Origin of the sequence: Pseudomonas sp. B13(2017) (assembly GCF_002113245.1) — a bacterium.
In the GTDB taxonomy this organism is placed as follows: domain Bacteria; phylum Pseudomonadota; class Gammaproteobacteria; order Pseudomonadales; family Pseudomonadaceae; genus Aquipseudomonas; species Aquipseudomonas putida_Z.
In genome coordinates, this window is sequence record NZ_NEJX01000021.1 from 57,672 (window position 1) to 115,342 (window position 57,671).

Consider the following 57,671-nt stretch of genomic DNA (forward strand, 5'->3'; position numbering starts at 1 on the left):
CCGACAGCTCCACCACCGGGTCGTATGCCTTTTCCGGCAGGCGATAGCGCACCTGGTTGACCTTGGCCATGGTCTCGGCAAGCGCCTGGGTCGAATCGCGGTTGAGCACCATGCGCAAGGTGATCAGGCTGCGCCCCTGCTGCGACGACGAGGACAGGTAGTCGATGCCCTCGACCGACGACACCGCCTGGGTGATCGGCTGGGTCACGAAGCCTTGCATCAGCTCGGCAGAGGCGCCCGGGTACTCGGTGCTGATGGTGATGGTGGAGGTTTCCAGCAGCGGGTACTGGCGGATCGGCAGCTTGCCCATGGCAAACAGCCCCAGCAGGATGATCAGGCTGCTGACCACCAGCGCCAGCACCGGGCGGCGGACAAAGAGGTCGGTGAACTTCACGATTGCCGCCCTCCCTGGCTGGCCTGCAGGCTGTCCTGCGCCACAGGCTCGACCGGCATGCCGTCGCTCAGTTTCAACTGGCCGGAAACCACCACCTGGTCACCGGGCGCCAGGCCTGAGGTGATCTCCACCCGCCCCTGCCAGCGCTCACCGGTAGTCACCCGCACCCGGCTGACCCGGGTGCCCTGTTCCGGGTCCCGGGTAGCGACGAACACCGTCTGCCCGTAGGCGGTGTAGGTGATCGCGGTTTCCGGCACGGCCAGCACGCTTGACGGCTGCGCGGCATCCAGGCGCACGCCGGCGTACATGCCCGGCTGTAACTGCCCGCCCGGGTTCGGCAAGGCCGCCTGCACCTGCACCAGGCGCGCCTTGCTCACCACCGGGTCCACCGCGACCACCCGGGCCTGGAAGTCCTCCCCGCGCACCGCATCCACCGTCAGCGCCAGCAGTTGCCCCACGTGCACTTCGGGGGCGGCTTGTTCGCCCAGGGAAAAATTGACGTGCAGCTGGCTGATGTCGGCCAGGCTGGCGATGGTCTCACCGGCGCTCAGGTACTGACCCTGATGCACCCGGCGAATGCCGAGCTTACCGGCAAACGGCGCGCGTATCGCCTTCTGCGCGATCAGCGCCTCGACATGCTGCAGCTCACCGCTGGCCACGTCCACGGCGGTGGCCGCATTGTCGAGCAGCTCCTGTGACACGGCGTTCACCGCGCGCAGCTTGCGGCTGCGCTGCAGCACCACTTCGGCATTGCGCAGCCTGGCGCGCAACTGCACGCGCAGGGCCTGCTCCGGGGCATCGTTCAGCTGTACCAGCAATTGCCCTGCACTCACCCATTGCCCCGACTCGAAGGCGATGCGGGTGATGCGCCCCGCCGTCTCGGCCGCCACCTGTACCTGGTTGACCGCCTCCAGCTCCCCCGAGGCAAAGTTCTGCCGTGCCAGCTGCACTTGCTCGGCCGTGGCCAGCGCCACCTTGGTCGCCGGCCATGCCGCCGCAGCCGGCGGCGCCGAGCCACTGCCGACCAATGCATAGGCAGCGGCCAGCACACCTGCAACAGCGCCAGCCCAGGCCAGTAACGTCCTTTTGTTCATGCAGTGCTCCGATCATCAGGGAAAGCGGTTGCGGGGAAGATCGGGCAGGACTATAAGAGCTCGAGTTAACTTGAGGTCAACAGGCATGGCAGCGGACAACACACGGATGCTAACGGTAGGGGAAGTGGCCAAACGCAGCGGCGTGGCGGTTTCTGCGCTGCACTTCTACGAGACCAAGGGGCTGATCGCCAGCGTCCGTACGGCGGGTAACCAGCGCCGCTATCCTTCACTGGTTCTGCGCACGCTGGCCATCATCAAGGTGGCGCAGCGCACGGGTATTCCGCTTGAGGAGATCAAGCAGGCTTTCAGCCGCTATGCGCCCAACAGCAAGCTCACGGCAGCGCAATGGGGCGAGATGTCGACCGCCTGGCGCGAAGACCTGAACGCCCGCATTCGCACCCTGGAAGCGTTGCGCGACAGCCTGGACAACTGCATTGGTTGCGGCTGCCTGTCGCTGGAAGATTGCCCGCTGCGCAACCCCGAGGATGTGCTGGGCAAGGAAGGTACCGGGGCGCGGATTCTGGAGAAGAAGACCCGATGAGGCTGCGCTGGCGGGTAGAGGACTGAATTCGCAAGCGGTCCGCGTACCCTGTGGGAGCGGGTTTACCCGCGAAGAATCCAACGCGGTGCATGGCACCGGCTGCGCCGGTGTTCGCGGCTAAAGCCGCTCCCACAGGGTCCCTGCTAACTCAATGAGCCTTGTGCAGTTCCATGAGATCGCGCCCCCATGGTTCAGTCGCCTTTGCCCAACACATACCGGTCAAAATGCTCGATGTGCTCGTCCAGGTTGTCCTCGAGCATCATCCGGTACTGCTCGCAGAAATACTTCAACAGCTCCTCCCGCGCGGCAGCCAGTTCGGCACTGGTCTTGAAACTGCGGGCACTCATCCAGGCATTGAAGCGCGAGGCGCCGAAGGTCAGTGAGGCACTGACCTTGCCCAGGTCTTCGATTTTCTCGATCTGCTGGTTCGCCAGTTCGATATGCGCATCCGCGCGGTCGTAAAAAGCCTGATCGGTAGCTTGTGTCATTGCGGTTTACCTTGTTGCTGCATTCAAATTAGGCACAGCGCCGTTTTACAGCGAAAGCTCACGATGTGAAACCGGCAATTCGCCTTCATGAGAGCCCGGCGTCCTGTTTCCCGGCCATGCGCGCCAACATCAATTTGATGCACACCAGCAGCGGCGCTGCCACGGCAAACAGCAACGCCACAGCGATGAACGCCGTTTCGAAGGCGATCACCGCCCCTTGCCCCGTCACTGCCTGCGACAACAGGCTCATGGCCACTCGTCCAGCAGCCGGCGGGTCAATACCCTCAAGCCGCAACATCGACGTCACCGAATCAAGCCGTTCATTCACCGCCGTCGCGCCTGTGCTCACATGCGCACCAAGCGTCTGGGCATTGAGCACGCCATGCTGGTCGAGCAGCGTCTGCAACCCTGCCACCCCCAAAAGCCCACCCACCTGCCGCCCGGTATTGAAAAGGCCGATACCACTGGCCAGGCTGTGCCGGCCCAGCTTGCCAAAGGCAATCAGAGTCAGGGACAGAAACAGCAACCCCAGCCCGGCACCGCGCAGCATGACCGCGGCCATCATGTCGTGCATACCACTCTCGCGGGTCGAGCCCGAAAGCATCCACATCGCCGCCATGATTGCCAGGATGCCAAACGGCACAGTGGCAAAAGGCGCAATACCACGCACCTGGATCAGGTACGCCACACCCAGCAGCACGGCGATGAACACCACGCCACTGGGTAGAAGCAAAAGGCCGGCGTCGGTGGCAGTGAAACCCAGCACGGACAAGGCAAAAGCCGGTATCACAAAGGCGCTGCCGAACAATGCCGCGCCAGCAACGAAACTGACAATGAAGGCGAAGGTGAAATCACTCGACCGGAACAGACTGAAGTCCAGCAACCCCTGCCCATTACCCGTCAGTTGCTGGCCAAGCAACAGCAACAACGCCGCGCCACCGACCACGCCGGCCCAGCACATGTGTGCAGACTCGAACCAATCCCAGCGGCTGCCCTGGGTCAGGAGGTAGGTCAGGCACAGCAACGCGGTGGCCGCCAGTACCCAGCCCAGCCAATCGAAGCAGCGCCGGCCTGGCAGGCCATGGGCAGGCAGCTCGACCAGCAGCAACAGGCCGGTCGCCGCCAAGGTCAGCGGCGCAACGCTGAGAAATATCCAGGTCCAATCCTGGTTATCGATCAACCACCCCTGCATCGACGGCGTAAGTGCCGCTGGCGCGACCACCGCGCCAATGGCGAACAAGCCTTGCAAGACCGGCTGCTGCCGCCGCGGGCAGGCAAGAAAGATCAGTGTCTGCCCCGCCACCAGCAATACACCGCCTGCCAGGCCTTGGCAGGCGCGCAAGGCCACCAGCAGCTCGATGCTCACCAATTGCGCCGCACCGACACAGGCCAACCCCATGGCCAGGGTCGCACCGATGATCACCGTGCGCGGTGGCTGCCTGCCCAGCAGCCAGGGCGCGAACAGGAACCCTGCCAATTTGCAGGCGGTGTAAGCAACGTCCAGCCAGGCGAATTCATCCGGCGTGGCATGGGTATCACCCATGATGTCGTTGCGCCCTATTGCCAGCACGCTGCTGGCGATGGCGTCGGTGAGCGCAGCCAGTACGATGCCAGCCACCAGCAGCCACCCTTCGAGCCACCTGACGCCCACCTTCCGGGTGCTCACGAGCCACCTCCGACCTCGATCCGCACTCGCGCCGACAACCCCGGCACGATGCGCCCGGGCAATGGGTTGTGGGCCAGGCGAATCTTCACCGGCACCCGCTGCACTACACGCACGAAATTGCCCGTTGCGTTGTCCGGCGGCAACAGGCTGAACGCCGCGCCGCTGCCAGGTGCGAAGCTGTCTACCACGCCTTCGAGGCTGTCCTGCGGGTAGCCATCCAGGGTGACCCGTGCCCGCTGCCCAGGCTGGATTTGCTCCAGTTGGGTTTCCTTGAAGTTGGCCACAATCCACACCCCGTCGACCGGGACCAGGTCGAGCAAGGCACCACCCGGCGTAACGAATCGTCCGACCCGTACCTGGCGATTACCAATCACGCCAGCAATCGGCGCCCGCACCACGGTATGCTCAAGCTCGATCAGCGCCAGGTCGCGCGCGGCCCTGGCCTGGGCGATAGCCGCCACGGCCGCCTCACGCTGGGCATCCAGCACGGCGATACGTTGACGCTGAGCATCGAGTGTCGCCGCCGCAGCCATCAGCGCGGCCTCGGCGCTGCTGCGGGCGGCGTCGGTCTGATCGACCAAGGCCTGGCTGATTGCACTGTACTGAATCAGCTTGCGGCTGCGCTCGTGGGTTTTGCTGGCCAGCTGCCGCTCGGCCTGGGCCGACTGGCGTTGCGCCTCGGCCTGGCGGACCTGCGCCTGCTGCAGGCGTGTCTGGGCGTCGACATCGCCAAGACGCGCCTCGGCAGCCTTCAGGTTGGCCTCCGCCTGGGCCAGGTGCGCGCGGTAGTCGCGGTCATCGATACGGAACAACACGTCACCGGCCCTGACCTGCTGATTGTCCCCGACCTCCACCGCCGTCACGTAACCCGACACCTTGGCCGCCAGCGACGTGACATCACCACGCACATAGGCGTTGTCGGTAAAGGCGGCGTCAGCAGAGCGCCACGTCAGCCAGCCCACAACCAGCACCAGTATGGCTGCCATGCACAGTACGACGCCCACTATCTTCATCCGCGCCGGCTTTAGCATCACCGCCGCGCGGGCCTGCTCAGGTTCATGTGTGTTCATGATGCGTTGTCCTGTATTCGGCCCTGGTGGCATGGCACTGCCAACAGGGCCGAAGGCCTACTTCTCGCTCGGCGTGACCAGTACCGTCTCATTGCTGTCGAGCACGAATACCGCCATCAGCTTGGCAGGCTTGCTGTCGCTGGCGTTGGCACTGACGCCATGGAAAGCGCCCGGTGCCTCGTACCAGTTTTCGCCAGGCTTGTAGACCTTGGCTGGCTCGCCATTGACGCTGCTGCGCACTTCGCCTTCCAGCACCGTGGCGTAGATGAATGCGGATTTCGGGTGCCGATGCGCGGGCGACGCGGCGCCCGGGGCGTAGTCGACGATCACTCCGCGCATGCTTTTGCCTGGCACGTTGGGCAGTGGTCTGTCGAAGACCACGGTGACTTTGCTGACCGGGCGCTCGGCGGCGAAAACCGGGGTCATGGCCAGCACGGTGAACGCGGCGGCCAGGAGGGGGCGGCTGAACATGGTGATGCTCCTTCGGTTCGGGATAGGGGTTGAATCGCTCATTGGCGAGCCAGCCAGTCTTCGAAACGGGTATTGCCAAGCCGCGCGCCACTTGCGGGAGTCAGCGACTTGTCATCGAGTTCGGCACCGAAGTATCGGGCATGCACATCCGCCACCACCTTGCGTGTATCACCACGCAGGCGCAGGAAGCGGCGCACCAGCTCATCCAGTGGCGCGGCCTCTGGCCCGGCAACCTCCAGCATGCCGAGCGCTGGTGGCGCCAACGCCACATCGATCAGAGCCGCCACCACGTCATCCGAGGCCAAAGGCTGGAACAGCGCCGGCGACAGGCGAATCTCCTCTCCCACCGTCCCTGCCTGGGCAATACCTTCGACGAACTCGAAGAACTGCGTGGCGCGCAGAATGGTGTACGGCAGCGCGGACTGCCTGATCAGCGCCTCCTGGGCGACCTTGGCCCGGAAGTAGCCATTTTCCGGCAACCGCTCGCTACCCACGATAGACAACGCGACATGATGCTTGACCCCTGCAGCCTTCTCGGCTGCCAGCAGGTTGCGGGTGGACGTCTCGAAAAAATCGAGCACCGCCTGGTCCTCCCAGGACGGGGCATTCGCCACATCCACTACCACATCCGCACCGTTCATCGCCTCTGCCAGGCCCTCGCGGGTGATGCTGTTCACCCCCGTGCTCGGCGCTGCCGCGACGGCATCGTGGCCGCGCTCGCGCAGGCCGCCGACAAGCTTCGAACCAATGAGGCCAGTGCCTCCGATCACCACGATTTTCATTGGGGCTGTCTCCACGTTCACGACTGCAACCATTGCCGTCGTGGTGGTTCAAGCATGCGCCGCTGGCCTGTGCAGAGTCCTTGCGTACCGGCTGGATTTGCCTCCAGGCTTGCTTGAATTTCCGTCCAAACTGTTCAATCCACGCCCTGGCATGTGCAGCCAGCTTTGCGCTGCCGTATCATCGGCCCATACCAGTGAACAGTCGCCTCGGACACGAAGCCTAGGGCGTGCGAGGGGATGCCACGTGCCATTCGAGTTTGACGACTATGTGCTCGACGAACAGCGCAGGGAGCTGACCCTGTGCGGGAAGGCCGTGGCCATCGGCCCGCAGGTGTTCGACCTGCTGTTGCAACTGGTCAGTCACCACGACCGTGTGCTGGGGCGTGACGAGTTGTTGGCACGCGTGTGGAACGGCAAGATCGTCTCCGAGTCGACCATTACCAGCCATATCAATGCCGTGCGCAAAGCCATCGGCGATTCCGGTGAGGAGCAGCGGCTGGTACGCACGGTAGCGCGCAAGGGCTACCGCTTCGTAGGCCTGGTCCGCGAGCCCTCCAGCAGCGCAACGCAGGCCCCATCCGAATTTGCTCCCGTCGCCTGCGGGCCTGCCCTGCCAGATAAACCATCGATCACCGTGCTGCCCTTCCAGAACCTCAGCGGTGACCCTGAGCAGGACTATTTCGCCGACGGGATGGTCGAGGACATCATCGCCGCCCTGTCCCGCATTCGCTGGCTGTTCGTCATCGCCCGCAACTCGAGCTTCACCTTCAAAGGCCAGCGCATCGATGTGCAGCAGGTTGGCCAGGCACTGGGCGTGCGCTATGTGCTCGAAGGCAGCGTGCGCAAGGCTGGCAAGCGGCTACGCATTACCGGCCAGCTGATCGACGCCACCAGCGGCGAGCATCTGTGGGCCGAGCGTTTCGAGGGGCGGCTCGACGATCTGTTCGAGTTGCAGGACCAGGTGACCGAAAGCGTGGTGGGCGCCATCGCCCCGCAGCTGGAACGGGCGGAGATCGAACGGGCCAAGCGCAAGCCCACCGACAACCTGTGCGCCTACGATTACTACCTGCGCGGCACGGCCAAGCTGCATAACGGCACGCGCGACGCCATCGCCCAGGCTCTACCGCTGTACTACCACGCCATCGAACTGGACCCTGAGTTCGCTTCGGCCTATGGCATGGCGGCGTGGTGCTACTTCTGGCGCAAGCTCAATGGCTGGATGGATGATCGCGCCCAGGAAATTACCGAGGGTGCCCGGCTTGCGCGCCTGGCAGTGGAGCTGGGGCGTGACGATGCCGTGGCGCTAACCCGCGGCGGCCATGCCCTGGGGCACCTGACGGGTGACCTGGACGGCGCGATAGCGCTGCTTGACCGGGCGCGCCTGCTCAATTCCAACCTGGCGCCGGCCTGGTATCTGGGCGGAATACTCAGGGCGTTACGCGGCGAGACACAGACCGCCATCGACAATCTCAAGCACGCCACACGGCTGAGCCCACTGGACCCGGAGATGTTTCGCATGCAGGTGGGCATGGCGTTGGCGCATTTCTTTGCCGGCCGGCTGGATGAGGCTGTGGAGTGGGCGGAAAAGTCGCTGGGGAATCTGCCCAGCCTGCTGGCGGCGGTGGCCCTGCTGGCGGCCAGCCACGCACTGAGCGGGCGGATGGACAGCGCGCACCGGGCGATGGAGCGCTTGCGAGCACAAGACCCAGGGCTGCGGGTGTCGACCTTGCGCCAGTGGCTGCCGATTTACCGCGATGAGGATCTGGCCCGATTTGCCGAAGGGTTGAGGTTGGCGGGTTTACCGGCTTGATCGGGGGTGCATGAAACCCTGGCCTGGATTGCCTTCGTTGGAGTACCGAAACTCCAACTACAAATTTGTACCCCCCTAGTGAACCTGGATTGAGGCGCACAGTCTTAGCCGAGCCCTTAATTCGGCCTTGCCGCCGTCATTCACCAGAGCCATTCACCCCATGCGCCAAGCAGTCCGTCGCTCCCCCTTTGTCTCGCTCTGCTTCATTCCTTTTCTTCCCCTGTTTGCCAACCCCGCCCATGCCAGCGGGGAAAGGCAACTGGTGGCAGCAATCAACGACTATCGCACCCAGCCACAACGCTGCGAGCGGCGCATGATCCGGGGCTCGACACCGCTGGTGCTGAAACCGAAACTGGCGTTGCCGGTCGGCTACGGCGGGGGTTTGCGGGAAGGATTGAAGGCCGCGGGTTATCAGGCGGTGAAGGTGCGGGCCATCCGCCTGGTCGGCGCGCGAGATGCCGAGGAGGCCTTTGACATGCTCCGCAGCGACTACTGCACGGCCCTGCTCGATAGCCAATATGCCGATATCGGTGTGAGTCGCTCACGCAATGAATGGCGGGTGCTGCTGGCTCGGCCCCTGCTCGATGCCCAGCTTGGTGATGGGCGATCGGCAAGCAACGCGTTGCTGGCACAGGTAAACGCTGCACGGGCGAAGTCGCGCCTGTGTGGTCGCAAGCGCTTTGCCGCTGCACGCCCGTTGACCTGGAACACCGCCCTGGGAACGGCGGCGCAGCGCCACAGCCGGGCGATGGCCAACGACAATTTCTTCGCGCACCGCGACCTCGACGGTGATCTACCCGCGGATCGGGCATGGGATGCCGGCTACCGTGGGCGACAGATCGGCGAGAACATTGCCGCAGGCCAAGGCTCGCCGAGCAAGGCGATGGCAGGCTGGCTGGCCAGCCCCGGGCATTGCGCCAACCTGATGAACCCGATGTTTACCCAGGTGGGTGCGGCCTATGCCGAGAACTCGCGTAGCGATAACGGCGTTTACTGGACGATGCTGTTCGGCGCGCCTTGAAGGGCACGTGCCAGCCCTGTGACCAGGGCTGGCCTGCCGATCGTTGCCTGCACCACCTCTGACAACCCCGCCATACCTCCCCCCGCGCAGTCTCAGATGACTGGCGCTGGCGATGACACATCGCTTGCATATGACACTTTGTGTCATTAATATCGCGATTGTGTCCTGACGGCGTCCTCGCCGATCAGCAATCCATCGCCCTTCCCCATGCAGGTACCGCCCATGACGACCACCATGCAGACCCCCAAGGACCAACTCGTCAAACTCGCCCAGCAGCAGATGCTGACGGCGCTGGCCGACAACACCTACACCTCTCGACAAAAACTCGCCCTCACCTGCCGCATCCTGTTCGACGGCGGCCACGATTCCGGCCTGGCCGGGCAGATCACCGCCCGCGCCGAGCAGCCTGGCACCTACTACACGCAACAACTCGGCCTGGGCTTCGACGAGATCGCCGCTTCCAACCTGCTGGTGGTCGACGAAGACCTCACCGTGCTGCAAGGCGGCGGCATGGCCAACCCGGCCAACCGCTTCCATAGCTGGCTGTACCGCGCACGCCCCGACGTCAACTGCATCATCCACACCCACCCACTGCACAGCGCCGCCCTGTCGATGCTTGAAGTGCCACTGGCCATCTCGCACATGGACCTGTGCCCGCTGTTCGACGACTGCGCGTTCCTCAAGGAATGGCCTGGCGTACCGGTGGGCAACGAAGAAGGTGAAATCATCTCCAGGGCGATCGGCGACAAGCGCGCGATCCTGCTTTCCCACCACGGTTTGCTGATCGCCGGCCGCTCGATCGAGGAAGCCTGCGTCCTTGCCATGCTGTTCGAGCGCGCGGCAAAGATGCAGCTGCTGGCCATGGGCGCCGGTGAAATTCGCCCCATCCCGGATGCCCTGGGCAAGGAAGCCCACGACTGGATCTCCACCCCCAAACGTCATGGTGCCGCGTTCAGCTACTACGCGCGCCGTGCCTTGCGTGCCCATGGCGACTGCCTGGGCTGACTGAAGCTGTACTCTTTCCCCAACAACGGCAGAGGTGCCTGGTTATGTCTACACCTGTAATTCGCGGCGTTATCGGCTACACCATCACTCCCTTCACGGCAGACGGCGCGCTCGACCTGGATGCCCTGGGCCTGTCCATCGACCGCCTGATAGAAGACGGCGTGCACGCCATCGCACCGCTGGGCAGCACTGGCGAAGGCGCCTACCTGTCCGACAGCGAATGGGAAATGGTGGTGCGCTTCAGCCTGGCACGCATTGCCGGCCGCGTGCCCAGCGTGGTCAGCGTCTCCGACCTGACTACCGCACGCACCGTGCAGCGCGCCCGCCTGGCACAGGCCTGCGGCGCCACGGCGGTGATGGTGCTGCCCATCTCCTACTGGAAGCTCACCGAAGCCGAAGTGGTCGCCCACTACAAGGCGGTGGGCGCGGCCATCGACATTCCGATCATGCTCTACAACAACCCGGGCACCAGCGGCACCGACCTGTCGGTGGAGCTGATCCTGCGCATCCTCGGCGAAGTGCCCAATGTGACCATGGTCAAGGAAAGCACCGGCGACATCCAGCGCATGCACCGCCTGTTCAAGGCCACCGATGGCCAGGTGGCCTTCTACAACGGTTGCAACCCGCTCACCCTGGAAGCCCTGGTGGCCGGCGCCACCGGCTGGTGCACCGCCGCGCCCAACCTGATCCCGGCGCTGAACCTGGCGCTGTGGGACGCGGTGCAGCAAGGCGACCTGGCTGAAGCTCGCGCGCTGTTCTACCGCCAGTACGAACTGCTGGAATACATCACCCGCCGTGGCCTGCCCACCACCATCAAGGCCGGCTTGAAGATGCTCGGCCAGGATGTCGGCGCTCCACGCCTGCCCCTGCAACCGCTGGATGCGCAAGGCAGCGCCTACCTGAAGAGCCTGCTGGACGCCCTGGGCGCGGCTGACTGACCCATCGCAGCCGCAAGACCGCTCCCACAGGTATCGCGCCGCTCTCAGGGTTGACGCAGGACCTGTGGGAGCGGGTTCACCCGCGAACACCGGCGCAGCCGGTGCCATGCAAACCCACGCCCACAGACGACTCAAGCGACCGGGTTGGCATGCATCACCCGCCCTGCTGCCCCCGGCCGATCGACGAACAGCACATCCAGCACACTGTTACGCAACCCCTTCAACGCATTCCAGTTCGCGGACGCATGCACATACCTGTCGCGCAACAAACGCAGCTCATCCTCGGTCAAGCCAGGCTGCTCACTCTCACCCAAGGCAAACCCGTGCAACTTGCGGCTGATGCCCAGCAACTCCTCCGGCAACCGATGCTCAGCCTGCCCGCCCAACGGCGCAAACGGCACACCCGCCCGCACCGCCAACTCACGCATGATGCTCAGGTACACCCGGGAAAGCTGCCCCGCCACTTCCCGCTCGCGGTACACCGCCGCATAAACCTGCTTTTGCGCCTCGCTAGGCAGGCCACCGGCAATCGGCTCCTCCCAGGCCAGCACACGCGGCCTGGGCGCGCCCATTTCACCAAACGACGACGCCAGCAACGCACTGACTGTTGCATGCACACGCGTGTGCTCGACGCGCATTCTCAGCGGCACCCGCTGAGAATGCGGTTTGCACAGCAGCACCTGCTCCTGCGTGGTAGCCGGGTAACCACCGCCAATGTTCGAGTGCACGCCCGGCAACACGATGTCATGGCCGCTGCGCACCAGCGGGAAGTTGTGCCGCTGCTCGTCCCCCGCCACCAGCTGCACCATTTGCCGGGCAATGCCCGTACCCAGGCCCAGGCGCAAGCCACCATGGCGGTCGTCGGCGGGGTCGAAGTCGCCCTGAAGCGGCGCGATAATCGCAGCAACCGTGTCGAACAGGCCGATGAAGTTGATCACGATGCCACAGGGCGCAGCCAACAGGCTGCCGCCGCCATCATGCAACAGGTTGGCCAGATGACGCACAGCCGCAGCGCCGCGGCTGAAACCGAACAAGTCGAACTCGACCCGCTCGAGCCTTGCCTTTGGGTGCGCCTGGCACCAGTCCCGCAATTGCCCGGCAATCCCCGCCAAGGCCTCGGTGACACGCGCCTCGGCCCCTCTACGCCCACACCCGGTGGCCGAGGCATAGGCATGATCCGCCTCCCCCGCCAGGGTGCCCACGCCCTCGACATAGCGCTTCAGAAACGCCATGGTCCCATCAGCATTGGCCCCCTGCGTCGGGTACAGTGCATGCAACAGGGCCACATTGCTCAAGGCATTGGCATAACTGCCCCCCTTGTTCCCCGGTGCATCCACCGGCATCACATTGCTCAGGTTGTTACCGGTGCCATCGAAGAACACGCCAAAACGCAGAGTGACCGGCGTGATGCGTGCAGTGCTACAGCTGTTCAGGTCCATTGTCCTGCCTCCTGCTTGTACAAAAAGCACAAGCAGGCGTCAGCACACCGCCGCGGAACATCAGCCAATGGCCAGCCATATGCAGGACATTTCCGGACCTGCATGGCCCCCGGCAAGGATAAATTTCCCTGCCGCCATTGGTCGCCACCCCCCCGGATGGATTAAAGTATCACCCCTTGCCAGGGCTGCTGCTTCCAGCCGCCTGCGGCCCCATACCAGGAACCGTCACCGATGGAACACCGTGAAGCGCTGATCGCGCTGCGCACCTTTCTTTCTTCCCAGATCCTAGGCCAGGAGAAACTGGTCGAGCGGCTGTTGATCGTGCTCCTGGCAGACGGCCACATGCTGGTCGAAGGCGCGCCGGGCCTGGCCAAGACCAAGGCCATCAAAGAGCTCGCCGAAGGCATCGAGGCGCAGTTCCATCGCATCCAGTTCACCCCCGACCTGCTCCCGGCCGACATCACCGGCACCGAAATCTACCGCCCGGAAACCGGCAGCTTCGTGTTCCAGCAGGGGCCGATCTTCCACAACCTGGTGCTGGCCGACGAAATCAACCGCGCCCCGGCCAAGGTGCAGTCCGCACTGCTCGAGGCCATGGCCGAACGCCAGGTCAGCGTGGGCCGCAGCACCTACGACCTGTCGCCGCTGTTCCTGGTGATGGCAACGCAGAACCCGATCGAGCAGGAAGGCACCTACCCGCTGCCCGAAGCCCAGCTCGACCGCTTCCTGATGCACGTGAAAATCGGCTTCCCCGACGCTGCGGTAGAGCGGCGCATCCTGTTACAGGCCCGTGGTGAAGCCCTGGGCGGCGAGACCAAGCCCGAGCGCCGGGTCAGCCAGCAGGCGATCTTCGCCGCCCGCAAGGAAATCCTCGGCCTGTACATGGCCGACGCGGTGGAGGAATACCTGGTGCAACTGGTGATGGCCACCCGCACCCCGGCCAAGTTCGATGCCGAACTGGCCGACTGGATCGCCTACGGCGCCAGCCCGCGTGGTTCCATTTCGCTGGACCGCTGCGCGCGCGCCCACGCCTGGCTGGCCGGGCGCGATTTCGTCAGCCCCGAAGACATCCAGGCGGTGCTGTTCGACGTACTGCGCCACCGCATCATCCTCTCGTTCGAGGCCGAGGCGGCGGGGATCGACCAGGACCGCGTGGTCCAGCGCATCCTCGATGTCGTCGCCGTTGCCTGAGCCCATGCCCACCGCGTCGCTGGCCGAACCCGGCATCCGCATCGGCCTTGCCGAGCTGATCGACATGCGCCACCGCGTGCGCGAAATCCAGCTGTTTTCCCGGCCCGGCCAACGCAGCCCGCTGGTGGGCCTGCACCACTCCAAGCTGCGTGGGCGCGGCGTCGACTTCGACCAGGTGCGCGTTTACCAGGCCGGCGACGATGTGCGCAACATCGACTGGCGGGTCACCGCGCGTACCCAGGAACCGCACACCAAGCTGTTCCACGAAGAGCGCGAACGGCCAATCTTCATCCTCGTCGAGCAGAGCCAACGGCTGTTCTTCGGCTCGGGGCTGATGTTCAAGTCGGTGCTGGCCGCCCAGGCCGCAGCGTTGTTCGGCTGGGCCGCGCTGGGCCACAACGACCGCATCGGCGGGTTGGTGTTCGGCGACAACGAGCACCACGAAATCAAGCCCCGGCGCAGCAAGCAGAGTCTGCTGCAACTGCTCAACCGCCTGGCCAAGGTCAACCAGGCGCTGCACACCGAAGCCAGCCCCGGGGCCGACAGCCTCGGCCTGGCCCTGCGCCGCGCCCGCGAAGTGCTGCGCCCCGGCAGCCTGGCCATCGTGATCTGCGATGAGCGCTCGCTCACTGCCCAGGTGGAGCAGCACCTGGCCATGCTCTCGCGCCATTGCGACCTGCTGCTGATGCCGGTGTCCGACCCGCTCGACCACGCCCTGCCTGCCGCCGGCCTGCTGCGCTTTGCCCAGCGCAGCGCGCAGCTGGAGCTCGACACCCTGGACGCCAACCTGCGCCAGGCCTACCGCCAGCAGGCCGAAGCGCGCATCGAGCGCTGGGAGCTGATGGCGCAAAAGCTGCGCGTGCTGCTGATGCCACTGAGCACCCAAAGCGAGATGATCGAGCAACTGCGCGAGTACCTGAACGCCCAGCGGCCACGGAGCGCGTCATGAAGAGCAGCGGCCAATGAACCCGCTTGACCAACTGCAGCCGCTGATCGCCCCCGCGCCGATCGGCCTGTGGCCACCGGCACCCGGCTGGTGGCTGCTGCTGGCCGTGATGCCGCTGCTGGCCTGGGGCCTGTGGCGGGTGCGCCACTGGCGCCCGGGCAAACGCCGCATTGTGCGTGCCGAACAACCCTTGGACCCGGTGCGCGTGGAAGCGCTGGCCGAACTGGCGCGCCTGCCGCGCCCCTACGACGGCGCCCCGGCCGGGGCCTGGCTGCAACAGATCAACGCCCTGCTCAAGCGCTTGTGCCGCAGCCACTACCCAGGCGCCAACAGCCATACCCTCAACGGCCGCCAGTGGCTAGCGTTTCTCGACAACCGCTGCCCGGCCGCCGGCCTGACCCGCTGGATGGTACTGGTAGAGGGCGCCTACAAACCCGAGTGCAAGCTCGACGACAAGGCCATCGCCGGGCTCAGCCAAGCCGTCGAAACCTGGATTCGCAAGCATGTTTGAACTGGCCTGGCCGTGGGTCTTCGCCCTGTTGCCACTGCCGTGGCTGGCGCGCCTGGTGCTGCCGGCCGCCGACAGCGGCGAACCGGTGCTCAAGGTGGGCTTCCTCGACGAACTGGAAGGCCTGGCCGGGCGCCGCGCGCGGCTCAACCTGCCGACCTGGCGCCAGCAGGCGCCCTTTGTCGTCATCTGGCTGTTGCTGCTGTGCGCCGCCGCCCGCCCGCAATGGCTGGGCGAGCCAGTGCCAGTGGCCGCCAGCGGCCGCGACCTGCTGGTGGCGGTGGATGTGTCCGGGTCGATGGACTTCCCCGACATGCAGTGGCAGAACGAAGAGATCAGCCGCCTCGACCTGGTCAAGGCGCTGCTCGGCGACTTCCTGCAGGACCGCGAGGGCGACCGCGTGGGCCTGATCCTGTTCGGCAGCCAGGCTTACCTGCAGGCGCCGCTCACTTTCGACCGGCGCACCGTGCGCACCTTCCTCGACGAGGCGCAGATCGGCATCGCCGGCAAGAACACCGCCATTGGCGATGCCATTGGCCTGGCGGTCAAGCGCCTGCGTCAACGCCCGGCACAAAGCCGGGTGCTGGTGCTGATCACCGACGGCGCCAACAACGGCGGGCAGATCCACCCGCTGACCGCCGCCCGCCTGGCCGCCCAGGAAGGCGTGCGCATCTACACCATCGGCATCGGCGCCAACCCCGAAGCCAGTGGCACCCCCGGCCTGCTCGGCCTGAACCCGAGCCTGGACCTGGACGAAGCCTCGCTCAAGGAAATTGCCGACATCACCCACGGCACCTACTTCCGCGCCCATGACGGCGCCGAACTGGACGCCATCGGCGACACCCTCGACCAGCTCGAACCGGTGGCCCAGCAACCGACCCAGGCGCGCACGGCCAAGGCCCTGTATGCCTGGCCCCTGGCCCTGGCCTTGCTGCTGAGCGTGCTGCTGGTGCTGGCTGTGCAATGGCCCGACAACCTGCTGCACCGCCTGCTGCGCAAGCCGCGCTTCCTGCAACCGCACCCGGAATGGCGCCAGCGCCTGAAGCGCCTGCGCCTGAGGAGGCGGCGATGATCGAACTGTGGCCCGAATGGTTGCGCCCGCTCTGGCTGCTGGCCGTGCCCCTGCTCGCCTGGCTGCTGTACAAACTGTGGCACCGGCGCAAGCGCGCCGGGCGCTGGCAGATGATTCTGCCGCCGGCGTTCCATGGCGTACTGCTCGGCGGTGGCAGCGGCAGCACCAGCAAGCTGCCGTGGGTGGCGCTGGGCCTGGCCTGGGTGCTGGTGATCCTGGCACTGCTCGGGCCCAGTTGGCAGCGCGTGGAAGAAAGCCGCCAGCGCCCGGCCGACCCGCTGGTGATCCTGCTCGAACTGACCCCGCAGATGCTCGCCGAGGACAGCCCGCCCAACCGCCTGGAGCAGGCGCGGCGCAAGATCCTCGACCTGCTGGAGCACCGCCGCGACAGCCAGACCGCGCTGGTGGTCTACGCTGGCTCCGCGCACACCCTGGTGCCACTGTCCGATGACCTGGCCACCAGCCGCAACCTGCTCGAGGCGATCGACCCGTCGATCATGCCCAAACCCGGCCAGCGCGCCGACCTGGCCGTGCAAAAAGGCCTGGCCCTGCTGGCCCAGAGCGGCCTGGGCCAGGGCCGCCTGCTGCTGGTAGGCTCGTCGCTCAGCGCCCCGGAGCGCCAAGGCATTGCCCAGGCGCTCGGCCGCCAGGGCCCGAGCCTGCTGATGCTGGGCATCGGCAGCCGCGAAGGCGCACCGGTGCGCCAGGCCAATGGCGAATACCTCAAGGACGACCAGGGCGGCATCCTGTTGCCACGCCTGGACAGCGCCAGCCTCAAGGGCTTCATCAACGGCACCGGCGGGCGCTACCGGCATGCCCGCATCGACGACCTCGACCTGCGTGGCCTGGGCCTGTTCGACAACCCGCGCGCCGGGCGCAATGACGGCCAGACCCTGCAACTGGACAGCTGGGCCGACCAGGGTTACTGGCTGCTGCTGCCGCTGTTGCTGCTGGCCGCCTGCGCCGGCCGACGCGGCTGGCTATTCTGCCTGCCGCTGCTGCTGGCCCTGCCCCAGCCCAGCCAGGCCTTCGAGTTCAACGACCTGTGGCTGCGCCCCGACCAGCAAGGCCAGCGCCTGCTGGAGCAGAACCGCCCGGCCAGTGCCGCGCGCCAGTTCCAGGACCCGCAATGGCGCGGCATGGCCCTGTACCAGGCGGGCGACTATGCTGGCGCCGCCGAAGCCTTTTCCCAAGGCGACACCGCCGCCGCCCACTACAATCGAGGCAATGCCCTGGCCCATAGCGGTGAACTGGAAGCCGCCCTGGACGCCTACGAACAAGCCCTGGAACGCCAGCCCGACCTGCAAGCGGCGCTGGACAACCAGGCACTGGTGCAGCAACTGCTGCAACAGCGCGAAGCCAAGGCCGAGGAACAACCAGCCAGCAGCGATGCCCAAGGCACGCCCGGCAGCGAAACCGAAGGCAACAGCAGCTCGGCCAGCAGCCCGGCCCAGGGTACGCCCGGCAACGACGAACAAGCCAGCGCCGAACAGCCCGGCGAAGGCAGCAGCAACAGCCAGGTAGCGCCCGGCAACCAGGCGGGCGCGGATGACAGCGTCATCCAGCCGCCGCAGCGCCCGGTATCGACCAGCCTCGATGCCGAACAGCGCCAGGCCCTGGAACAATGGCTGCGGGAGATCCCCGACAACCCGGCGGAGCTGCTGCGGCGCAAATTCTGGTATGAACAGCAATTGCATCAGGAAACCCCACGATGAGTCGCTTCGGCGTCTTTCTCCTCAGTCTGCTGTGGGCCGTGCTGGCCCAGGCCGAACCGCTGCTGCGAGCCAGCGTCGACCGTACCCGCCTGGAAGCCGGCGAAAGCCTGGAGCTCACCCTGGAAAGCCAGGACGTCACCCAGTTCGGCAAGCCCGACCTGCGCGCGCTGGAGGGTGACTTCGAAGTGCGCGGCACGCGCCAACTGAACAGCCTGCACAGCCTCGACGGCGAAACCCGCGCCAGCACCCGCTGGATCATCACCCTGCTGCCGCGGCGCAGCGGCAGCCTGCGCATCCCCGAACTGCAACTGGGCCAGTCGCACAGCCAGGCCATCGAACTGCAAGTGCTGCAGGCCGATGCCAGCCGCCAGGACAGTGCCTCGCAGGTGTTCATCGAAGCCACGCTCGACAGCAGCGAGGTCTACGTCCAGGCCCAGGCCGTGCTCACCCTGCGCATCTACCATTCGGTGGCACTGTACGACGACAGCAGCCTCAGCCCGCTGCAACTGGAGAACGCCAAAGTCGAACCGCTGGGTGAATCGCGCACCTATGAAAAGGAAATCAACGGCGTCCGCCACGGCGTGATCGAAACCCGCTATGCCGTGTATGCCCAGCAAAGCGGCACCCTCGACATCCCGCCACTGACCTTCACCGCCACCGCCGCCGCCAGCCCGGACCAAGCCCCACAAGCCAACGGTACGGCCCGGGCCGGCCACCAGGTGCAGGTCAGCTCGCTGCCATTGCGCCTGGCCGTGCGGCCGATTCCGGCGGCCTGGCCTGCTGGCGTGCCATGGCTACCGGCCCGCAGCCTGACCCTGGAAGAGCACTGGAACCCCGACCCTGGCAACCAGCAGGTGCAGATTGGCGACTCGCTGACCCGCAACATCACCTTGCGTGCCGAAGGCTTGTCCAGCACCCAGCTGCCGCCGCTGCCAGCCACCGAAATCACCGGCCTGCGCCGTTACCCCGACCAGCCGTTGCTGCGCAACGAAATCAGCGAGCGCGGCATGACCGCCAACCGCGAAGAGCGCGAAGCCCTGGTGCCGACCCACAGCGGTACGCTGGCCCTGCCGGCGCTGGAAGTGGCCTGGTGGAACACCCGCGAAGACCACCTGGAGCACAGCAGCCTGCCGGCGCGCACGCTGAACGTGCAGGACAACCCGGCGCTGAGCGCCGACACCCCGGTTGGTGACAACAGCAGTGCCAGCAGCTTGCTGTGGCCCTGGCAGCTGGCCACCCTGGTGTTCGCCCTCACCACCTTGCTGGGCTTTGCCCTGTGGTGGCGCGCCCGCTCGCAGCCAGCGGTGCTGCGCGCCGCGCAGGCCGGGCCGAGCCCGCGTACCTTGCTGGATGATCTCAAGCGCGCGTGCCAGGCCAACGACCCGCAGGCCACCCGCCAGGCGTTGGACGCCTGGGCCCGCCAGCAGCCAGAGACCCTGGCCGAGATGGCGGCGCGGTTCGTGCCGTTGTCGGATGCACTGGATGGGTTGAACGGGGCGCTGTATAGCGAGAGCGGGCAGTATTGGCAGGGTGAGGATTTGTGGCGGGCGATCGGTACGATTCCGCCGGCTGAGCAGGTATTGCTGCCGACCGGCGAGAACGGCAGCCTGCCGCCGCTCTATCCCAAGTGAAGTGCTGCCTGTGCAGGCCTCTTCGCGGGTAAACCCGCTCCCACAGTGACCGCGTACGCCAAGAACCTTGCGCAGTACCTGTGGGAGCGGGCGTGCCCGCGAACACCGGCGCAGCCGGTACCACCGTAAGATATTTCTGAACCTGCACCCCAATGCTTCAGAATCAACCCGCTTAGGACACAGCCCCAAGACAAGCGCGGCCCCTGTAGGAGCGGCCTTGTGTCGCGAAAGGGGCGCAAAGCGCCCCCAGGATCTTCATCACCGCAAAATCGCCGGGGCCGCCATGCGGCCCTTTCGCGACACAAGGCCGCTCCTACAGAAAGCGTGATCGCATCAAGGCTGCCAGGTGTTCGCCGACACACTTTCAGGCGAGCACCTGTTAGCCCCATGCTTGGGTTACCATACCGCCCTTTCCCCGCTTGCTCGACTCGACACCAACAGGTCATCCATGCGTCTGTTTCATACCTCCGACTGGCACCTGGGCCAAAGCCTGCACGGCCAGGAACGCGACTTCGAACACGCCTGCTTCCTCGACTGGCTGCTCGGCCAGCTGCGCCTGCGCCAGCCGGATGCGCTGCTGATCGCCGGCGATATCTTCGACACGGTCAACCCGCCGGTCAAAGCCCAGGAACGTCTCTACGACTTCATCGTCCAGGCCCACGAACAACAGCCGAAGCTGGACATCGTGATGATCGCCGGCAACCACGACTCCGGCTCGCGCATCGAGCTGCCCGCGGCACTGATGCGCCGCCTGCGCACCCATGCCCTGGGCCGTGTACACTGGCTGGACGAGGGCCAGCTGGACGCCGAGCGCCTGCTGATTCCGCTGACCAACGGCCGTGGCAAGGTCGCCGCCTGGTGCCTGGCCTTGCCCTTCCTGCGCCCGGCCGAGGTGACCGGCCCGCAATTGGGCGACGACTACCTGCAAGGCATCACCCAGGTGCACCAGCAGCTGATCGCCGCCGCGCAAAAGAAGCGCAAGAAGGACCAGGCGCTGATCGCCATCAGCCACGCGCACATGGCCGGTGGCGCGGTGTCGGAGGACTCCGAGCGCAGCCTGATCATCGGCAACGCCGAGGCGCTGCCGGCCAAGCTGTTCGACAAGGCCATCAGCTACGTCGCCCTGGGCCACCTGCACAAGCCGCAGAAGGTCAACCGCGAAGAACGCATCCGCTACAGCGGCTCGCCGATCCCGCTGTCGTTCGCCGAAATCAACTACCCGCACCAGGTGCTGGAAGTGGAGCTGGACGGCACTGGCCTGATCAGCGTCGAACCGCGCCCGGTACCGCGCGCCGTGGCCCTGCAACGGGTCGGCCCGGCACCACTGGGCGAACTGCTGGAGCAGTTGGCCGAGCTGCCAGTGATCGACCTGCTCGAAGACCCCAACCGCCAGCCCTGGCTGGAGGTGCGGGTGATACTGGATGAGCCGCAACCCGACCTGCGCCAGCAGATCGAAACCGCACTGGAAGGCAAGGCCGTGCGCTTGATCCGCATCAGCGCCGAATACGCCGGCCGCAACAATGCCGAAGACGATGACCTGGCCTTTGTCGAACTGGCCCAGATGACCCCGCAGGACCTGTTCAGCCGCGCCTGGGAGCAGGCCTATGGCAACCCCGCCGACGAACAGGCGCTGGCCGACTTCGCCCTGCTGTTGCAGGACGTGCAGCAGGAAGAGGAACAGCCATGAAGATTCTTGCCATCCGCCTGAAGAACCTGGCATCCCTGGCCGGCCCGGTCGATATCGACTTCACCGCCGAACCGCTGGCCAGCGCCGGCCTGTTCGCCATCACCGGGCCTACCGGGGCGGGCAAAAGTACCCTGCTCGACGCCCTGTGCCTGGCGTTGTTCGGCACCGTGCCACGGCTGAACGACATTGGCCGCGAGGCCAAGGTGCCGGATGCAGACGGCGAGATCCCTACCTCCGACCCGCGCAACCTGCTGCGCCGCGGCACCGGCAGCGGCTTTGCCGAAGTCGATTTCGTCGGCATCGATGGCCGCCGCTACCGCGCCCGCTGGGAAGCCAACCGCGCCCGCGACAAGGCCAACGGCAAGCTGCAGCACAGCCGCCAGAGCTTCTATGACCTGGACAGCGAGCAGGTACTGGGCAGCGGCAAGAACGAATACAAGCAACTGGTCGAAGCCCGCCTGGGCCTGAACTTCGAACAGTTCACCCGCGCGGTGATGCTGGCCCAGAGCGAATTCGGCGCCTTCCTCAAGGCCGACGACAAAGAACGCAGCGAGCTGCTGGAAAAGCTCACCAACACCGCCATCTACACCCGCCTGGGCCAGCGGGCCTTCAGCAAGGCACGCGAAGCCGGCGAGGCCCACAATGCCCTGAAGGACCGTGCCAGCCACCTGCTGCCGATGGCCGCCGAAGCCCGCGCCGAGCTCGACCAGCGCCTGGAACAGGCGCAACAGCAGTTCAAGGCCGACCAGGCCGGCGAGCGCCAGCTGGAGCAGCAACGCAACTGGCTGAACGAGCAGCGCCAGCTGCAGGCCCAGCACGCCGAAGCCGGCACCGCGCTGCAGGCCGCCGAGCAGGGCTGGCAACAACTGGCTGACCAGCGCCTGGACCTTGTGCGCCTGGAGCGCCTGGCCCCGCAGCGTCACCAGTTCCACCGCCAGCAGGCACTGACCGCGCAACTGGCACCGCTGGCAGCGAAGATCGCCGAACAACAGCAGCAGCAAGCCGAGCTGCAAGTGCGCACCAGCGAGCTCGAACAGGCGCTGGACGCCGCGCGTCAGGCGCTTGCCGATAGCCAGGCCCAACACAGCGAGAACGCCCCTCGCCTGCGCCAGGCCTTCGCCGCCCAGGACAACCTGGCCCGTCTGGAGCAGGAGCTGGCAGCACAGCGCAGCGCCGGCCAGCAGGCCGAGCAGCAGGTCGCCGAAGGCCAGCAGCACCTGCAGCAGCTGGAAGACAACCAGCAGCGCAGCCTGCAGCAACTGGCGCAGATCGACACCGCGCTCGCCGACAGCCAGCACCTGGCGGGCCTGGCCAACGCCTGGCACGCCTACCTGCCGCAACTGAAGCAAGTGATGCTGATCGGGGGCCGCCTGGCCAAGGGCCGTGAAGAGCTGCCCGGCCTGCAGGCCCAGGCCAGCCAGGCCAATGCGCACTTGCAGGCCGAGCGCGATGCCTTCGAGCTGCTGTTCCGCGAAGCCAAGGCCGAACCCCAGGCCCTGGCAGAACAGATCGACCTGCTGGGTGGCATGCTGCAGGACAACCGCAAGCAGCAGCGCGCCGTGGAAGAGCTGTCACGCCTGCATGGCCGTGAACTGGAACTGCGCCAGCAGCTGGAGGCCGTGCGCGTGCGTCAGCAGCAGGCCATGCAGCAGCGCCAGCAACTGATTACCGAAGGCACCGCCGCCAAGGCCGAGCTGGAAGCCGCCGAGCAAGCGCTCAACCTCACCCGTCAGTTGCTGGAACGCCAGCGCCTGGCACGCAACACCAGCGTCGAAGAGTTGCGCGGCCAGTTGCGCGACGGCGAACCCTGCCCGGTGTGCGGCAGCGCCGAGCACCCGTTCCACCAGCCTGAAGCGCTGCTGCAAAGCCTGGGTCGCCATGACCAGGCCGAGGAAGAGGCCGCGCAGAAGCAGGTCGAAACCCTCAACAGCAAGCTGGTGGAGCTGCGCACCCAGCTGGGCGTGGTCAACGCCCAGCTCAAGGATTATCAGCAGCAACAGCAGCACCTGGGCGAACAGCTGCAACCGCTGGTGGCCCAGGTGCAGGCGCACAGCCTGTGGCCGGCCCTGGCCCCGCAGGACGACAAGGCCCGCAGTGCCTGGCTCGACAGCCAGCTGCGACGCCTGGACGAAGAAATCGCCCAGGACGAGAAACGCCAGAGCGCCCTGCTCGCCCTGCAAAAAGATGCAGCCCGTCTCAACCAGCAACTGCAGGCCGCCCAGCAGGCGCAACAGCAAGCCCAGCGCCACCTGGAGCAACAGCACCAGGCCCTGGCCAGCGACGAGCAGCAGTTGCAGCAAGGCCTCGCGGACCTTGCCGGCGTATTGCCCGAAGAGGCCCTCAAGGCCTTGAACGACGACCCGGCCAATGCCTTCCTCGCCCTGGATCAGCAGATCGCCCAACGCCTGCAGCAACTGGAGCAGCGCAAGGACGAACAGGAAGAACAGCAAGCCCGCCAGGCCCAGCTGGACAAGCTGCGCGACCAACAGCAGGCACGCGTGCAGACCCATCAGCAGCTGCAGCAGAAACTTGCCGCCCTCGACGAGCAGCGCCAACAGGCCCAGGCTTCGCTTGGCGAACTGCTTGGCGGGCACGCAAGCGCCGAAGCCTGGCAACAGCACATGGACGCCGCGCTGGAGCAGGCCCGCGCCCTCGACGCCGACACTGCCCAGCGCCTGCAGGAGCTGCGTACCCAAGGCGTGCAACTGGCCAGCGAACTCAAGGCCAACACCCAGCAGCAGCAGGCGCTGGACGCCGAGTGCCAGCAGTTGCAGGGCCAGATCGCCCAGTGGCGCGCAGAACACCCGGAACTGGACGACGCCGGCCTGGACCGCCTGCTGACCATGGAGGACGCGCAGGTCAATGAGCTGCGCCAGCGCCTGCAAGGCGCCGAAAAGGCCATCGAACAGGGCCGCGTGCTGCTGCAGGAACGTGAACAACGCCTGCAGCAACATGCCGCGCAAATGACTGTGGACACCTCGGCCGACGCCTTGGAACAGGCCCTGACCGAACTGCGCGAACGCCTGGCCGGCCATGAGCAGCAATGCGCCGAACTGCGTGCACAGCAGGCCGATGACCAGCGTCGGCAACAGGCGCACCAGGCGCTGGCGGCGGAAATCGAACAGGCCCACCAGCAGTGGCAACGCTGGGCTCGCCTGAACGCCCTGATCGGTTCGGCCTCGGGCGATGTGTTCCGCAAGATCGCCCAGGGCTACAACCTCGACCTGTTGCTGCACCACGCCAACGCCCAACTGCGCCAGCTGGCCCGCCGCTACCGCCTCAAGCGCGGCGGCAGCGCCCTCGGCCTGCTGGTGCTGGACACCGAGATGGGTGACGAACTGCGTTCGGTGCACTCGCTGTCTGGCGGGGAAACCTTCCTGGTGTCGCTGGCCCTGGCCCTGGGCCTGGCCTCGATGGCCTCCAGCACGCTGCGCATCGAATCGCTGTTCATCGATGAAGGCTTCGGCAGCCTCGACCCCGAGTCGCTGCAACTGGCCATGGACGCCCTCGACGGCTTGCAGGCCCAGGGCCGCAAGGTGGCGGTGATTTCCCACGTGCAGGAAATGCACGAACGCATCCCGGTGCAGATCCAGGTACGCCGCCAAGGCAATGGCCTGAGTGACGTGGAGGTGTGCGGGTGATCCTCTACTCGTTCCGCCGCTGCCCCTGGGCCATGCGCGCGCGCCTGGCCCTGCGCTATGCGGGGTGCGAGGTGGAGATTCGCGAGGTAGCGATGAAGAACAAGCCGGCAGAACTGCTGGCCTTGTCACCCAAGGGCACGGTGCCGGTACTGGATACCGGTGCCGGGGTGCTCGAAGAAAGCCTGGACATCATGCGCTGGGCGCTGGAGCAAAACGACCCACAGGACTGGCGGCTGCAGGCCGACCCTGTGGCGGCGCAGCAGGCTGAAACACTGATTGCGCGCAACGACAGCACGTTCAAGGCGCAGGTGAACCTGTACAAGTATGCCGAGCGCTACCCCGAGCATACCCGCGAGCATTACCGCCAGCAGGCCGAGGCCTGGCTGGCGGAGCTCGAAGGCCTGCTGGCAGGCAGGCCCTACTTGCTGGCCACGCACCCGAGCATTGCCGATGCCGCGTTGCTGCCCCTGATGCGCCAGTTTGCCGGGGTCGAACCGCAGTGGTTCGCCGAGGCGGCTTATCCGCGGGTGCGGAGCTGGCTGGAGGGGTGGTTGGCTTCGGAGCTGTTCAAGGCCGTAATGGCCAAATGAACCCTGTTTCCTGTACTGGCCCTATCGCCGGCAAGCCGGCTCCCACAGGGACGGCGCTGGACCTGAGGCCTGCTCAACCCCTGTGGGAGCTGGCTTGCCGGCGATAGGGCCAGTACAACATTCAGTGGGTGTGCTTGCCACTCAATGCCGCATGGAAGTTGGCACTCTGGCGCAGGTACTGTTCGGTGTAGCTATGGGTAGTAGACGCCTTGCCGCTGCTGTCGGCATGGGCATGCGTCGGCAATACGACCGAAGCGGAAATGGCGGATGCGGCAATGACCGGGAAGAGATTGAAGTTCATCTGGGCTGACCTCGACGGCGGTGGTTTGACGTTGGCCCGTTTGGGCCTTGGGTCAAACTTACGCCGCCGAAGCCGCAGGCAAAAATTCATTGCGCCAGTATCGATTATCACGCCGATCGATATCACTCGATGAATTTCAGGTCCGACGGCGCATCCTGCTTCAGCGTCTGCACCGTCTCCAACAGCTTGCCGCTGCGCGGATCGCGGCGTATCACCACGATCTGGTTGCTCTTCTGGTTGGCCACCAGCAGGAAGTTGTCACTCGGATCGAGGGCGAACTCGCGGGGATGATCCCCCTCCACCGAACGGCGCTGCAGGAATGTCAGCTGGCCATCCTGCTTGCCCACGCTGAACACCACGATCTCGTTGGCCGTGCCTCGGTTGCTCACATACAGGAAGCGCCCGTCTGCCGACAGGTGCAAGCCACCTGCCGCTTTCGCCGCAGCTTCCTTGCTCTCGGTCAGGGGCAGGCGCTGGCGTTCGACCAGGTTGCCCTCCTGCACATCGAACATCACCACGTCGGCACTCATTTCCAGGGTCAGGTAGGCGTGCCGGCCCTTGGCGTCGAACAACAGGTGGCGCGGCCCGCTGCCCGGCGGCAGGTCCACCGACGCGGGGATCGCCGGCGTCAGCGGGTGGTCTGCGCTGGCACCGTCGTAGCGGTAGATGAACACCTTGTCGGCACCCAGGTCGCTGGCATACAGGTGGCGGCCGTCGGGTGACAGCACCAGCGAATGCACATGGGCGCCGGCCTGGCGCTCGGGGTTGACCCCGCTCGCCTTGTGCCGGGCCTGTTGCACCACCGGCTTGAGCTTGCCGTCCTTGGCCACCGGGATTACCACCAGGCTGCCGCCAGGGTCGGGCTTGACTGCGTAATTGGCCACGAACAGATAACGCTGGTCCTGGCTGAGGCTGGCGTGAGTCGGCTCGTCACCTTGGCTGGCCACCTGGTTGATGGGCTTGATCTCGCCTTTTGCACTGACGCTGAAGCTGCTGGCATGGCCGTTCGGGGTTTCATTGACCGCGAACAGCTGGCGTTGATCGGCCGACAATACCAGCCACGAAGGGCTGACACTCTTCACCACCTGCTGCGGCGCAGGGTCGATATGGCCGGTCTTTTCGTCAAACTGATAGCGGTAGATGCCCTGGCTGGCGCCATCGGTGTAACTGCCCACCAGCAAGGTAGCGGCGTGGGCGTGGAGGGTCACGCTCATCAGGCTAGCGGTCAGCAGGCTCGTCCAGATCCGATTCATCTTCGTCATCATCCGGGGCACGAAAGGCACTCATACAGACTAGTCGATGCTCGCCGTTGGCATCGTCGAGTTGCCACTCGTCACCCACGGCGATGGCAGCAGTGATCTGCTCGGGGGTGAAGGACCAGCGGCGGAGCTGGCGGCCGTCCATGCATTCGATGGTGAGGCCGGATTCATCGGAGGTGAAGTCGAAGGCGTGCAGGCCGTCGATCAGGAGCATGTCGCAGGACTGCAGGGCGGTGGCGAGGGGGGACATGGGGGTACCAATCTGAAATGAGTTGGCATTATAGCCCTGGGGCTGCTTTGCAGCCCATCGCGACACAAGGCCGCTCCTACAGGGATCGCATCAGCCTGCCGATACGCGTTCCCCTGTAGGAGCGGCCACTGCGGTCAATGAGCGAAAATGGAGCCCCCCTCCTTGCCCACCATCTTCTCAGGCTTGATCAGGAACCTTGCCAGCGCCGGCAACAGCCACAGCGCACCGAACATGTTCCACAGCAGCATGAAGGTCAGCATCAGCCCCATGTCCGCCTGGAACTTGATCGCCGAGAAAATCCAGGTGCACACGCCGATGGCCAGGCACAACCCGGTGAACAGCACCGCCTTGCCAGTCGAGCGCAGGGTCTCGTAATAAGCCTCCTGCAACGGCAACCCGGCGCGCAGGAAGCTTTCCAGCCGGCTGTAGATGTAGATGCCATAGTCCACGCCAATGCCCACACCCAGCGCCACCACCGGCAAGGTCGCCACCTTGACCCCGATGCCCATGTAGGCCATCAGCGCGTTCCCCAGCACCGAGGTCAGCACCAGCGGCAGGACGATGCACAGGGTGGCGGCGAACGAGCGGAAGGTAATCAGGCACATCACCGCCACACAGATGTACACCAGGATCAGGATGGTCAGCTCGGCCGACTTGATCACCTCGTTGGTCGCCGCTTCGATCCCGGCATTGCCCGCCGCCAGCAGGAACTGCAGGCCTTCCTTGTTGTGGCTGTCGGCAAACGCCTTGGCCACGGCAGTGACCCGCTCCAGGGTTTCGGCCTTGTGGTCGTTGAGGAACACCAGCACCGGCGCCAGCGAGCAGTCGCCGTTGTACAGGCCATCGGCGCGGGCGATGGAGTTGTTGAGGATGTCCGGGTTGCGCGACAGGGTTTCCCATTTTAGGCTGCCCTCGTTCATGCCCTTGATCACCTGCTTGGACACGGTCACGAGGGAAATTGCCGACTGCACGCCCGGGGTGTTCTGCATGGTCCACATCAGCTCGTCGATCGGCGCCATGGTCGAGTGGATCGAGCAGCTTTCCGGCGGGGTCTTGACCATGATCACCAGCACGTCGGAACTGGTCGAGTAGTTGCTGATGATGAAGTTGTTGTCCTGGTTGTAGCGCGAATCGGGGCGCAGCTCCGGCGCGCCCTGGTCGAGGTCGCCGATCTTCAGGTTCTGGCTGTACCACAGGCCACCGGCGAAGGCGACCAGCGCCAGGGCCACCGACACCGGCGCCACCTTGGCACTGGCGAAGTTCGACAGCAGGCGCCAGAACGGGTGCTCGCGGGTGGCGTCCTGCTTGCTGCGCTCGATGGCCTTCTTGCTGATGCCGACATAGGAGATGGCTACCGGCAGCAGGATGAGGTTGGTGAACACGATCACCGCCACACCGATGGAAGCACCGATGGCCAGTTCACGAATCACCCCGATGTCGATGATCAGCAGGGTGATGAAGCCCACGGCGTCGGCGAGGATGGCGATCATCCCCGGCAGGAACAGCTGGCGGAACGTGCGCCGGGCGGCGGTCAGGGCGTTGTCGGCGTCACTCGACTGCAGGGCGATACCGTTGATCTTCTGCACCCCATGGGAAATGCCGATGGCGAAGATCAGGAACGGCACCAGCATCGAGTACGGGTCCAGGCCAAAGCCCACCGCATGCATCAGGCCCAGCTGCCAGACCACCGCCACCAGGGTGGTGATGAGCACGGCGATGGTGCTGCGGATGCACCAGGTGAACCAGTACAGCAGCACCCAGGTGATGGCCAGGGCGACGCCAAAGAACATCGCCACCATCACCAGGCCGTCGATCAGGTCGCCGACCTTCTTGGCGAAGCCGACGATGTGCACCTTGACGTTGGGGTTCTGTGCCTGGAACTTGTCACGAATCTTTTCTTCCAGCTGGTGCGAGAACTGCTGGTAGTCCAGCTTCACCTGCTTGCCCGGGTCCTGCGGGTCTGGGTAGCTCTCCAGCAGCGGCACGTCAACGATGCTGGATTTGAAGTTGTTGCCCACCAGGCGCCCCACCTGGCCCGACTTGAGCACGTTGTCGCGCAGGGTGTCGAGGCTGTCCTGCGAGCCGTTATAGGTGTTGGGAATCACCTCGCCACCGGAAAAGCCTTCCTCGGTGACCTCGCTCCAGCGCACGCTGGGGCTCCACAGCGACTTCAGCCCGGCACGGTCGACGCCAGGGATGTAGAACACTTCGTCATGGATCTGCCGCAGGGTCTCCATGTAGTCCTTGTCGAAGATGTCGCCATTCACGGCCTCCACCGAAATGCGCACGGTGTTGCCGAGGTTGGCCAGGTCGTTGCGGTGCTCCATCATCTGCTCGATGAACGGGTGCTGCAGCGGGATCATCTTCTCGAAGCTGGTGGACGGGCGAATCTGCGTGGCCTGCCAGAACAGGAAGATGCTGACCAGTACGCACAGGGCGATGACCACGGGGCGATTGTTGAAGATCAGGCGTTCGAGCAGCGTGGCCTTGTCCTGGTGATGCGGGTGCATGGTGATGCTCTCCCTGCTGGTCATGGACGCACCTCCTGGTCAGCACCCTGCGGGTCAGCCAGGTGCACGCCACCCTGCCCTACCAGCAGCAGGCCGCCATCGGCCAGGCCACTGACGCCGGCCAGGGCAATGCGGTCGGCGCGGTTGTAGACACTGAAGGTCTGGCCATCATCGGTGCTGCGCAGCACGCTGCCGCCATTGCCGACCAGCACCAGGCTACCGTCCTCGACAAGCGTAGCGCCTGCCAGGCCGAATTCGAGGGTGCCACGTGCGGCCTTGAGCTCGATCGGCTGCCAGCTGTCACCAAAATCGGTGGAACGGAACAGGTTGCCGCGCAGGCCGTAGGCCAGCAGGGTGTGCGGCTGGGCAGTGCCGATCACGCCGAACAGCGAGCCCTCGTAAGGGCCCTCGACCTTGGCCCAGGTCTGGCCGTTGTCGGCGGAGCGGAACATGCCACCCTGCTCGCCGACGATGAACAGGCCCGCGTCACGCACCTGGGCGATACCGTTCAGGTGCAGCTGGTCGGGGTTGTCCAGGCGCTCGGCCACGTCCTGCCAGTGCTGGCCGCCGTCGGTGGTTTCCAGCAAGGCGCCATAGGCACCTACGGCAAAACCGTGCTGGGCGTCGAGGAAGGCGACATCGAGCAAGGGTGCTTCGCGGGACAGGTCTTCGAACTGCTTGCTCCAGGTGGCACCACCATCGCTGCTGGCGAGCACCAGCGCATCATGGCCGACGGCCCAGCCGCGCTTGTCGTCGAGGAAGAACACCGCGGTCAGCAGTTGCCGGGTGGGCACCCGCGCCTGGGTCCAGGTGCTGCCCTGGTCGTCGGAGAACAGGATATGACCGCGATCGCCCACCACCACCAGGCGCTTGCCGGCATGGGTGGCGTCGATCAGCAGGCTTTGGCTGGCCTTGGCTGATTCGGTGGAATACTCGTCGGCGGCAGCGGCTTGCACGCTGTCAGCCCACACGCCAAGCCCCAGCGCCAGTACCGCGCCGGCTGCCAATGGCCAGGCAAAGCGCCTGTTCTGTTCCCTCATGACTGTCCCCCTGTTGTGTTCTTGTGTGGTGGGTCAATGCACTGCAGGTACTGCGAAAAGCCTGATCTAGAGGCCTGCAATAGCTTGAGGGGATCGTAGCGGGGATATCTGCGGGAACACAACGGGCGGGGTGTTATGTTTTGTTGTCGGCCTTGTAAAGCCGGGGCCGCTGTGCGGCCCTTCGCGGGCACGCCCGCTCCCACAGGGATATCACAGGCCTTGAAAGCAGTGATATCCCTGTGGGAGCGGGCGTGCCCGCGAAGGGCTGCAAAGCAGCCCCCTTGGCCCTTAAGCCAGGCTCTTGCTCACAACCTCATACACATCGCTGGACAGCTCACCAGAAGCCAGAATCCGCTCCAGCTCGCCCTTCATCAGGGCCTGACGCGCATCGTCATACTTGCGCCAGCGGGTCAGCGGTGCCAGTTGCCGCGAGGCGATCTGCGGGTTCAGCGCATTCAGCTCGATCACCAGGTCCGCCAGGAAGCGGTAGCCGGAGCCATCCGCCGCATGGAAGTTGACCAGGTTCTGCCCGGCAAAGGCGCCGACCAGCGCACGTACCTTGTTCGGGTTCTTCAGGGTGAATGCCGGGTGCTGCATCAGCGCCTTGACCCGCGCCAGCCCGCCCGGCAGCGTACTGGCCGCCTGCACGCTGAACCACTGGTCCATGACCAGCGGGTTGTCCTTGAAGTGCTCGGCAAACGCCTCCAGGGCCTTGGCCCGCTCGGCCTCGAACGGCGAGTTGACCAGCACGGCCAGGGCGGTCAGGCGCTCGGTCATGTTGTCGCAGTGCTCGAACTGCTCCAGGGTCGCCTGCAGCACCTGCGGCTTGCCGCTCTGCATCAGGTACGACAGCGCGATGTTCTGCAGGCTGCGGCGGGCGAAGTGCTCGGCCGAGGCCACGTAGGCGGTGCTGCGCGACACTTCGCGGTTGGCCTGATAGCGCGCCCACAGGGCGTCGAACAGTTGCTCGGCGACCTGCTGGCGGGCGAACTCGCGGGCGGCGTGGATGGCGTCCACGTCGGCCACCTGGCTGATTTCGGTGAGGTAGGCCTCACCCGGCAGCGAGAGCATTTCGGCAACCATGGCCGGGTCCAGCGACTCGTTGCCGAGCACGGTGCCCAGGGCGCTGATCAGGCGCTGGTCGAGCTTGAGTGCTTCGCCGCGCTGATGCTGGCCGATCAGTTCCTGCAGCACCTGCACCGACAACTGCTGCCCCGCCTCCCAGCGGTTGAAGCCGTCGCTGTCGTGCTGCATCAGGAACATCAGCTGGTCGCGGTCGTAGGGGAAGCTCAGCTTGACCGGTGCACTGAAGCCACGCAGCAGCGAAGGCAGCGGCTTGGCCTGGATGCCCTGGAAGGTGAAGGTCTGCTCGGCCTCGGTCACCGATAGCACGCGGCTGGTGCCCTGCGCCGTCGCTTCGCCGGCCAGTTGCAGCGGCAGGTCGTTGCCTGCGGCATCCAGCAGGCCAAGCTCCACCGGGATCACGAACGGCAGTTTTTCGGCCTTGTCCGGGGTCTGCGGGCAGCTCTGGCGGAAGGTCAGGCTGTAGGTCTGCGCGGCCGCGTCATAGGCCTCGCTGACTTCCAGGCGTGGGGTGCCGGCCTGGTTGTACCAGCGCTTGAACTGGGTGAAGTCGACGCCGTTGGCGTCTTCCATGGCCTTGATGAAATCGTCGGTGGTCACCGCCTGGCCATCGTGGCGTTCGAAGTACAGGTCGCTGCCCTTGCGGAAGCCGTCTGCGCCCAGCAGGGTACGAACCATGCGCACCACTTCGGCGCCCTTCTCGTACACGGTCAGGGTGTAGAAGTTGGAAATCTCGATGAAGCTGTCCGGGCGCACCGGGTGAGCCATGGGGCCAGCGTCTTCGGCGAACTGGTGAGTACGCAGGTAGGCCACGTCTTCGATGCGTTTGACCGTGCGCGAGTTCATGTCGGCGCTGAACTCGGCATCGCGGAACACCGTGAAGCCTTCCTTCAGCGACAGCTGGAACCAGTCACGGCAGGTGACGCGGTTGCCCGACCAGTTGTGGAAATACTCGTGGGCGACCACGCCTTCGACGCGCTGGTGTGCGGCATCGGTGGCCGTTTCGGCACGGGCCAGCACACAGCTGGAGTTGAAGATGTTCAGGCCCTTGTTTTCCATGGCGCCCATGTTGAAGTCGTTGACCGCGACAATCATGAAGATGTCCAGGTCGTACTCACGGCCATAGACTTCTTCGTCCCAGCGCATGGACTTCTTCAGGCTGACCATGGCGTGGTCGCACTTGTCGATGTTCTCGGGCTCGACGTAGATGCGCAGGGTCACGTCACGGCCGGACTGGCGGGTGAAGCTGTCCTCGACGCACCACAGGTCACCGGCCACCAGGGCGAACAGGTAGGCCGGCTTCATGAACGGGTCTTCCCAGGTCGCCCAGTGGCGGCCGTCTTCTCCCTGGCCTTTCTCGAAGGTCCCGCTGCCGATCGGGTTGCCGTTCGACAGCAATACCGGGTAGCGATGCTGCTCGGCGATGACCGTGGTGGTGAAGGTGCTCATCACGTCCGGGCGGTCGAGGTAGTAGGTGATCTTGCGGAAGCCTTCGGCCTCGCACTGGGTGCAGAACATCTTGCCCGACTTGTACAGGCCTTCCAGTGCGGTGTTGCTCTCGGGGTGGATCTTCACGCTGGTGTCGAGGGTGAAGCGCTCGGCCTTGGGCTGCACGGTCAGGCTGTCGGCATCGAGCTGGTAGTCGCCCGGCTGCAGCTCCTGGTCATCCAGCGAGGCGCGCAGCAGTTCCAGCTGCTGGCCATCGAGCTCCAGTGGCGGCAGGCCGGCACCGCGTGCCGGGTTGCGGCGCATGACCAGTTGCGCGTGAACCAGGGTGTGGTCCTCGAACAGCTCGAAGGTCAGGTGCGTCTCGTCGATCAGGTACTCGGGCGCCTGGTAATCCTCGAGGTAGATCACTTGCGGTTGTTCGGTACGCATGTGCAGGTCCTTTTTACTGGAGCACGGCCAACTGGTAGGCCGTGTACTTGCGAATATTGATCACACCGGTGTCGAAGATCAGGTACTGGCCCTTGATGCCCAGCAGCGTGCCTTCCACTACCGGGTCCTTGTCGAGGTTGAAGCTGACGATCTTCGATGGGTAGGCCTCGACCGGGTACTTCATCTGCACCACTTCGGCGTCGGCCAGCGGCTGGATCGCCTGCAGGCCGAAGCGCCCCTGCAGCTCGCGCAGGCCATCGGCACAGGCGTCGAAGACCTGTTCACGAATGGCCACCAGGTCGAGCTCCTCGGCATCGCCCTTGAGCAGGGCGCGCCAGTTGGTGCGGTCCGGCACCTGGCTGCGCAGCAAGTCTTCGACCAGGCCGGACTGCTGGCGGGTGGCCACGCGCACGATCGGCAGGGCCTGGCTGGCACCCTGGTCGAGCCAGCGGGTGGGCAGCTGGGTGGCGCGGGTGATACCGACCTTGATCCCCGACGAGTTGGCCAGGTAGACCACATGGTCGGTCATGCAGAACTGTTCGCCCCACGACGGTTCGCGGCAGGTGCCAGCGTCGTAGTGGCACTTTTCCGGGGCCATGATGCACACATCGCACTGGGCCAGTTTGGTCATGCACGGGTAGCAGTAACCCTGGCTGAAGCTGGTCTTGGTGCGCTTGCCACAATGGCTGCAGTGAATGGCACCGAGGTATTCAAGGCGCAGGCGCTGGCCGATCAGCGGGTTGACCGGCACCTGCGTATCATCCAGGCGGAAGCTGTACTGCACCACTGGCGCCTGCAGGCTTACCGCCATCTTGCTCAACGAGCCACGAGCGAGTTCGATCAATGTACCGAGTCCGACTTGAACAGAATGTTGGCGATCGGCGCGGACTTCGAGGCGCATTCCTGCGGGCCCATGTAGCCAGTACGCTGGTCTTCGGGCAGGTTTTTCATCTCCCAGGCGATTACCGCCTGCAGCGACAGCTCTTTCTGCTCGGCAGTGAGCTTGCGGCCATCCGACCATTTGCCGATTTCCACGGCCAGTTTCAGGCTCTCGTAGATTTCCGGGGTGATGTTTTCAATCATTTGCGCGAAAGTGGACATAGTGTCTCCTGATTCAAGCCGACAGTTTACGCCGGGCCAGCGCCCCACCCAAGAGCCCGGTCAGGCATCCGATGAGCAGCCCGCCGACGTGGGCGGCGTTGGCGATCTGGCCAAGGCCCAGGGTGTCGATCACGCCGCTCAGGCACACCACCAGCCAGATGAGCATCATCACCAGCACGCCCTTGGGCAGGTTGAAGTAACGGTCGGGTGCCAGCCACTGGTACAGCCAGATGTGCCCGAGCAGGCCGTACAGCACGCCGGAAAGGCCGCCGAACAGGCTCGGCCCGCTGCTGTAGTGCTGGGCCAGGTTGGACACCAGGCTGAACAGCAGGGTCAGGCCCAGCAGCGGCCACGGGCCCTGGCGCAATTCGATGCGTTTGCCCAGTTCCCAGTACCACAGGCTGTTCATGGCCAGGTGCAGCACGCCGAAATGCAGCAGCATGGGCGATACCAGGCGCCACCACTGGCCTTCGTCCAGGCTTTGCGCCAGCGGGCTGAAGTACAGGTAGTCGCCCTGGACGCGGAAATCGAGGAAGGTGAACCAGCTGATGGTGGTGAAGTTGTCGCCCAGGCCGGTGAGGCCGGCAACGATGAAGCACAGCAGCAGGGTCAGGGTGGTGATCTTGCAGGCGCGGGCCTGTTCCGCCAGGGAGGGCCCTTTCGCGGGCTCGCCCGCTCCCACAGGATCGGTGGTGGCTGGCAGGTCGGCGTTGCCGTCGGGGTAGCGCTGGTAGAGTTCGCGGACGTCTGCGGCCAGGGTGTCGGGGGCCCAGAGCACCTGGGCATCGCCCTCCTCGCTGACCCGGTGCGGCACCTGCAGGCGCTGCAGCAGGTGAACGAAGCCGCTGAGGTCGACCGACAGCGGCAGGCGCATCACTTCGATAATGTTCATTGGTTGGCCTGTGGGCGGTCGACATCGACCCAGACGAACTTGTGCGGGTCGATGCGGGTTTCATCATCCAGCCGGTAGGCTGCCAGCTTGCCATAGAGCACGGCGCTGTAGTCCAGGCAGGCCAGGTTGGCGCGGATCGGCGCCGGGCGACCGCTGCGCCAGTAATGGCCGACGAACAGCATGGGCTCGTCTTCGGCATAGCGCAGCAAGGCGTTCTTCTGGCTGTGACTGAGCGGGGTGCTGGCCACTTCCGCGGGCAGGGCGTCTGGCTGGAACACGATGTCGCCGTAGGTTTGCGGGTCTTCTTCCCAGAACTTGGTACGGAAGAAGGCACGGGTCAGGCCGTCGCCACCGGTGAGGGTCAGGCCGTCCGGCAGGCGCATGTCGGTACCGCGCAGCAGGCGGTTGCACACGGTGGCGGCAAAGCTGCCGCTCACCGCCGAGGCCTGGATGAAGTGCTCGTCGATACGCCCGTCGGGGTACTGCTGACGCAGCGGCTCGATCAGCCGCGGGTCCCAGCAGGCATGCACCAGGCGGAAGCGCCCGGCGTCGACGAACAGCGGCAATTCGTAGAACCAGTTGACGAAGTCGTGCCAGTCAGCGGGGTGGTGGGCAAACTGGGTCAGGGTTTCGTCGATCAACCGGGCGTGGCGCGGCGTATGCTCGCGCACGAAGGCCTTGCCGCTGCCAGGCAGTGCCGGGGTAACCCAGCCCAGCGCGTTGTATTCGTGGTTGCCCATGATGCAGAACGCCTGGCCGGCCTCGACCATGTCGTGGACGATGTGCAGCGCCTCGCGAATGCGTGGCCCGCGGTCGACGATGTCGCCAAGGAACAGCGCCTGGCGCCGCGGGTGGCGCCACACGCCTGCCACACGCTTGTAACCGAGGGCGTCGAGCAGGCGTTCAAGGGTCAGCGCACAACCGTGCACATCACCGATGATGTCGAAACTACGCGCCGGATCGAGCATCAGTCGTCCCTGCTTCCCAGGCGGCTGCCCCAGCCGAGCTTGGTGCGGCAGACCTCGTAGTAATTGTGGTCCAGCGGGTGGATCAGGCGCAGCTTCTGCGGTTTCTTGCTCACCGTGATGGTGTCGCCGGGGGCACAGGTGAAGTGGTTCTGGCCGTCACAGGATACTTGCGGGTAGATCTGCAGGTCCTTGGACACCACGATCTTCAGCTCGCTGTTGCCGTCGACCACGATCGGCCGGCCCGACAGAGTGTGCGGGTACATCGGCACGATGACGATGGCGTCGAGCTTGGGGTGCATGATCGGGCCGCCAGCCGACAGCGCGTAGGCGGTGGAGCCGGTGGGGGTGGCGACGATCAGGCCGTCGGCCTTCTGGCTGCAGACGAACTGGCCATCGATGTAGATCTCGAACTCGATCATGCGCGTGGACTTGCCCGGGTGCAGCACCACGTCGTTCAGCGCATCACCTTGGCCGATGGCTTCGTTGTGGCGGCGTACCTCGGCCTGCAGCAGGAAGCGGTTTTCCACCAGGTAGTGGCCGTCGAGCACTTCGGCGACCTTCTCTTCCAGCTCGTCGGGGCGGATGTCGGTAAGGAAGCCCAGGTTGCCACGGTTGATGCCCAGCACCGGAATGTTGTGCCGGGCCAGGGCGCGGGCGGCACCCAGCAGGCTGCCGTCGCCGCCGACCACGATGACCAGGTCACAGACCTCGCCCAGCAGCTTGCGGGTAGAGGTTTGCAGGCCATGGCCGGGCAGCACTTCGGCGATGGTGTCCTCGAGGATCACGTGCAGGTGGCGCTCGAGGAGGAATTTTTTCAGTCGGCGAATGGTGTCGAGCACCTGCGAGCTGCCAAGGCGGCCGATGATACCGATATTGCGAAATTGCTCCATGGGGCTCCTGCGAGGCTCTGCGGCGGGTGACTATGCCGCGATTATGGGCGAAACCACCGGGTAGCGGCAAACCGGCTATGCTCGCAGGATGATGCCATTCGCCCTGCTCCACGACCTGCCCCGGCAGCTACGCCGCCCCAACGTGCGCGACCTGGCCTGGGCCCTGCTGTCGCCCCCGTTGCTCAGCGCCCCGCCCTGCCCCCAGCGCCACCCGCTGGCGGGTAGCCTGTGGGCGGACCAGCCACAGCGCCTGGCAGACTGGCTGCGGGCGCTGGATGACGATGACCGCCCGCTGCGCGACTGGCTGGCGCAACTGGGCAGCCGGCGCCTGGGGCACTACTACGAACGGCTGTGGCAATTCGCCCTGAGCCAGGCCCCGGGCATCGAACTGCTGGCGGCCAATCTGGCGATTCGCGAAGGCGGGCGCACCCTGGGTGAGCTGGATGTGGTGCTGCGCGACCGCGACGGTGTGCACCACCTGGAACTGGCCATCAAGCTGTACCTGGGCCCGGAGCACGCCGGGCACGACCCCGCCGCCTGGCTGGGACCGGGCTGCCATGACCGACTGGGAAGCAAACTGGCGCACCTGGCACGGCACCAGTTGCCCATGTCGGCGGGGGCGCACAGCCGCGAGGTGCTGGCCCGGCTGGGGGTGGAGCAGGTGCAGGCGCATGTGTGGCTGGGTGGCTATCTGTTCTACCCGTGGCCTGGGCATGCGCAGCCACCACAGGGCGCCAACCCGCAGCACTTGCGCGGGCGCTGGCTGCGGCGGCGGGACTGGGTCATGGGCGAAGGTGAGCGATGGCAGCCGCTGCAAAGGCATGCCTGGCTGGCGCCGGCGCGGGTCGAGGCGCATGAGTGCTGGGCGGTGGAGCAGTTTGCGGCGTGGCTGCACGTGCTGGAGCGGCAGGCTCCGGCGCAGTTGCTGGTGAGGTTGGAACAAGAGGCTGACGGGGCCTGGCAGGAGGCCGAGCGGGTGTTTCTGGTGGCTGACAGTTGGCCATTTACACCCGAGGCATGATGCCAGCTGTACCGGCCCTTTCGCGGGCTTGCCCGCTCCCACAGGGACTGCACAGCATTCAGAACCTGTGCAGTACCTGTGGGAGCGGGCAAGCCCGCGAAGAGGCCGGTGCAGACAACACAATTTTCACAGACCTGGCGCAAAGATTTGTTCCCCCGTAGCCATTACAGTACTTCCTGAGCGCCGGCAAGAGCGCCATTCCGACCTGATGACGAGGACCGATCATGGTTTCATCCACCCCCGCGACCCATTACGCGCGCCTGTCCATCGCCCTGCACTGGCTGATGCTGGTGCTGCTGGCCGCTGTCTATGCCCTTATCGAACTGCGTGGCCTGTTCCCCAAGGACAGCGTCGAACGCAACCTGATGAAGGACCTGCACTTCATGCTCGGGCTCAGCGTGTTCGTACTGGTCTGGTTGCGCCTGGCCATCCGCCTGAGCCGCCCGACTCCACCCATCGTGCCCAAACCTGCGGCCTGGCAGACCGGCCTCGCGCACCTGATGCACCTGGCGTTGTACCTGCTGATGATCATCCTGCCGCTGGCCGGCTGGCTGATCCTCAGCGCCGCCGACAAACCAGTGCCGTTCTTCGGCCTGGAGCTGCCGCACCTGATCGGCCCGAACCCGGACCAGGCCAAGTTCATCAAAGGCTGGCATGAGCGCATCGGCAGCTGGGGCTACTGGCTGATCGGCCTGCACGCTCTGGCCGGGCTGTATCACCACTATGTGCAGCGCGACAACACGCTGCTGCGCATGCTGCCCTACAAGTAACCGCGCCGGCCCTGCAGGCCGCCGGTGTGCACGACGATCAGGCGGGTGCCGGGCGCGAACAGCCCGGCCTCGACCTGCTCACGCAGGGCCAGCAGGGCCTTGCCGGTGTAGAGAGCTTCGAGCGGCACGCCGGTGTGCCGCTCGCAATCGGCGATGAACGCCAGCAGCTCCGCGTCGAATTTGCCGAAACCGCCACGGCAGGCGTCGTGCAGCTGGTAGCCATGCGCGCCGGCCAGTGTCGCTACCGCCTCCGGCACACCATGGTCCCTGGGTACCGCCAATGCACCATGCACCACATGTGCGCCCGCCTCGGCCATTACCAGGCCGGCCAGGGTAGTCCCCGTTCCGGCAGCCAGCCACCAGGCGTCGTAGCCCGACCAGCCCAGTGCCGCGATTTGCGCGCGCGCCTGCTGCATGATCAGCACGCAGCCCTGTGCACCGGCCAGCCCGCCGCCCCCTTCGGGGATGCAGTGCCAACCCGGGTAGCGTGACTGCCAGGGTTCCCAGAAACCCGCTTGGTTTCGTGCGCGATAGCCGCCATAGCCCAGCCAGTGCAGTTCCATGCCCAGCGCCTGCAGGTCTCGCACAGTTGGCGTGTCCTGGGCGTGGCCACGCAGCAGGCCGGCGGTGGCGAAGCCGAAGCGCTTGCCGGCAGCGGCCAGGGCGTGCAGGTGGTTGGAATGGTTGCCGCCGAGGCTGATCAGGCCCGGGGCGTTGCTGGCGCTGGCCTGTTGCAGGTGATGGCGTAGCTTGAACCATTTGTTGCCACTGATCAGCGGGTCGATCAGGTCCAGGCGCAGGATGGCGGCTTCTACCTGGGCTTGTTGGAGCCAGGGCAGGATCAGGGGCTGGAGGGGGGCTTGGGGGAGGTCAAATTGCATCGCGCGAGTTTACCAGTGATATCCCGGGGCTGCCTTGCAGCCCTTCGCGGGCTTGCCCGCTCCCACAGTCAGGAGTGCGTTATCCCTGTAAGAGCGGGCAAGCCCGCGAAGGGCCGCAAAGCGGCCCCGGCGATCTCAGAGCTCAGCCGCCAATCTCGAACCCTGGTTGATCGCCCGCTTGGCATCCAGCTCGGCCGCCACATCGGCCCCACCTATCAGGTGCACCGACTGCCCCGCCGCCACCAGCCCGTCCTGCAGCTCGCGCAGCGGCTCCTGCCCGGCACAGATCACCACGTTGTCCACCGCCAGCACCTGTGGCTCGCTTTCGGCCACGCGAATATGCAGGCCGGCATCGTCGATACCCAGGTACTCGACGCTGTTGAGCATCTGCACCCGCTTGTTCTTCAACCCGGTACGGTGAATCCAGCCGGTGGTCTTGCCCAGGCCGTCACCCACCTTGGATTTCTTGCGCTGCAACAGGTACACCTGCCGCGCCGGGGCATGCGGCTCGGCCTTGATCCCGGCCACGCCACCGCGTGCCTGCAGATGGGTATCGATGCCCCACTCCCTCCAGAACGCCTCACGGTCCTGGCTGGTAGCCACGCCCTGGTGCACCAGGTACTCGGAAACGTCGAAACCGATGCCGCCCGCACCAATCACCGCGACAGTCTTGCCCACCGGCTTGCGCTCGAGCAGCACGTCCAGGTAGCTGAGCACCTTGGCATGCTCGACACCGGGGATGGCCGGCGTGCGCGGGGCGATGCCGGTGGCCAGGATGATCTCGTCGTAGCCACCGTCCACCAGAGCCTGCACATCGACCCGGGTGTTCAGGCGCAGGTCCACGCCCGTGCTTTTGACCTTGTTGCGGAAGTAACGCAGGGTTTCATGGAACTCTTCCTTTCCCGGCACCCGCTTGGCCACATTGAACTGCCCGCCGATCTCGCTGGCGCCATCGAACAGGGTTACCGCGTGGCCGCGCTCGGCCGCCACCGTGGCTGCCGCCAGGCCGGCCGGGCCAGCGCCGACCACGGCAATGCGCTTCACGGTGCGCACGGGCAGGTAGTTGAGCTCGGTCTCGTGGCAGGCACGCGGGTTGACCAGGCAACTGGTCAGCTTGCCGCCGAAGGTATGGTCCAGGCAGGCCTGGTTGCAGCCGATGCAGGTATTGATCTCGTCGCCGCGGCCGGCAGCGGCCTTGTTGACGAAGTCCGGGTCGGCCAGGAACGGCCGTGCCATCGAGACCATGTCGGCATCGCCCTCGGCCAGCACCGCCTCGGCCACCTCCGGAGTATTGATGCGGTTGGTGGTGATCAGCGGAATGTTCACCACGCCACGAAGCTTGGCGGTGACCTTGCTGAATGCCGCACGCGGCACCTTGGTGGCAATGGTCGGGATACGCGCTTCGTGCCAACCGATGCCAGTATTGATCAAGGTCGCGCCAGCCTGCTCGATGGCCTTGGCCAGCAGCTCGATTTCGTCCCAGGTGCTGCCGCCCTCGATGAGGTCGAGCATCGACAGGCGGAAGATGATGATGAAGTTCGGCCCGACCGCGCCGCGCACCCGGCTGACGATCTCCACCGCCAGGCGCATGCGGTTTTCATAGCTGCCACCCCAGCGATCGGTGCGGTGGTTGGTGTGGGCGGCGAGGAACTGGTTGATGAAGTAGCCTTCCGAACCCATGATCTCGACGCCGTCGTAACCGGCGCGCTGGGCCAGCACCGCGCAATTGACGAAGTCGGCGATCTGCTTCTCGATACCTGCCTCGTCCAGTTCCTTGGGCTTGAACGGGTTGATCGGCGCCTGGATCGCGCTGGGCGCCACCTGGCGCGGGCTGTAGGCGTAGCGCCCGGCATGCAGGATCTGCAGGCAGATCTTGCCGCCGGCAGCGTGTACCGCCTCGGTGACGATGCGGTGCTTGTCGGCCTCTTCCTCGGTGCTGAGCTTGGCCGCCCCGGAATACACCCCACCCTCATCGTTGGGCGCGATGCCGCCGGTGACCATCAGGCCGACGCCACCGCGGGCGCGCTCGGCAAAGTACGCCGCCATGCGCTCGAAGCCGCCCGGGCGCTCTTCGAGGCCGGTGTGCATCGAGCCCATCAGGGTGCGGTTGCGCAAGGTGGTGAAGCCCAGGTCCAGCGGGGCGAGCAGGTGCGGGTAGCGGTCGGCGGCCATGGAAAGGTCCCCAGGTGGCGTGATCACGGAATGCGGGTGCCGCGCTGTCTGGCGGGCCCCGTCGTTTGTCTGCCTGCGACATTAAACAGCCGTTTGAACGGGCTCAATGATCGAAACTGACAAGTTATTGATCCTCGCGCACAGCACGACTACCCTAGGAAACTCTCGTTTCCAAGGCGCTGTCCTGCTTCATGCGAAAACTCCTGGCAAGCGCCCTGGCGCTGGTGATGATCGCCGCCCTCTGCGGCTACGGTTTCTGGACCCAGCAGCGCCCGGAAGGCCACTACCTGTCCGACCTGCGCATCGAACTGGCACTGAACCACGGTGTGCCGGGCGAGCACGGCAACCTGCTCGGCGTCGAACCGCTGCTCTACCCGGGCGACTACCAGAACCTGCAACGCCTGCACCGCAAGCTCGCGGCCTACCTGGAGCAGGCACGTAGCCAAGGGCTTGTCGGCCCGCGTACGGTGGTGGTGCTACCAGAGCACATCGGTACCTGGCTGTGGGCACGCGGCGAAAAGAACGAGCTGTACCAGGTCACGCAAAGCCGCGAAGCCCTGCAATGGCTGGAACTGAGCAACCCGCTGCGCTATGGCCTGGCCATGCTCCGTGCCGACGGGGACGACTGGCGCGCCGACGCGCACCTGCGCATGAAAGCCGAGCAGATGGCTGCGGACTACCAGCAACTGTTCGGCGGCCTGGCCAAGGAATTCAACGTCACCCTGGTGGCCGGCTCCATCGTGCTGCCCGCCCCCTACGTGAAACAGGGTGTGCTGCATGCCGGCAGCGGCCCGCTGTTCAACAGCAGCGTGGTGTTCGCCGGTGACGGCTCGCTGCTGGGCCAACCGCAACGCCAGCAGTTCCCCGACAGCGAAATGCGCCGCTATGTGCACGATGGCCGCCAGCACCCGCTGCAGGTATTGCAAACCCCTGCCGGGCGCCTGGGCGTGCTGGTGGGCAGTGACAGCTGGTACCCGGAAAACCACCAGCAACTGGCACGACAGGCGGTACAACTGATCGCCAACCCGGTATTCCTCAGCGGCAAGGGCAGCTGGCAAGCGCCCTGGCGCGGTAATCGCCACCAGGATGCCAGCGCCGGGCTGGCCTTGCAGCGCGGCGAAGTCAGCGAACAGGCGGCCTGGCAGCGCCTGACCGAAGCAGCCGGGGCCGGCGTCAGCAGCATGAGCGTGTTCATGCGTGGGCAGTTCTGGGAACAGGGCAGCGACGGCCAGGGCTTTGCCCACCAGGCGGGTGAATTGCTGGCGGGCACCCCCAGCCCTGGCGCCCGCTTGCTGAACCTGTGGTTGTAAGCCCATGGCCCGCCCCCGCGTGCGCCTGGGCGACCTGTCGGTTGGTTTTGTCCAGCCGCTGACCGAGGCCCTGCGCGAACTGGGCCACGACCCCGAGCCGCTGCTGCGCCGCTATGGCCTGGATGCGGCGCGCCTGAGCGAAGCCGGTGCGCGCTTGTCGATCCCGCGCTACATGCACCTGGGGCACGCCGCCATCGAACTGTGCGGCGAGGCCGCGCTGGGCCTGCACATGGGGCGCCTGAGCCGCCTGGCGCATGCCGGCCTGGCCGGGGTCACCGCGGCCCAGGCACCGAACCTGGGCGAGGCGGCACGCACCCTGTTGCGCTTCGAGCCGCTGTACGCCGCCAACTACCGCGGCCACTCCAGTTTTCAGGAAGATGCCCAGGGCGCCTGGCTACGTTTCTACTCCATCAGCCCCTACAACGCCTACAACCGTTTCGTGGTCGATTCGCTACTCGCCGGCTGGCTCGCCCAGCTTGCCGACCTGGCCGGTACGGCGGTGCAGGCCGAACATATGGACATCGAGTTTGCCGCACCCGCCTATGCAGCGCGCTACCAGCCGCTGTGCAGCGCGCCCGTGCAGTTCGCGGCCGACGGCAACCAGCTGCGCCTGAGCCGCGCCACGCTGCAGCTGGCCAACCCCAGGCACTGCCCGAGCACCTGGCAGCACCTGCTGCAGCTGTGCGAGGCGGAAATGCTGCAGCGTACGCGGGTGCGCAGCCTGGGTGAGCGCATCACCCACCTGCTGGGCCCGTTGCTCAATGGTGGCCGTGAACCGGACCTGGAAGAAGTGGCGCTGCACCTGCAACTGCCGACCTGGACCTTGCGCCGCAAACTGGCCGAGGAAGGCACGCGCTTTCGCGACCTGCTCAGTGAAACACGGCGCGACCTGGCCGAAACCTACATCCGCGATACGGAGCTGGCCTTTGGCGAGATTGCCTATCTGCTGGGGTTTGCGTCGGCCGAGGCCTTCCAGCGCGCCTTCAAGCGCTGGACGGGCCTTACACCGGGGGAGTTTCGCCGCAGCCAGCGGCGGGCGGGCTAGAGCTCGGTAGCGTCGTCGGCCGGTTCCGGGGTGTCCAGTTCATAAGCCTGGAATTCGAGAAGTTCTTCCTGGTATTCGTCCATAGCCCTGCGTCCTCTCATCTCATGATCTTTATCGGTGTCGCCTTCAACCTAAGCAGGTGGCGTGAAGGAATGATGACAAGCTTATGAGTGGTAAACGTAGCAGGTGTTCAGGAAGTTATCGCGGTGCGTCTGTAACAGGGGATGGACTGCCTGCACCGGCCTCTTCGCGGGTAAACCCGCTCCCACAGGTACTGCGCAGATGTTGAGAACTGCGAAGTACCTGTGGGAGCGGGTTTACCCGCGAAGAGGCCGGTACAGGCAAGCTATCAAAGGGCGGGGGAAGCGGTCTCGGCGGCCTCGGCAGGCTGGGCTTCCTGCTGCACCTCGATCGGTGCCGCCTCCGCCGGCGGGGCCACCGGTTGCGAGCCTTGGCTGTCATCCACCACCGGCGCGGCTACCGCCTCGCTGGCCGGGGCAACAGCGGCCGGGGCTGGCGCCGCTTCAACCAAAGGCACCGCCACCGGGGCCGGTGCCACCGGCGCTGCCGCGGCCTGCTCCGGCAGCCCCAGGGCAGCCGCGGGCGCTTCGACCTTCGGCGCGGGCTCCTCGACCTTGGCCTTGCTCTCCTGCTTAGGCTTGGGCTTTGGCAGGTAGCTCTCCACCAGGGCGAAATAGCGGTCATAGAACTGCGCCGCCGTCACCGTCTCGCTGGCCACCTTGACCATCGAGTCGTCGCTGGAGCCGATCGGCATCGACACCGACCCCAGTACACCAACGCCCAGGCTGGCGGAGGTGTTGGACTTTTTCAGGGCGTAGCGGTCCTGCAGGGCGTTGGCGAACATGGTCGAACGCTGCTCGTCGCTCACATCCGGCGCACAGGTGACGTTGAAACTGATCTGCAGGTGGTTCTCGCTGTTCTGCTGGAAGCTCTTGTTGCCCACCACCTGGTTGGCGCCGCTGCTGGTGATGATGTAACCCTGGCTGAGCAAGGCGCGCCGGGCGGCCTCGCAGGAGCCGGCATCACTCACCGGGAAGCTGCGCGAGAAGGTGCCCGAGTCATCGAAGTTCTCGTGCTCGTAGACGGCGGCTTTTTTCGAGGAACAACCGGTCACGCCCGCCAGCACCAGGGCCAGCCCGAGCGCACCAAAGACGGAAGATCTGGTCATTGCGAATTCCGGGTAAGTCGAGAAGGTGCCTATTGTGCAACACAGCAGGCAGGCACAGGAACCGCTGATCGGTGAAGAGTCTGTCAGGTTCGTGTAAATCTGGGTCAAAGGCGGCGATTGCCAGGCGTAAAAACGAAAAAAGCGACCCGAAGGTCGCTTTATCGTGGCTTCGAGGCGTTCAAGGGGCCTCGAGGCGAAGATGGCGCAGCGGACGGGACTCGAACCCGCGACCCCCGGCGTGACAGGCCGGTATTCTAACCGACTGAACTACCGCTGCGTATCATTCAGGCTTGCGCCCGATTGAAACCTGGGTCTACCCTTCCGGCGCGATGGCCTCAGGGCAGGCACAAAAAAAGCGATAACGTGATCGCTTCTCTTGTGTTTGCTTCAAGGTGTTCAAGGGACCTTGAAACGAAGATGGCGCAGCGGACGGGACTCGAACCCGCGACCCCCGGCGTGACAGGCCGGTATTCTAACCGACTGAACTACCGCTGCGTATCGTTCAGGCTTTCGCCCGATTGAAACTGGGATCAGCCCAAGGCGTTTGCCTTGTGGCTTCAGACCGGTGCCAGGCACCCATCTGTTACTGAAAAATGGCGCAGCGGACGGGACTCGAACCCGCGACCCCCGGCGTGACAGGCCGGTATTCTAACCGACTGAACTACCGCTGCGCAGTGCGTTCCTCTCTGGCTATCGGCTTCTTGCGAAACCCGAAGCACCAGGAACATCTCAGGAAGTGGTGGGTGATGACGGGATCGAACCGCCGACCCTCTGCTTGTAAGGCAGATGCTCTCCCGGCTGAGCTAATCACCCTCGCGATGTTGCTTGTTGCGTTTGCTTCGCTGAGGCCGCGAAATTTACGCAGGTGGCGAAGCTAAGTCAATAGCCCCATTGAATTTTTTTCAGAAAAGAGCAAAAAGCGGTTTACCTGTCTGCGGCTGTCGATAGCCTGTACTGGCCTCTTCGCGGGCACGCCCGCTCCCACAGGATCTCCACAGATGCTGACATGTGAGAAATACCTGTGGGAGCGGGCGTGCCCGCGAAGAGGCCGGTACAGGATATGCAAAAGGCTCAGGTGTAGATCATCTTGCGGGTCATGCCGCCATCGACCACGAACTCCTGGCCGGTGACGAACGCCGCTTGCCGAGACAACAGCCAGGCAACCATGGCCGCCACGTCTTCCACTGTCCCTACCCTGCCCGTCGGGTGCTGGGCATGGTCCGCCTCGGTCAACGGTTCGGCACGGCGCTGCGACGGGTCACGGGCATCGATCCAGCCCGGGCTCACCGCATTGACGCGGATCTCCGGGCCCAGGCTCATGGCCAGGGCATGGGTCAAGGCCACCAGGCCGCCCTTGCTCGCCGCGTAGGCCTCGGTATCGGGCTCGGACTGCCGCGCCCGGGTGGAGGTGAGATTGACGATCGCGCCGTTGTGCGCACGCAGGTACGGCGCACAATGCTTGGCCAGCAACATCGGGCCGTTGAGGTTGACCGCAAGCACCCGGTTCCACTGCGCCAGGCTCAGGCTTTCGAGGGTCTGGTTGTGCGGATTGGCGATGGCCGCATTGCACACCAGCGCGTCCAGGCGGCCAAACTGCCCCAGCACCTCGGACACCCCGGCGCTGACCTGGGCCTCGTCGGCAACATCCATGGTGATGAACCAGGCATTGTCACCCAGGGCCTTGGCCGCCTTGGCGCCACGCTGGCGGTCGAGATCGCTGAGCACCACCTGCCAGCCTTCGCAGATCAACCAGGCGGCAATGCCCAGGCCGATGCCGCGCGCGGCACCGGTCACCAGGGCTACCCGGCCGTTATGGCCGGGCGTACCGCCACGGATTTCGATCACAGTGCCGCCAACCCACGCGCCAGGTCGGCCTGCAGGTCGGCCACATCTTCCAGGCCCACGGCAACGCGGATCAGGCTGTCGCGGATGCCGGCGGCTTCACGTTCCTGCGGCGTCAGACGACCGTGGGAGGTGGTGGCCGGGTGGGCGATGGTGGTCTTGCTGTCACCCAGGTTGGTGGTGATGGAAATCACCCGGGTAGCGTCGATGAAGCGCCAGGCGCCCTCTTTGCCACCCTTGACCTCGAAGCTGACCACCGCACCGAAGCCACTCATCTGGCGCTTGGCCAGTTCGTGCTGCGGGTGGCTCGGCAGGCCGGCGTAATGCACCTTCTCCACGCCCTCCTGCTGCTCCAGCCATTCGGCCAGTACCTGGGCGCTTTCGCAGTGCGCACGCATGCGCAGGCGCAGGGTTTCCAGGCCCTTGGTGAAGATCCAGGCGTTGAACGGGCTGAGGGTGGGGCCTGCGGTACGCAGGAAGCCCACCACTTCTTTCATCTGCTCGGCACGGCCGGCAACCACGCCACCCATGCAGCGGCCCTGGCCGTCGATGAACTTGGTGGCCGAGTGGAACACGATGTCGGCACCCAGCTTCAGCGGCTGCTGCAGCGCCGGAGTGCTGAAGCAGTTGTCCACCACCAGCATGGCACCGTGGGCATGGGCGATTTCGCTGAGGGCGGTGATATCGACCAGCTCGGCCAGCGGATTGGACGGCGATTCGACGATCAGCAGCTTGGTATTGGCCTTGATGGCATTTTCCCAGCCGGCGAGGTCGACCAGTGGCACGTAGTCCACCTGCACGCCAAAGCGCTTGAAGTACTTCTCGAACAGGCTGATGGTCGAGCCGAACACGCTCTGCGACACCAGCACATGGTCACCGGCACTGCACAGCGACATCACCACGGCGAGGATCGCCGCCATGCCGGTGGAGGTGCCCACGGCCTGCTCGGCGCCCTCCATGGCCGCCAGGCGCTCCTCGAAGGCACGCACAGACGGGTTGGTGTAGCGCGAATAGACGTTGCCCGGCGTTTCGCCGGCAAAGCGCGCGGCGGCATCGGCAGCCGTGCGGAACACATAGCTGGAAGTCAGGAACAGCGCTTCGCTGTGCTCGGCCTCCGGTGTACGGTTTTGACCGGCGCGCACCGCCAGGGTGTCGAAACCGACACCCTCGAGGTCACTGTCCAGTCGTCCGGCATCCCATTGATCCGTCATGCCGTCGCTCCCGAAATCAGTTGTTGTAGAGGTCGATGATCGCGCTGACCGCCTGGTTCTTGACCTTGGCCAGGTCGTTACGAGCCTGCTCGATACGGTCGAGGTAGGCTTCGTCGATATCGCCGGTGACGTACTCACCGTTGAATACCGCGCAATCGAAGTGGTCGATCTTGATCTTGCCGCCACCGACCGAGTCGATCAGGTCCGGCAGGTCCTGGTAGACCAGCCAGTCGGCGCCAATCAACTCGGCCACTTGTTCGGTGGTACGGTTGTGGGCGATCAGTTCGTGAACACTCGGCATGTCGATGCCGTAGACGTTGGGGTAGCGCACCGCAGGGGCTGCGGAGCAGAAGTAGACGTTCTTGGCGCCGGCTTCGCGGGCCATCTGGATGATCTGCTTGCAGGTGGTGCCGCGCACGATCGAGTCGTCCACCAGCATCACGTTCTTGCCGCGGAACTCCAGCTCGATGGCATTGAGCTTCTGGCGTACCGATTTCTTGCGCGCGGCCTGGCCGGGCATGATGAAGGTACGGCCGATATAGCGGTTCTTGACGAAGCCTTCGCGGAACTTGACGCCCAGGCGGTTGGCCAGTTCCAGGGCCGCGGTGCGGCTGGTGTCCGGGATCGGGATGACCACGTCGATGTCGTGCTCGGGGCGCTCGCGCATGATCTTGTCGGCCAGTTTTTCACCCATGCGCAGACGGGCCTTGTACACCGACACGCCATCCATGATCGAGTCCGGGCGGGCCAGGTAGACATGCTCGAAGATGCACGGTTGCAGCTTCGGTGCTTCGGCGCACTGCTTGGTGTACAGCTGGCCTTCTTCGGTGATGTATACCGCTTCGCCCGGCGCCAGGTCGCGGATCAGGGTGAAGCCGAGCACGTCCAGGGCCACGCTTTCCGAGGCGATCATGTATTCCACGCCTTCGTCGGTGTGACGCTGGCCGAACACCACCGGGCGGATGCCGTTGGGGTCACGGAAGCCGACGATGCCGTAGCCGGTGATCATCGCCACCACGGCGTAACCGCCGACGCAGCGGCTGTGCACGTGGGAAACCGCGGCGAACACGTCTTCTTCGGTCGGCTGCAGCTTGCCACGCACCGCCAGCTCATGGGCGAACACGTTCAGCAGTACTTCCGAGTCGGAGTTGGTGTTGACGTGGCGCAGGTCGGACTCGTAGATCTCCTTGGCCAGCTGCTCGACGTTGGTCAGGTTGCCGTTGTGTGCCAGGGTGATGCCGTATGGCGAGTTGACGTAGAACGGCTGGGCCTCGGCCGAGGTCGAGCTGCCCGCAGTCGGGTAGCGCACGTGGCCGATGCCGATGTTGCCGACCAGGCGCTGCATGTGGCGCTGCTGGAACACGTCGCGCACCAGGCCATTATCCTTGCGCAGGAACAACCGGCCGTCATGGCTGGTCACGATACCGGCAGCGTCCTGGCCGCGGTGCTGGAGGACCGTAAGCGCGTCATACAGCGCCTGATTGACGTTCGACTTACCGACGATACCGACGATGCCACACATGCGACGCAACCCCTACTTTGACGAAACTTGAGTGAATAGCGCTCAGGGCTTTGCCGGCCCGAGCAACTGTTCCTTGAACGGAAGATCAGCTGGAGTGCCGATCAGCCCACTGGGTGTCCACTGGCCGGTAAAACCCAGGATCAGGTTTTTCGACCAGTCGGCGACCAAGAGAAATTGTGGTATCAGGCGTGATTCCTGCCACCAGGTGTCCTGTTGAACCGGCCCCAGGCTGATCAGCCCGATGGCCACCACCACCAGCAAGGCCCCGCGCGCGGCGCCGAAGGCCATGCCCAGGAAACGATCGGTACCGGACAGCCCGGTCACGCGGATCAGCTCGCCGATGAGGAAGTTGATCATGGCCCCCACCAGCAAGGTGGCGACGAAAAGAATGGCGCAGCCGGCGATGACGCGCATCGACGGCGTCTGGATGTAGCTTTCAAGATACACCGAGAGCGAACCGCCGAACATCCAGGCAACCGCACCGGCAATGATCCAGATGAGCAAGGACAAGGCTTCCTTGACGAAGCCGCGCTTGAGACTGATCAGTGTGGAGACGGCGATGATCGCGATGATCGCCCAATCAACCAAGGTAAATGCCACGGTGCTGCCTGCAGACGTTTGAGGCGGCGCATTTTAACAGAGCGGCGGGGGCTTGGGTAAGCGGAATGTCAGGTGATTAGCGCCACCCGGGCTTACGCGATCTTTGTGGGAGCGGCCTTGTGTCGCGAAAGGGCCGCAAAGCGGCCCCGGCGATTCTGGCTGTGTCGTTGAGATCCTGGGGCCGCTTCGCGGCCCTTTCGCGACACAAGGCCGCTCCCACATGGACCGCGCCGCTGCAAGACCTATACAGAACCCGCGAATGAGCGGCAAAGCCGACCCCGGGTTTATCAGCTGCGCTCAGGCTGGAAGCGCACCACGAAGCCCTTGAGGCTGTTCTGGCGGTTGATGGCGTCGCGCACGCGCTCGGCCTCGGCCCGCTCGATCAGCGGCCCCACGTACACCCGGTTCATGCCACCCGCCGAGCGGATATAGGCGTTGTAACCCTGGCTACGCAAGGTTTGCTGCAGCTTTTCGGCCCCGGCACGGTTGGACAGGCTGGCCAACTGGATCGACCAGCTGACCGGCAGGCCATTGACGTCGATCTTCGATGGCGCCGCCGGCGCGGCCGGCTTGGCTGCCGGCTGAGGCTCGACCTTGGCCACGGGCGCCTGCGGCTTGGCGGGCTGAGGCTGAGGCTGCACCTGCGCCTGAGGCTGGGTCTGCGGTGACGGGGTAATCGGCTGGCTGGGCGCGCTCGCCGGCGCGGTGGACTCGTCCACCACCACCGGTGGCTGTTGCGGCTCTTGCGCAATGGCCTGCGGCTCCGGCACGGCGACCGGTTCCACCTTCACTTCCGGCAGGCTTGGCATGGCCGGCGCCTGCGGGGCCTCGACGCGCACCTGACGCATCTCGTCCTCGCGAGTGAACAGCATCGGCAGGAAAATCACCGCCAGCGCCACCAGCACCAACGCACCCACCATGCGCTGTTTCATCCCTTTATCCAGCACTGCCATCTACTCCACCCTCCTGGGCGTGCCGCTCCAGCCATTCCAGTGCCTGGGCAACACAGAAAAACGAACCGAACAGCAAGATCTGGTCATCCGCCGTTGCCTGCGCGCATTGCCCTTCAAGGGCAGCATCGACGCTGGCATAAGACTTCACCGCGGCGCCGACGTTCGTCAAGGCCGTGGCCAGCTCCGCAGCCGGGCGGCTGCGCGGGGTATCCAGTGGCGCCACTGCCCAGTCGTCGACCAGCCCCTGCAGCGGCGCGACAACACCGTCCAGGTCCTTGTCGGCGAGCAGGCCGAACACCGCCAGGCGGCGCCCCTTCAGCGGCCGGGCCGCCAGGCGCCGGGCCAGGTACTCCGCGGCGTGCGGGTTGTGCCCGACATCCAGCAACAGTTCCACCGGCTTGCCCTGCCAGCTCAGCAGGCGACGGTCGAGGCGACCCGTGATGCGGGTATCCAGCAGCGCCTGGCGAATCTGCCCGGCGTCCCAGGGCAGGCCCATCAGCAGGTAGGCCTGCAGGGCCAGCGTGGCGTTTTCCATGGGCAGGTCGAGCAAAGGCAGGCCACGCAGCTCTACCGGCGCACCATCAGCCGCAGTACCCCGCCAGTTCCAACTGCCATCGGCACTGGCCAGGTCGAAGTCACGACCACGCAGGAACAGCGGCGCAGCCAGTTCGGCGGCCTTGTCCAGCAGCGGCCGAGGCGGATCCAGGTCACCGCACAGTGCCGGCTTGCCCTGACGGAAGATGCCGGCCTTCTCGAAGGCCACCAGCTCGCGGGTATCACCCAGGTAATCGACATGGTCGACGCCGATGCTGGTCACCAGGGCCAGGTCGGCATCCACCACGTTCACGGTATCCAGGCGGCCACCAAGGCCCACTTCCAGTACCACGGCATCCAGCTGCGACTGGTAGAACAACCAGAACGCGGCCAGGGTGCCCATCTCGAAGTAGGTCAGGGAAATATCGCCCCGCGCCGCCTCGACGGCGGCGAAGGCTTCGCACAGGCGCTCATCGCTGGCCTCTTGGCCATCGATCAGCACCCGCTCGTTGTAACGCAACAGGTGAGGCGAGCTGTACACGCCGACCTTGAGCCCCTGGGCACGCAGCAGCGAGGCCACGAAGGCGCAGGTCGAGCCCTTGCCGTTGGTGCCGGTCACCGTCACCACGCGTGGCGCCAGCTTGCCCAGCGCCAGCCGGGCAAGCACCTTCTGCGAACGCTCCAGGCCCATGTCGATGGCCGAGGGGTGCAACTGCTCGAGGTAGGCGAGCCATTCGCCCAGGGATCGTTGTTTCATCACGCGACGGCAGCCGCCTCACGCGCTTGCTCCGGGGTTTCCTGGCCGGTCATCTGCGCCAGCAGGCGGGCCAGACGCGGGCGCAGTTCGCCACGGGAGATGATCAGGTCGATGGCGCCGTGCTCCAGCAGGAACTCGCTGCGCTGGAAGCCTTCCGGCAGCTTCTCGCGCACGGTCTGCTCGATCACGCGCGGGCCGGCGAAGCCGATCAGTGCCTTCGGCTCACCGACGATCACGTCACCGAGCATGGCCAGGCTGGCGGAAACACCACCGTATACAGGGTCGGTCAGTACCGAGATGAACGGGATGCCTTCTTCACGCAGGCGCGCCAGCACGGCCGAGGTCTTGGCCATCTGCATCAGCGAGATCAGCGCTTCCTGCATGCGTGCACCGCCCGAAGCGGAGAAGCAGACCATCGGGCAGCGGTGCTCCAGGGCATAGTTGGCCGCGCGCACGAAGCGCTCGCCGACGATGGCACCCATGGAGCCGCCCATGAACGAGAACTCGAAGGCGCTGACCACGATCGGCATGCCCATCAGGGTGCCGCTCATGGAGATCAGGGCGTCCTTCTCGCCAGTCTGCTTCTGCGCCCCGGTCAGGCGGTCCTTGTACTTCTTGCCATCACGGAACTTCAGGCGGTCGACCGGCTCCAGGTCGGCGCCCAGTTCGGCACGGCCATCGGCGTCGAGGAAGATGTCGATGCGCGCACGTGCGCCGATGCGCATGTGGTGGTTGCACTTGGGGCAGACATCCAGGGTCTTTTCCAGCTCCGGACGATACAGCACGGCCTCGCAGGCCGGGCACTTGTGCCACAGGCCTTCAGGCACCGAGCTCTTCTTCACCTCGGAACGCATGATCGAAGGGATCAGTTTGTCGACTAACCAGTTGCTCATGCTTTCTTTCTCCAGTATTGGCAGGCGTGGGCCGGTGTCGCCGGCCCTGCCCTGCCCTTGAGCTCAAAATCTTTTATGAAACGATGATGGACCGGCCGCCGGGACTTCCAGCGCGCCACCCCACCGCTAATGTGTTGTCTTGCCGCCACAGGCGCAGGCGGCTGCCCCGCAGGGCTGCGAAAGCTATGGACGATGGCGCGCAGCCAGCCGTCACATCTGCCATCACGCCTGTTTCACCGCACGCATGAATGCCTCGATCTTCGCCGCGTCCTTGATGCCCTTGGCTTGCTCCACGCCGCCACTGACATCCACCGCGTACGGCCGCACCTGGGCGATGGCCTGGCCGACATTGTCGGCAGACAACCCGCCCGCCAGTATGATCGGCTTGCTCAGGCGCGCCGGCACCAGCGACCAGTCGAACGCTTCACCGGTGCCTCCGGGTACGCCTGGCACATAGGTGTCCAGCAGAATGCCGCGGGCACCGGCGTAAAGCTGGCAGGCCGCCTCCAGGTCGTCGCCCGGGCGCACGCGCAGGGCCTTGATCCAGGGGCGGTGGTAGCCTTCGCAGTCCTGCGGGGTTTCATCGCCGTGGAACTGTAGCAGGTCCAGCGGAACCACTTCGAGGATCTCGTTCAGCTCGCAGCGCGAAGCGTTGACGAACAGCCCGACCGTGGTCACGAACGGCGGCAGCTCGGCGATGATCGCCCGCGCCTGGCGCACGTCCACGGCGCGCGGGCTCTTGGCATAGAAGACGAGGCCGATGGCATCGGCGCCCGCTTCGGCAGCGGCCAGTGCGTCTTCGATGCGGGTAATCCCGCAGATCTTGCTGCGAACATTGCTCATGGACAGCGAACCCTGCTTGTTACGGTGAAAGGCCGGATGTTAGCAAATGACTTTTCGCCCGTCAGTCTGCCAATGCCTCGTAGCCGGTCAAAAAGTGTGGGCCGATGTAACGCTTGGGCAGCGCGTATTCCTCGGGGTACTCCACCTGCACCAGGTAGAGCCCGTACGGGTGCGCCGTGACCCCGCCTTCGCGGCGGTTGCGCCCCTCCAGCACCTCACGCGCCCAGGTGACCGGGCGCTCTCCCGCGCCGATGGCCATCAGTACACCGGCAATGTTACGCACCATGTGGTGCAGGAAGGCCGTGGCGCGCACATCCAGCACGATCATCTGGCCATGGCGGGTGACGCGCAGGTGGTAGATGTGCTTGATCGGCGACTTGGCCTGGCACTGGCTGGCGCGGAAGGCACTGAAGTCATGGGTGCCGAGCAGGTACTGCGCGGCTTCGGCCATGCGTTCGACATCCAGCGGGCGGTGGTTCCATGTGACTTCCTCGGCCAGGTGCGCCGGGCGGATCGGGTCGTTGTAGATGACGTAGCGGTAACGCCGGGCGCAGGCCTTGAAGCGGGCATGGAAGTCGGCCGGCATCGGCCGCGACCAGACCACGCTGATGTCATGGGGCAGATTGAAGTTGGTGCCCATGGTCCAGGCGCGTTCGTCGCGCACGGCGCGGGTGTCGAAGTGCACGATCTGCCCGCAGCCATGCACGCCGGCGTCGGTGCGCCCGGCGCAGATCACCGAGATCGGCTCGTTGGCCACCTTGGACAGGGCCTGCTCCAGGGCCTGCTGGACACTGGGCACGCCACTGGCCTGGCGCTGCCAGCCACGATAGCGCGCGCCTTTGTATTCCACGCCCAGGGCGATGCGGGAGTAGCCTTCGGCCGCGGACTCGGCGGCGGTGTCGATGATGTCCAAGAGCATGAAACCTGTGGGGTGTACGGAATGGCGGGGATTATAACGACAACGGCAACCGTGTAGGGCTGCCGTTGAATATGCACCGCATTTGAGGGCCTCTTCGCGGGCTCGCCCGCTCCTACAGGTTACTCACAAGGTCGAAAATGTGTGGAGATCCTGTGGGAGCGGGCAAGCCCGCGAAGAGGCCGGCCCTGCTTACATCAGACCAGCCGGGAGAGCATGTCCTCGGCTTCCTGACGCTGGCTGTCGTCGCCATCCTTGACCACTTCATCGAGGATGTCGCGCGCGCCCTGGTTGTCGCCCATGTCGATATAGGCGCGGGCCAGGTCAAGCTTGGTGGCCACTTCGTCGCTACCGGAGAAGAAGTCGAAGTCCAGGTCGTCCAGTGGCTCGGGCTCTGGCTGGGCAACTGCGTCTTCACTGGTGAAGTGCGGCTCCAGCGACGGCGATTCGAGGCTCTGCGACAGCTTGTCCAGCTCGGCGTTGACGTCGTTCAGCTCCGAGGCAAAGCTCTTGGCTGCCGGCGAATCGTCTTCCAGCGACAGCGAAAGATCGAAGTCGGACGGCAGGTCGAACTCGGAAAGCGGGTCGAACGCTGGCTCGCTGTCGAAGGCAGCCAACTCGGCGGCGACATCCACCGGGGCTTCGTCCACCGCTGCCGGGGCGACCGGGGCAACCGGCTCGCTGATGTCGAGGTCGAAATCGGACAGGTCCACAGCGGGCTGTGGCTCAGCCTGGGCCAGCATGGCCTCGAACTCGGCGTCGGCGTCGGCCTGCAGTTCGGCATCCACGGCAAACGGCTCGTCTTCCGGCTGAGCCGTTTCCAGCACCGGCTCATCCAGTACCGGCTCGTCGACGACAGGTTGCTGGGCCACCGATTCGTCCAGCAGCGGCGCCGCCAGCGGGTCTTGCTCGGGCAGGTCGTCACCCAGGCTCAGGTCGAAGGCACTGTCCAGGTCCTGCTCGTCCAGGCCCGGCGCATCGAGGGTCGGCACTTCATCGAAGGCATCCAGCTCAGCATCCAGATCAACTTCGGGCTCGAGCACTGCCTCAGGTTCCACCTGGGCAACGGCCTCTGGTTCAACCGCCACCTCTGGCTCGAACGCCGGCTCTTCCTCGGGTGCCACGTCGGCAACCACTGGCGTTTCAGGCTGATCCTGCAGCAGTTCCTGCACGTACTGCTCATCCATCTCGGCAGCCAGGGCCGCCGCGCCCAGGCCGGCAGCGGCCAGGCCGAGCATGGCCGGGTAGCGCTCCTTCAGCCCGGCAACAGCTGCACTGTTCTGCTCGCTGGCCGGCAGCTTGCGTTCCTGCTCGACGAACGCGCTCTGGTCACCCTGGCG

At 65.4% G+C, this 57,671-nt stretch carries 50 protein-coding genes and 4 tRNA genes (2 of these 54 cut by a window edge); 18 read left to right on the plus strand and 36 right to left on the minus strand.

Annotated features, from left to right (window positions below):
• On the minus strand, positions 1-394 hold the beginning of the coding sequence (locus CAG44_RS22955; protein ID WP_085693054.1) for a MexW/MexI family multidrug efflux RND transporter permease subunit. Its footprint begins 2,687 nt before the window's first position; only the first 394 of its 3,081 coding nucleotides appear in the window; it begins with the start codon at positions 392-394; the stop codon falls past the left edge of the window.
• A complete protein-coding gene (locus tag CAG44_RS22960) occupies positions 391-1,488 on the minus strand; it encodes an efflux RND transporter periplasmic adaptor subunit (protein ID WP_085693055.1) in 1,098 nt (365 codons plus the stop codon). Before CAG44_RS22960 ends, CAG44_RS22955 begins: the two co-directional genes overlap by 4 nt.
• A gap of 85 nt (positions 1,489-1,573) precedes the next feature.
• Between CAG44_RS22960 and soxR the strand changes: the two genes are divergently transcribed.
• Positions 1,574-2,029 (plus strand): redox-sensitive transcriptional activator SoxR, encoded by a 456-nt coding sequence (gene soxR / locus CAG44_RS22965; RefSeq protein ID WP_085589276.1) that lies wholly within the window; start codon positions 1,574-1,576, stop codon positions 2,027-2,029.
• Positions 2,030-2,220: 191 nt separating this feature from the next.
• Here soxR and CAG44_RS22970 read toward each other — a convergent pair whose 3' ends face one another.
• From CAG44_RS22970 to CAG44_RS22990, 5 genes are all read right to left on the minus strand, one after another.
• Positions 2,221-2,517 (minus strand): DUF3144 domain-containing protein, encoded by a 297-nt coding sequence (locus tag CAG44_RS22970; protein ID WP_015269483.1) that lies wholly within the window; start codon positions 2,515-2,517, stop codon positions 2,221-2,223.
• Between the two features lie 85 nt (positions 2,518-2,602).
• Complete coding sequence (locus tag CAG44_RS22975) at positions 2,603-4,183, minus strand: MFS transporter (protein ID WP_085693056.1); 1,581 nt, start codon at positions 4,181-4,183, stop codon at positions 2,603-2,605.
• Positions 4,180-5,253, minus strand: coding sequence for an HlyD family secretion protein (locus CAG44_RS22980; RefSeq protein WP_085693057.1), 1,074 nt, complete (start codon positions 5,251-5,253; stop codon positions 4,180-4,182). The genes CAG44_RS22975 and CAG44_RS22980 overlap by 4 nt, the downstream gene beginning before the upstream one ends.
• 57 nt (positions 5,254-5,310) lie before the next feature.
• Entirely contained in the window at positions 5,311-5,724 is a 414-nt protein-coding gene (locus tag CAG44_RS22985) for a cupin domain-containing protein (RefSeq protein WP_085693058.1), read from the minus strand.
• A 38-nt stretch (positions 5,725-5,762) separates the two neighbouring features.
• Positions 5,763-6,506 (minus strand): SDR family oxidoreductase, encoded by a 744-nt coding sequence (locus CAG44_RS22990; protein ID WP_085693059.1) that lies wholly within the window; start codon positions 6,504-6,506, stop codon positions 5,763-5,765.
• A gap of 244 nt (positions 6,507-6,750) precedes the next feature.
• On the opposite strand from CAG44_RS22990, the gene CAG44_RS22995 reads away from it, so the two are divergent.
• The 4 genes from CAG44_RS22995 to CAG44_RS23010 all read left to right on the plus strand — a co-directional run bounded on the left by CAG44_RS22995 (position 6,751) and on the right by CAG44_RS23010 (position 11,280).
• Complete coding sequence (locus CAG44_RS22995) at positions 6,751-8,316, plus strand: winged helix-turn-helix domain-containing tetratricopeptide repeat protein (RefSeq protein ID WP_085693060.1); 1,566 nt, start codon at positions 6,751-6,753, stop codon at positions 8,314-8,316.
• Positions 8,317-8,476: 160 nt separating this feature from the next.
• Positions 8,477-9,337: a CAP domain-containing protein gene (locus tag CAG44_RS23000; RefSeq protein WP_085693061.1), complete on the plus strand. Its 861-nt coding sequence runs from the start codon at positions 8,477-8,479 to the stop codon at positions 9,335-9,337.
• 222 nt (positions 9,338-9,559) lie between these two features.
• Complete coding sequence (locus CAG44_RS23005) at positions 9,560-10,342, plus strand: aldolase (RefSeq protein WP_085693062.1); 783 nt, start codon at positions 9,560-9,562, stop codon at positions 10,340-10,342.
• Between the two features lie 44 nt (positions 10,343-10,386).
• Positions 10,387-11,280 carry a dihydrodipicolinate synthase family protein gene (locus tag CAG44_RS23010; RefSeq protein WP_085589260.1) on the plus strand — a complete coding sequence of 298 codons (894 nt, stop codon included), beginning with the start codon at positions 10,387-10,389 and terminating at the stop codon, positions 11,278-11,280.
• A gap of 131 nt (positions 11,281-11,411) precedes the next feature.
• Here the strand turns inward: CAG44_RS23010 and CAG44_RS23015 are convergent, their stop codons facing one another.
• Positions 11,412-12,719, minus strand: a complete 1,308-nt coding sequence (locus CAG44_RS23015; protein ID WP_085589258.1) for a DUF2235 domain-containing protein — start codon at positions 12,717-12,719, stop codon at positions 11,412-11,414.
• Between the two features lie 231 nt (positions 12,720-12,950).
• On the opposite strand from CAG44_RS23015, the gene CAG44_RS23020 reads away from it, so the two are divergent.
• From CAG44_RS23020 to CAG44_RS23060, 9 genes are all read left to right on the plus strand, one after another.
• Entirely contained in the window at positions 12,951-13,910 is a 960-nt protein-coding gene (locus CAG44_RS23020; RefSeq protein ID WP_013971644.1) for a MoxR family ATPase, read from the plus strand.
• 4 nt (positions 13,911-13,914) lie between these two features.
• Entirely contained in the window at positions 13,915-14,859 is a 945-nt protein-coding gene (locus CAG44_RS23025) for a DUF58 domain-containing protein (protein ID WP_025338269.1), read from the plus strand.
• A gap of 13 nt (positions 14,860-14,872) precedes the next feature.
• A complete protein-coding gene (locus CAG44_RS23030) occupies positions 14,873-15,367 on the plus strand; it encodes a DUF4381 domain-containing protein (protein WP_085693063.1) in 495 nt (164 codons plus the stop codon).
• The gene (locus CAG44_RS23035) at positions 15,360-16,436 is read left to right on the plus strand and encodes a VWA domain-containing protein (protein ID WP_015269460.1); all 1,077 of its coding nucleotides are present in this window, start codon (positions 15,360-15,362) and stop codon (positions 16,434-16,436) included. The genes CAG44_RS23030 and CAG44_RS23035 overlap by 8 nt, the downstream gene beginning before the upstream one ends.
• Positions 16,433-18,151, plus strand: coding sequence for a tetratricopeptide repeat protein (locus CAG44_RS23040; RefSeq protein WP_085693064.1), 1,719 nt, complete (start codon positions 16,433-16,435; stop codon positions 18,149-18,151). Before CAG44_RS23035 ends, CAG44_RS23040 begins: the two co-directional genes overlap by 4 nt.
• On the plus strand, positions 18,148-19,782 hold the full coding sequence (locus CAG44_RS23045) for a BatD family protein (protein ID WP_025338267.1): 1,635 nt from the start codon (positions 18,148-18,150) through the stop codon (positions 19,780-19,782). The genes CAG44_RS23040 and CAG44_RS23045 overlap by 4 nt, the downstream gene beginning before the upstream one ends.
• A 448-nt stretch (positions 19,783-20,230) precedes the next feature.
• Positions 20,231-21,469, plus strand: a complete 1,239-nt coding sequence (locus tag CAG44_RS23050) for an exonuclease SbcCD subunit D C-terminal domain-containing protein (RefSeq protein ID WP_085589251.1) — start codon at positions 20,231-20,233, stop codon at positions 21,467-21,469.
• The gene (locus CAG44_RS23055; RefSeq protein ID WP_085693065.1) at positions 21,466-25,110 is read left to right on the plus strand and encodes an AAA family ATPase; all 3,645 of its coding nucleotides are present in this window, start codon (positions 21,466-21,468) and stop codon (positions 25,108-25,110) included. The genes CAG44_RS23050 and CAG44_RS23055 overlap by 4 nt, the downstream gene beginning before the upstream one ends.
• A complete protein-coding gene (locus CAG44_RS23060) occupies positions 25,107-25,700 on the plus strand; it encodes a glutathione S-transferase (RefSeq protein ID WP_085589247.1) in 594 nt (197 codons plus the stop codon). The genes CAG44_RS23055 and CAG44_RS23060 overlap by 4 nt, the downstream gene beginning before the upstream one ends.
• A gap of 121 nt (positions 25,701-25,821) precedes the next feature.
• Here CAG44_RS23060 and CAG44_RS23065 read toward each other — a convergent pair whose 3' ends face one another.
• The 11 genes from CAG44_RS23065 to CAG44_RS23120 all read right to left on the minus strand — a co-directional run bounded on the left by CAG44_RS23065 (position 25,822) and on the right by CAG44_RS23120 (position 37,872).
• Positions 25,822-26,001, minus strand: a complete 180-nt coding sequence (locus CAG44_RS23065) for a hypothetical protein (RefSeq protein WP_085589245.1) — start codon at positions 25,999-26,001, stop codon at positions 25,822-25,824.
• A gap of 122 nt (positions 26,002-26,123) precedes the next feature.
• Complete coding sequence (locus CAG44_RS23070; protein ID WP_025338262.1) at positions 26,124-27,254, minus strand: lactonase family protein; 1,131 nt, start codon at positions 27,252-27,254, stop codon at positions 26,124-26,126.
• On the minus strand, positions 27,220-27,510 hold the full coding sequence (locus CAG44_RS23075; protein ID WP_025338261.1) for a DUF5629 family protein: 291 nt from the start codon (positions 27,508-27,510) through the stop codon (positions 27,220-27,222). Before CAG44_RS23075 ends, CAG44_RS23070 begins: the two co-directional genes overlap by 35 nt.
• A gap of 134 nt (positions 27,511-27,644) precedes the next feature.
• Entirely contained in the window at positions 27,645-30,020 is a 2,376-nt protein-coding gene (locus tag CAG44_RS23080) for an RND family transporter (protein WP_085693075.1), read from the minus strand.
• Positions 30,021-30,040: 20 nt separating this feature from the next.
• Complete coding sequence (locus tag CAG44_RS23085; RefSeq protein WP_085693066.1) at positions 30,041-31,060, minus strand: YCF48-related protein; 1,020 nt, start codon at positions 31,058-31,060, stop codon at positions 30,041-30,043.
• 288 nt (positions 31,061-31,348) lie between these two features.
• On the minus strand, positions 31,349-34,021 hold the full coding sequence (gene pepN, locus CAG44_RS23095) for an aminopeptidase N (protein ID WP_085693068.1): 2,673 nt from the start codon (positions 34,019-34,021) through the stop codon (positions 31,349-31,351).
• Positions 34,022-34,034: 13 nt separating this feature from the next.
• The gene (locus CAG44_RS23100; RefSeq protein ID WP_075044170.1) at positions 34,035-34,865 is read right to left on the minus strand and encodes a DUF2797 domain-containing protein; all 831 of its coding nucleotides are present in this window, start codon (positions 34,863-34,865) and stop codon (positions 34,035-34,037) included.
• The gene (locus CAG44_RS23105) at positions 34,862-35,122 is read right to left on the minus strand and encodes a YeaC family protein (protein WP_003260154.1); all 261 of its coding nucleotides are present in this window, start codon (positions 35,120-35,122) and stop codon (positions 34,862-34,864) included. The genes CAG44_RS23100 and CAG44_RS23105 overlap by 4 nt, the downstream gene beginning before the upstream one ends.
• A 13-nt stretch (positions 35,123-35,135) precedes the next feature.
• Entirely contained in the window at positions 35,136-36,014 is an 879-nt protein-coding gene (locus tag CAG44_RS23110; RefSeq protein WP_085693069.1) for a rhomboid family intramembrane serine protease, read from the minus strand.
• On the minus strand, positions 36,011-36,982 hold the full coding sequence (locus CAG44_RS23115; RefSeq protein WP_075044167.1) for a metallophosphoesterase: 972 nt from the start codon (positions 36,980-36,982) through the stop codon (positions 36,011-36,013). The genes CAG44_RS23110 and CAG44_RS23115 overlap by 4 nt, the downstream gene beginning before the upstream one ends.
• Positions 36,982-37,872: an NAD(+) kinase gene (locus CAG44_RS23120; protein WP_025338255.1), complete on the minus strand. Its 891-nt coding sequence runs from the start codon at positions 37,870-37,872 to the stop codon at positions 36,982-36,984. Before CAG44_RS23120 ends, CAG44_RS23115 begins: the two co-directional genes overlap by 1 nt.
• An 88-nt stretch (positions 37,873-37,960) precedes the next feature.
• Between CAG44_RS23120 and CAG44_RS23125 the strand changes: the two genes are divergently transcribed.
• Positions 37,961-38,893 (plus strand): DUF1853 family protein, encoded by a 933-nt coding sequence (locus CAG44_RS23125; RefSeq protein ID WP_085693070.1) that lies wholly within the window; start codon positions 37,961-37,963, stop codon positions 38,891-38,893.
• 224 nt (positions 38,894-39,117) lie between these two features.
• On the plus strand, positions 39,118-39,663 hold the full coding sequence (locus tag CAG44_RS23135) for a cytochrome b (protein WP_003260150.1): 546 nt from the start codon (positions 39,118-39,120) through the stop codon (positions 39,661-39,663).
• Here CAG44_RS23135 and CAG44_RS23140 read toward each other — a convergent pair.
• Positions 39,654-40,544: a 1-aminocyclopropane-1-carboxylate deaminase/D-cysteine desulfhydrase gene (locus CAG44_RS23140; protein WP_085693071.1), complete on the minus strand. Its 891-nt coding sequence runs from the start codon at positions 40,542-40,544 to the stop codon at positions 39,654-39,656. The two genes, CAG44_RS23135 and CAG44_RS23140, sit on opposite strands and share 10 nt — an antisense overlap.
• A 135-nt stretch (positions 40,545-40,679) precedes the next feature.
• Entirely contained in the window at positions 40,680-42,716 is a 2,037-nt protein-coding gene (locus CAG44_RS23145) for an NADPH-dependent 2,4-dienoyl-CoA reductase (protein ID WP_085693072.1), read from the minus strand.
• A gap of 191 nt (positions 42,717-42,907) precedes the next feature.
• Between CAG44_RS23145 and CAG44_RS23150 the strand changes: the two genes are divergently transcribed.
• The gene (locus CAG44_RS23150; RefSeq protein ID WP_025338250.1) at positions 42,908-44,026 is read left to right on the plus strand and encodes a nitrilase-related carbon-nitrogen hydrolase; all 1,119 of its coding nucleotides are present in this window, start codon (positions 42,908-42,910) and stop codon (positions 44,024-44,026) included.
• Between the two features lie 4 nt (positions 44,027-44,030).
• Entirely contained in the window at positions 44,031-45,071 is a 1,041-nt protein-coding gene (locus CAG44_RS23155; protein WP_085589229.1) for an AraC family transcriptional regulator, read from the plus strand.
• Between the two features lie 349 nt (positions 45,072-45,420).
• Here CAG44_RS23155 and CAG44_RS23160 read toward each other — a convergent pair whose 3' ends face one another.
• The 15 genes from CAG44_RS23160 to CAG44_RS23230 form a co-directional block, all read right to left on the minus strand.
• Entirely contained in the window at positions 45,421-46,260 is an 840-nt protein-coding gene (locus CAG44_RS23160) for a DUF2242 domain-containing protein (RefSeq protein WP_085589227.1), read from the minus strand.
• Positions 46,261-46,460: 200 nt separating this feature from the next.
• Positions 46,461-46,537, minus strand: a tRNA-Asp gene (locus CAG44_RS23165).
• Between the two features lie 141 nt (positions 46,538-46,678).
• A tRNA-Asp gene (locus tag CAG44_RS23170) sits at positions 46,679-46,755 on the minus strand.
• A gap of 99 nt (positions 46,756-46,854) precedes the next feature.
• A tRNA-Asp gene (locus CAG44_RS23175) sits at positions 46,855-46,931 on the minus strand.
• Positions 46,932-46,997: 66 nt separating this feature from the next.
• Positions 46,998-47,073: transfer RNA gene (locus CAG44_RS23180), tRNA-Val, on the minus strand.
• 258 nt (positions 47,074-47,331) lie between these two features.
• A complete protein-coding gene (locus tag CAG44_RS23185; RefSeq protein ID WP_013971614.1) occupies positions 47,332-48,105 on the minus strand; it encodes an SDR family oxidoreductase in 774 nt (257 codons plus the stop codon).
• Entirely contained in the window at positions 48,102-49,313 is a 1,212-nt protein-coding gene (locus CAG44_RS23190; protein WP_085589225.1) for an O-succinylhomoserine sulfhydrylase, read from the minus strand. Before CAG44_RS23190 ends, CAG44_RS23185 begins: the two co-directional genes overlap by 4 nt.
• Positions 49,314-49,329: 16 nt before the next feature.
• On the minus strand, positions 49,330-50,835 hold the full coding sequence (gene purF, locus CAG44_RS23195; protein WP_025338246.1) for an amidophosphoribosyltransferase: 1,506 nt from the start codon (positions 50,833-50,835) through the stop codon (positions 49,330-49,332).
• A 42-nt stretch (positions 50,836-50,877) separates the two neighbouring features.
• Complete coding sequence (locus CAG44_RS23200; RefSeq protein ID WP_013971612.1) at positions 50,878-51,435, minus strand: CvpA family protein; 558 nt, start codon at positions 51,433-51,435, stop codon at positions 50,878-50,880.
• Positions 51,436-51,722: 287 nt separating this feature from the next.
• Complete coding sequence (locus CAG44_RS23205) at positions 51,723-52,388, minus strand: SPOR domain-containing protein (RefSeq protein ID WP_085589223.1); 666 nt, start codon at positions 52,386-52,388, stop codon at positions 51,723-51,725.
• Entirely contained in the window at positions 52,372-53,679 is a 1,308-nt protein-coding gene (gene folC, locus CAG44_RS23210; protein ID WP_085589221.1) for a bifunctional tetrahydrofolate synthase/dihydrofolate synthase, read from the minus strand. The genes CAG44_RS23205 and folC overlap by 17 nt, the downstream gene beginning before the upstream one ends.
• On the minus strand, positions 53,679-54,572 hold the full coding sequence (gene accD / locus CAG44_RS23215) for an acetyl-CoA carboxylase, carboxyltransferase subunit beta (RefSeq protein WP_025338243.1): 894 nt from the start codon (positions 54,570-54,572) through the stop codon (positions 53,679-53,681). Before accD ends, folC begins: the two co-directional genes overlap by 1 nt.
• A gap of 222 nt (positions 54,573-54,794) precedes the next feature.
• Positions 54,795-55,415 (minus strand): phosphoribosylanthranilate isomerase, encoded by a 621-nt coding sequence (locus CAG44_RS23220; RefSeq protein WP_025338242.1) that lies wholly within the window; start codon positions 55,413-55,415, stop codon positions 54,795-54,797.
• A 61-nt stretch (positions 55,416-55,476) separates the two neighbouring features.
• Positions 55,477-56,334 (minus strand): tRNA pseudouridine(38-40) synthase TruA, encoded by an 858-nt coding sequence (gene truA, locus CAG44_RS23225; protein WP_085589219.1) that lies wholly within the window; start codon positions 56,332-56,334, stop codon positions 55,477-55,479.
• 194 nt (positions 56,335-56,528) lie between these two features.
• Positions 56,529-57,671, minus strand: partial view of a FimV/HubP family polar landmark protein gene (locus CAG44_RS23230; protein ID WP_085693073.1) — the 3' end only. Its footprint extends 1,581 nt past the window's final position; only the last 1,143 of its 2,724 coding nucleotides appear in the window; the start codon falls outside the window, past its right edge — the gene reads right to left on this strand; the stop codon is at positions 56,529-56,531.

Coding starts and splice junctions, on each gene's coding strand:
- CAG44_RS22960 (WP_085693055.1), bottom strand. CDS start 1,488: ATGAACAAAAGGACGTTACTGGCCTGGGCTGGCGCTGTTGCAGGTGTG.
- soxR (WP_085589276.1), top strand. CDS start 1,574: ATGGCAGCGGACAACACACGGATGCTAACGGTAGGGGAAGTGGCCAAA.
- CAG44_RS22970 (WP_015269483.1), bottom strand. CDS start 2,517: ATGACACAAGCTACCGATCAGGCTTTTTACGACCGCGCGGATGCGCAT.
- CAG44_RS22980 (WP_085693057.1), bottom strand. CDS start 5,253: ATGAACACACATGAACCTGAGCAGGCCCGCGCGGCGGTGATGCTAAAG.
- CAG44_RS22985 (WP_085693058.1), bottom strand. CDS start 5,724: ATGTTCAGCCGCCCCCTCCTGGCCGCCGCGTTCACCGTGCTGGCCATG.
- CAG44_RS22990 (WP_085693059.1), bottom strand. CDS start 6,506: ATGAAAATCGTGGTGATCGGAGGCACTGGCCTCATTGGTTCGAAGCTT.
- CAG44_RS23000 (WP_085693061.1), top strand. CDS start 8,477: ATGCGCCAAGCAGTCCGTCGCTCCCCCTTTGTCTCGCTCTGCTTCATT.
- CAG44_RS23005 (WP_085693062.1), top strand. CDS start 9,560: ATGACGACCACCATGCAGACCCCCAAGGACCAACTCGTCAAACTCGCC.
- CAG44_RS23010 (WP_085589260.1), top strand. CDS start 10,387: ATGTCTACACCTGTAATTCGCGGCGTTATCGGCTACACCATCACTCCC.
- CAG44_RS23015 (WP_085589258.1), bottom strand. CDS start 12,719: ATGGACCTGAACAGCTGTAGCACTGCACGCATCACGCCGGTCACTCTG.
- CAG44_RS23020 (WP_013971644.1), top strand. CDS start 12,951: ATGGAACACCGTGAAGCGCTGATCGCGCTGCGCACCTTTCTTTCTTCC.
- CAG44_RS23025 (WP_025338269.1), top strand. CDS start 13,915: ATGCCCACCGCGTCGCTGGCCGAACCCGGCATCCGCATCGGCCTTGCC.
- CAG44_RS23030 (WP_085693063.1), top strand. CDS start 14,873: ATGAACCCGCTTGACCAACTGCAGCCGCTGATCGCCCCCGCGCCGATC.
- CAG44_RS23035 (WP_015269460.1), top strand. CDS start 15,360: ATGTTTGAACTGGCCTGGCCGTGGGTCTTCGCCCTGTTGCCACTGCCG.
- CAG44_RS23040 (WP_085693064.1), top strand. CDS start 16,433: ATGATCGAACTGTGGCCCGAATGGTTGCGCCCGCTCTGGCTGCTGGCC.
- CAG44_RS23045 (WP_025338267.1), top strand. CDS start 18,148: ATGAGTCGCTTCGGCGTCTTTCTCCTCAGTCTGCTGTGGGCCGTGCTG.
- CAG44_RS23050 (WP_085589251.1), top strand. CDS start 20,231: ATGCGTCTGTTTCATACCTCCGACTGGCACCTGGGCCAAAGCCTGCAC.
- CAG44_RS23055 (WP_085693065.1), top strand. CDS start 21,466: ATGAAGATTCTTGCCATCCGCCTGAAGAACCTGGCATCCCTGGCCGGC.
- CAG44_RS23065 (WP_085589245.1), bottom strand. CDS start 26,001: ATGAACTTCAATCTCTTCCCGGTCATTGCCGCATCCGCCATTTCCGCT.
- CAG44_RS23070 (WP_025338262.1), bottom strand. CDS start 27,254: ATGAATCGGATCTGGACGAGCCTGCTGACCGCTAGCCTGATGAGCGTG.
- CAG44_RS23075 (WP_025338261.1), bottom strand. CDS start 27,510: ATGTCCCCCCTCGCCACCGCCCTGCAGTCCTGCGACATGCTCCTGATC.
- CAG44_RS23080 (WP_085693075.1), bottom strand. CDS start 30,020: ATGCACCCGCATCACCAGGACAAGGCCACGCTGCTCGAACGCCTGATC.
- CAG44_RS23085 (WP_085693066.1), bottom strand. CDS start 31,060: ATGAGGGAACAGAACAGGCGCTTTGCCTGGCCATTGGCAGCCGGCGCG.
- pepN (WP_085693068.1), bottom strand. CDS start 34,021: ATGCGTACCGAACAACCGCAAGTGATCTACCTCGAGGATTACCAGGCG.
- CAG44_RS23105 (WP_003260154.1), bottom strand. CDS start 35,122: ATGTCCACTTTCGCGCAAATGATTGAAAACATCACCCCGGAAATCTAC.
- CAG44_RS23110 (WP_085693069.1), bottom strand. CDS start 36,014: ATGAACATTATCGAAGTGATGCGCCTGCCGCTGTCGGTCGACCTCAGC.
- CAG44_RS23115 (WP_075044167.1), bottom strand. CDS start 36,982: ATGCTCGATCCGGCGCGTAGTTTCGACATCATCGGTGATGTGCACGGT.
- CAG44_RS23120 (WP_025338255.1), bottom strand. CDS start 37,872: ATGGAGCAATTTCGCAATATCGGTATCATCGGCCGCCTTGGCAGCTCG.
- CAG44_RS23125 (WP_085693070.1), top strand. CDS start 37,961: ATGATGCCATTCGCCCTGCTCCACGACCTGCCCCGGCAGCTACGCCGC.
- CAG44_RS23135 (WP_003260150.1), top strand. CDS start 39,118: ATGGTTTCATCCACCCCCGCGACCCATTACGCGCGCCTGTCCATCGCC.
- CAG44_RS23140 (WP_085693071.1), bottom strand. CDS start 40,544: ATGCAATTTGACCTCCCCCAAGCCCCCCTCCAGCCCCTGATCCTGCCC.
- CAG44_RS23145 (WP_085693072.1), bottom strand. CDS start 42,716: ATGGCCGCCGACCGCTACCCGCACCTGCTCGCCCCGCTGGACCTGGGC.
- CAG44_RS23150 (WP_025338250.1), top strand. CDS start 42,908: ATGCGAAAACTCCTGGCAAGCGCCCTGGCGCTGGTGATGATCGCCGCC.
- CAG44_RS23155 (WP_085589229.1), top strand. CDS start 44,031: ATGGCCCGCCCCCGCGTGCGCCTGGGCGACCTGTCGGTTGGTTTTGTC.
- CAG44_RS23160 (WP_085589227.1), bottom strand. CDS start 46,260: ATGACCAGATCTTCCGTCTTTGGTGCGCTCGGGCTGGCCCTGGTGCTG.
- CAG44_RS23190 (WP_085589225.1), bottom strand. CDS start 49,313: ATGACGGATCAATGGGATGCCGGACGACTGGACAGTGACCTCGAGGGT.
- purF (WP_025338246.1), bottom strand. CDS start 50,835: ATGTGTGGCATCGTCGGTATCGTCGGTAAGTCGAACGTCAATCAGGCG.
- CAG44_RS23205 (WP_085589223.1), bottom strand. CDS start 52,388: ATGGCAGTGCTGGATAAAGGGATGAAACAGCGCATGGTGGGTGCGTTG.
- folC (WP_085589221.1), bottom strand. CDS start 53,679: ATGAAACAACGATCCCTGGGCGAATGGCTCGCCTACCTCGAGCAGTTG.
- accD (WP_025338243.1), bottom strand. CDS start 54,572: ATGAGCAACTGGTTAGTCGACAAACTGATCCCTTCGATCATGCGTTCC.
- CAG44_RS23220 (WP_025338242.1), bottom strand. CDS start 55,415: ATGAGCAATGTTCGCAGCAAGATCTGCGGGATTACCCGCATCGAAGAC.
- truA (WP_085589219.1), bottom strand. CDS start 56,334: ATGCTCTTGGACATCATCGACACCGCCGCCGAGTCCGCGGCCGAAGGC.